The sequence below is a fragment of the Bacillus sp. YKCMOAS1 genome, from assembly GCF_030268125.1.
Classification (GTDB): domain Bacteria; phylum Bacillota; class Bacilli; order Bacillales; family Bacillaceae; genus Bacillus; species Bacillus safensis.
The window spans coordinates 861,719-919,389 of sequence record NZ_BSEI01000001.1; the positions used below are offsets into that span (position 1 = coordinate 861,719).

The following is a 57,671-nucleotide window of genomic DNA, read 5'->3' on the forward strand; positions in this document are numbered from 1 at the left end:
AGTTCCCTACTTCAAATTCTTCTGTATAGTAATTTTTGATTTCCCAATACACACGATTCGTAATATTAATATTCTTTTTATGACGTTCCACTGCAAAATTCAAATGATCCATTAAGGTAAAATAAACACCTGAATTTAAAGTTGAACTTAAACGTTTTTCTGCATATTGGACAATTTGCTGAGTTAAATCGATAAACTCCTGAGGCATTGAATCTAACAATTGAAGAAATTCTTTTGCTCTCATGTTATCGACTGACATAAAGACTTGGTCCGCTTTTTTCTCTTCTATCATTTGACCTGGTTTCTGGCCATAGCCAATTCCTCGGCCGAACAAAACCATCTCCTGTTGGTTCTGATCTTCAGCCAGGACCACGCTCGAGTTTAAAACTTTTTTGATTTTAAACATCGTCATCACCTGTTTTCATGATTGTGGTGTTCAATCAAGCGATTCACCATTTGTCTCAATGACTTTTTGGTACCAATAAAATGAATCTTTTCGAGATCGTTTTAATGTCCCGTTCCCGTCATCATCTTGATCTACGTGAATGAAGCCGTACCGTTTTGACATTTGTGATGTACCTGCACTAATAATATCAATCGAGCCCCAGCTCGTATATCCAAAGAGATCGACACCTTCTTCAATGGCTTCTCTCATTTGACGGAAATGCTCTTTGAAATAGTTAATACGATAGTCGTCATGGATTGAGCCATCACTTTCAACTACATCCTTTGCACCCATGCCGTTCTCGACAATGATAAGAGGTTTTTGATAGCGATCATACAATTCGATCAAAGAAATTTTCAGACCAACCGGATCAATTTGCCAACCCCATTCAGTTGATGGAAGATAAGGGTTTTTGACTCCACGAATGGTATTCCCTTCTGTCTCTTCTAATCCTTCTTGGGCTGATTCCGTTAAAGACATATAGTAGCTAAATGAGATAAAATCTACTGTGTTTTCTTTTAAAATGGTAAGATCATCTGCTTCCATTTGAATATGAATATCTTTTCTCTCAAGCATACGCTTGATCAGTGGCGGATACTCGCCAAACACCTGAACATCTGCATAGAAATAGTTTTCTAAGTTTTGTTTCAAAGCTTGTTCTACATCATTCGGATGGCACGTATGCGGATACGTTGTCAATTTTGTCAGCATACATCCTACCTGGCTGCCTGGAATGATACGATGGCAATCTGCTGTTACGAGAGCAGATGCGACAAATTGATGATGAAGTGCTTGGTACACCGTCTCTTCTACTTTTCCTTCTGAGCAGCGATCAGGAATAATTCCCGCTGTAATGAAAGAGTGTCGGTGAATACTATCAATTTCATTAAAGGTAAGCCAATATTTCACATCATCTTTATAACGTTCGAAACAAACATTGGCGAATTTCACAAAGAGGTCGATTACTTTTCTTTCAACCCAGCCGTTATATTTCACACTAAGGGCTAAAGGCATTTCATAATGAGAGAGAGTCACGATCGGTTCTATGTTGTGTTTTTTCATTTCTGCAAAGACACGATCATAAAATTGCAGCCCTTTTTCATTCGGTTCAGCTTCTTCTCCAGTAGGGAAGATACGACTCCATGCAATAGAAATTCGAAGTGTTTGAAATCCCATTTCAGCAAAGAGAGCCAAATCCTCTTTATAGTGATGATAGAAATCGACACCTCTGCGTTTTGGGTATTTTTTATCGTCTGGATCTTTCATCGCACGATCTATATTTTCAGTGGTAACTGCAAGATGACCTTCATAATCTTCTACACTCAAGTTGGAACGGTACATTGCAATATCTGCAACAGACGGTCCCTTTCCATCTATATTCCAGGCGCCTTCTGCCTGGTTAGCAGCAATGGCTCCGCCCCATAAAAATCCTTTTGGAAAACCTTTGATTTTTGTCATATGATTAGCCTCCTAATTGTGTAACAACCATCAATGTATCTTGACGATTGACCTCTTGTAATGGCTGTACCTTAATATCATATTGATCTGTATTTGTGACTACAGCAAGTGTTACTGGATCATATCCTGCTTCCATGATTTTTTCTAGATCAAATTCAATCAATAAATCACCCGCTTGAACACGATCTCCAGCCTGTACTTTTGGATGGAAATACTGTCCTTCCAACTGAACGGTGTCAATGCCGATGTGGAATAATACTTCAACTCCATGGTCCGTTTTCATACCAAGTGCATGGTTTGTTTCGAACAGCAAGGTTACCTCTCCATCTACAGGTGCATAAAGTGCTCCTTTTGAAGGTACAATGGCAATTCCTTCTCCCATGACCTTTGAAGAGAAAATATCATCTTTCACTTCGGATAGAGAGATCATTTGGCCAATCACAGGGCTCTTGAATGTTTCGCCTGCTCCAATTTTTTCAGCAAACCCAGCTTGATCCTTTGTCTTTTCTTCTACTGTTCGATCTTTACCTAATACAAAAGCAGCGATAAAGGCGACAATAAACGAAATGACCGCTCCAATGATAGCAAACATCAAATTTCGCGGGAGCTCATCTGATATAAACATCGACATGCTTGCTAAACCAGGACCAACAAGCACAAAGGCTTGTATACCAACTAATCCAATGAAAATTCCACCAACAAACGAACCAATCATAACACTTCCAAGGACTCGCTTATTTTGCAGTGTCACACCATACAGCGCTGGCTCTGTGATGCCAAAAAAGGCTGATATCCCTGCCGAAATGGCTGTTGATCTAAGTACCTTGTCTTTTGTTCGAAGTGCCACAGCGAAACACGCTCCACTTTCCGCAATATTATGCGCAAGTGATGCCGGTAAGTAAAGTGCTTCTTTCCCAAGGGTTCCCATCGTTGTGACTGCATAAGGAACCATTGCTTTATGCATGCCTGATGCCACCATGAAGGGGAGGACCGCTGCTAAAATGGCGACAGCTACCCAGCCTACCGTATTAAACATCGAAAGAATAATAGATGAAAAACCTTGCCCCGCTGTAAAACCAATCGGTCCTAACAGAAGTAGCGTAACTGGTACAGTAATGACCAATGACATCATCGGAACGAAGAAAATCCGAATTGGTTTTGGTGAAAACCGTGTAAAGAATTTTTCCATTTGCGCGTAAAGCAATACAGAAAGGATTGCCGGAAACACTTGATACGCATAAGCTATATTTTTCACATCGAATGACAGTAATTGTGCACCTTCTGTAAGCATCGCCGTCATGTTCGGCAGAAGAAGCGCACCGACTGCTGATAGTGCGACCAGTGGGTTTACTTTTAGTTTATTCGCCGTCGTTACAGCAACTAGTAAAGGCAGAAAGTAAAGTGGTGCGTCACCTACCATGTTCAGTATTTGATAGGTTTGTCCCTTTGCATCCATCCAGCCTAATAAAGAGAAAAGGAGAAGAAATGATTTTAAAATTCCTCCGCCTGCGATAGCTGGTACAAGCGGCTGGAAGACACCGACAATGAAATCTAACAGAACTGTGCCTGCTTTTCTTTTTTCTTTTGGCTGATTGGATGGCACATCTTGGCTTGATGAGCTGCCGCCTATTAAACTTGTTACCTTTTGATACACTTCAATGACGTCATTCCCAATGACTACTTGGCATTGTCCTGTCATTCTAACAGCTATGACACCCGGTGTTTTTTCCAGTGCTGGTACATCTGCTTTTTTCTGATCAATTAGTGTGAAGCGAAGTCTTGTTGAACAATGTTCAAGGTGCGCAATGTTTTCTTTGCCGCCTACATGCTGTAAAACGTCTTTGGCAACTTGTGTGTAATTCATTTTTTCTCCCCCTTTTCTCATACACGAGACCTATATTTCGGCAATAAAAAAAGGACCTAAAACGACAAATAAAAGAAAAATTCATCGTTTTTAGATCCTGCCTGCATGACCAGTCACATGTCTAATTTATTCATATTGGATTTGTTTTTAGTATATATGCATTATATGAAAGCGTCAACATTTATTTTTCTAAAAATTATTAGGGTCTATATACCTAAAATACTTTTCTCTATTCACTTATAGGAAACCTTCTACTCTTTTGTTCCTTCTAGCATCAATCAACAATATTTTTCTCCACAAAAAACCAGATAAGTTGATTCACTCATCTGGTTTAAATTCATCTATTTTTTCTTTTCTTCTGCCCTCTTTTTAAATGCTTTCGCTTGTTTTTCATACTCCTTTTTCGTGACAGCTTTTAACTCTACTGAATCGCCTGTCATGATATATGGTTTAGGGAGTTTTTTATATTCCTTCCTCGTGAAAGCTTTTAACTCTACTGTACCGTCTGTCTTTTTAATTGGCAGCTTTACTGATTTTGCATCTCGATCAGTCGAACCTATAATGACACCATCTTCAATTATAGGATCATAGCTCATTTCGAAAAATCCTGCCCCATCAGTAAAGCCCCCGACCTCTATTTTCATTTCTTTATAGGGCTTACAACCTTCTTCAGAAACAGTTGTTATTAAAAAGGAGCCGTCCCATCCATTCTCAACATGCATGCTTTCCACTTGTAAAAATAGTTGTTTATCCTCTGCCGTATATAGAAAACCATATACTTTCGCCACTTTATCCCTGAAGTGTCTCATATTTTCATAAAATCTAGTTTCTGATGATTCAACTAGATTTTGATGTCGATTTTGAATCTTTTTTTGATACGTATCTAGCTTTTTTTGATTGATTGCTTTATAAATCGTGCTTTGCTTCTCGCCTTGTTTTTTCACAGAAAGGTTTTTCCCCGAAAAATGAACTTCGTATATGATCGTTTCTTTTCCTTTTTTCATTTGAAATTCATACCCATTTTCTTTTGAATGGCCGGTTATGACATATTGTTTTTTATATAATTGAGGGTCCCACCAAATTTCTTCTATATATCTTTCATTCAAGTGACCTGTTACTTTGCCTTTATTCTCAGATATCTCGAACCAGTTCAGTCTATCCTTAGTTTTATACGCAAATGCATAGGAATGATTCAATGAATTTTTTTGTGCGATTGCTTGATATGCTGTCCAGCCGCCTCCACCCAAGATGAGTACGGCTAGGATAGACACGACCCAGATTTTCAATTTGCTCATACGTACCTCCTCTAATATTTAATTTGAGAAATCAACATCAACAATATTTTACCATATATTCAACTAAATTCTTATTCACTTAAAAATAGATTCTAGAAAATTTAGATAAGTATTTAGTAATAATATCTTACATCTATGAAAATAATATCCTTTTATCATGGAGAATTCAGATATGTTATTAACCCTTATTCACCTGGTCCAATACGATCTATTTTTTCGTTTCTTCAGCCTGCTTTTTGAATGCTTCCGTTTGCTCTTGATATTCCTCTTTCGTGACAGCTTTAAATTCTATTGTACCGCCTGCCATTTTAAAGGGAAATCTAATTGATGTTGCGTCTCGGTCAGTTTCCCCTAAAATAAAACCCTTTTCAATTGCAGGATAAGTACTCAAATCAAACATTATCCCATCTGAAACACCGCCGGCTGTATGTTTCGTTTCTTTATAAGGTGCTCCACCATCTCCTGGGACCGTTCTCATTAGAAAAGAACCTGCCCATTCAGACTGCATATACATTCGTTTTACTTTTAGAAATAGCTGGTACGAACCATCTTCCGCCGTATACAGATAACCATAAGCGCCTGTTACTTTCTTAATGAAGTTTCTTACATAATCATGAAATCTATTTTCAGTGTCCTCCATCAGTTCTTCATATCGGTCATGAATGTCCTTTTGAACAGCTCGTAGTTTTGTTTGATCAACTGCTTTGTATGTGATGCTTTGTTTTTCACCTTGTTTTTTCACAGAAAGATCTTTTTCAGCAGGGTGAACTTCATATGTGACCGTCTCTTTCCCTTGCTTTGCTTGGAATTTGTAACCGTTTTCAATTTTTTTACCGGTTAATTTATATTTGTTGATAAATAGATTAGGATCAAAATGCCTTTTTGGTTTTTCCTCCAAAATGGTTTCATTCAGATGACCTGTTACTTTCCCTTTTTTCTCCGTTACTTTGAACCAGTTCACATGATTCTTTGTCTTATATGCAAAGGCGTAAGATTGATTCAATACACTCTTTTTTGCATTTGCTTGATAAGCTATCCAGCTGACAGCACCCATGATTAATACTGCTAGAATTGCCACGATCCAGATTTTCAATCTATTCATACATACCTCCACTGACAGAATTTAATTTTTTCTATCAATATATGAGTGAGTCACCTCCTTTATCGAACTTATTTTTCAACAACCCCTTGTATCTGCCACTCCACATCATTTATTATATATCTAAATGATATATCTTTTAGATAGGTATGCTGATATGAAAAAATACAATGATACGACGTATGCGATTTTAGGTATTTTAACGACAGATTGTAAGTCAGGGTACGAAGTGAAGCAATTAATTGATAGGAGCTTGCATCATTTTTGGAAAATCAGTTATGGACAAATTTATCCAGCTTTAAAGTTAATAGTCGAGGAAGGCCTTGCGGAGGTTTCACCTGCTGCTAGCTCTGGTCGTTCAGACAAGCGGGAATATCATTTGACTGAAAAAGGACTGGACACGTTAAGAGAATGGCTGGCGCAGCCGCTCGATCAGTTACCAACAGAACGTAATGAGGTGTTATTAAAGTTATTCTTCGGTCAATATCTTTCGTTTGAGAAGAAACTAGCGCTTTTACAGGATTATGAGAGGCAGCTCCGTATTCGTTATGAGACATATGTTGCGATTGAACAAAACATTCAAGAGCTTTATCCAGATGAAGCGGATGCGAAGTATTGGCTGTTTACTTTAGATTATGGGAAAAGAGTGGCTCAAGCTGGAATTGATTGGTGCGTGGAGACATTCCATTCGATGAAGAAGGAAGGGTAAATGAATGAAAAAAGACATACGTGCTGGCAGATTTACAACGGACAATTCTGATTCTATTGTTGTGTTCATCATCGGAATGAGGATCAACAAACGCTGGGCCATTCATCAATGGATGCCTGTGTTCATGGCGATGCCTGGCATGATCAAGGAGCTGTATACCCATCAAGAGGAGCTAGGGTTTCTTGGGACAAAAATTACTTTGGATTACGCACGACAGTGATGATTCAATATTGGAAATCAACAGATGACCTCCTTGCCTATGCCAAGATGGAGAAGCATTTGGCTGCTTGGAAAAGATTTAACCAAATGGCACGAAATAATGATGCGGTGGGCATTTATCATGAAACATACCAAATTCAAGCCGGCTCGTATGAATCCGTCTACGTGAACATGCCTTCCTACGGACTGAGCCAAGCGAGAGCGCCAATTCCAATTGGTAAAGGAAAACAAACAGCGAAGGAACGGCTGAAAACAACAAATTCCTAGAGAGCGATTCTCTAGGAATTTTTTTTTGCAACGGATACAAAATGTTTTAATATGCGGGCTGTTAATCCCCATATGGTGTAGTTTTCGTAATCATAAAACCATTCCTCGATTGAACGGCTCCCCCAGCTGTATTTTTCACCATTCATGATTTTTTCATAAGGGAAGTCCTCTCCTGGTGTTGGCTGAACGGATACATGATGTAGGTACGGCTCATATTGGCTGAGCCATGATAGAGGCACAGTAAAGGTCTCTTCTACTTCTTCTTGATTATAGGAGTGTTTCACTTTTTGCTCATCAATGATACCGACATATGGGTATACGACAAAGGATGGAGAAGCGATATAAGGACTGAGCTGTCCAAGGATTTCGACCGATTCTGGCGGGATACCCAGCTCTTCATGCGTTTCTCGCAGTGCAGCTTCCTGTGCTGTTTCGCTGCCGTCGAGCTTGCCTCCAGGAAAGCTAATATCCCCCGGCTGTTTTCTCATGGTCAGCGATCGTACCTCAAATAATATATGCCATTCTCCATTTACTTGTACTAAAGGGATAAGGACTGCTGCTTTGAACGCTGTCTCTTCTCCAATGAACAACGGTTGTGATTGATGTAAGTCATTTTTTAATTGATCAATGAACAAGGCCATCACCTGTTTTCTGTTTCTCTTTCCTTTAGCGTATCATGGTTCACCTTTTGAATAAAGATGATCTTTCTGACAATTATTTTTATCATTTTGACAACTTTACTTGTCAAAATGAATATAATACTTTACAATCAATGTAAGATTTCAATCAAAACTTGAGGTGACAGAATGAAAAATCGGTTAAAAGAGCTTCGTGCGCGTGATGGTTTAAACCAAACTGAGCTGGCAAAGCGTGCAAAGGTCTCTCGTCAAACCATCAGCTTAATGGAACGAGATGAATTAATGCCGTCTCTCTTGCTCGCTGTTAAGCTTTCACGAATTTTTCAGGAACCCATTGAACGTATTTTTCTATTCGAGGAGGATGAACTATCTTGAAAACTGTATACAAAATGCTCTTAGGTGCTCTCCTTGGCTTTCTCGGTGCTTACTGTCTACTGGCAGCCGAATTTGAGATGACACTTCTTGATATTGCATTTGAAGCGACTCTTGTCATCAGTGGATTGACAATTTTATTGATTATTTATTGTTTTTCAGGGATTTCACGTATGAAAAAAAGAGTGTCTCTTTCGGTCTCTGGAGATGAGGAAGATGAACTGGAGGCTAAGCAATATCGGACCTTTACTGATTCGACATTAGCCAATACGGTGAGTACGATTTTGTCCATTATTGCCATCGGTATAACCATCGTCACCGAGCAGCCCCTCTGGTTGATTCTGGTCAATGCTGCTTTATTTATCGTCACCATTATCAGTTCTTATGCAGCGATATCCGTTCTTAAACTTGTCTATCCTAATCGCAATCTGCCAAGTCCGTCCGACAAAGATTATAGTAAAAAGCTGCTCGCCATATCAGACGAAGGGGAAAAGCATGTCATGCTTGGCGGACTGTTTCACACGTATCAAATGATGAATATCCTATTGACCAGTGCCATGTTTATTTTGATTGTGTATTCCCTCGGAGCCAATCACTCTCAACTCTTCTCGATCGTGGTCATTGGGGTTGTTTTGATCATTTTGAATGCAAATTATGTGTTGAGGATTAGAAATCGTTAAATGATAAAAAGCACAGCTCTGTCAAAAGGCTGTGCTTTTCCGTCCGTTACGATGCACGGCGTTTCTTTCTAGCATAAATCAAAAATAAGAAACCAAACCATACCGGTGTCAATAGCAGCGCAGGACGTGTTGCATCTGCGAAGAGCATGATCACGAGAATGGCAGCAAAGAGCGCAAGAACGCAAATATTCACAAAAGGTGTGAACGGTGCTTTAAAGGTAGATGCTGCATGCAATTCAGGCCGTGTTTTTTTATATTTCAAATGGCAAATTAAAATAATACTCCATACCCAAATGAAACAAATGGCACTGATCGTGGTAACAATCCCAAAGGCTTGTTCGGGAATCAGCTTGCTTAAAAGTGCACCGACCGATACTACAATCGTTGAAACGAATAGTGCATTACTCGGGACAGCGTGCTTGTTCAAACGTCCAAAGGAAGCTGGCCCCTGCTTTTGATGACTGAGATTATACAGAATACGGCTTGTTGAGAACATGCCGCTATTACAAGCTGATGCCGCAGACGTCAATACAACAAAATTGATAAGCCCCGCTGCTACTGGTATCCCAATGAGCCCAAAGGTTTTCACAAAAGGACTTTCTGATGCACTGAGCTCAGTCCATGGGTTGATACATAGTAAAACAAAGATCGCACCCACATAGAAAAATAGAATTCTTAATGGAATCTTATTAATCGCAGAGGGAATGTTTTTTTGCGGATTGGCTGTTTCTGCTGCAGATACACCAACCAGTTCAACTCCCACATACGCAAAAATCACCATCTGGAATGACAACAAGAAGCCTGTGACATCATTTGGGAATAACCCGCCATGAGACCATAAATTCGTTACTGTCACCGGTCCGGCATCGGTTTGAAAACCAATGATTAAAAGAACAATTCCAACACCGATCAGTAATAGAATCGTAATCACTTTAATGAGCGCAAACCAAAATTCCATTTCTCCGAAAAGCTTCACCGTTAATAGATTCAATCCTAGTAAAATCAACAAACAAATGATCGCAGGAATCCATTGCGGAATGTCAAACCAATACTGCACATACACCCCGACCGCAATGACATCCGCCATCGCTGTCATAATCCAGCAAAACCAATATGTCCACCCTGTCACAAAAGATGCCCACGGGCCGAGATAGTCCTCTGCAATATCGGTTAATGACTGATAGCCCGCCTTCGATAAAAGCAACTCTCCAAGTGCCCTCATGACAAAAAAGATGGCCATTCCGACAATTAAATAAGCAAAAATGATTGAAGGACCTGCCAATTGAATAGCTTTTCCAGATCCTAAAAACAACCCTGTTCCAATGGTTCCGCCAATGGCAATCAATTGCACATGACGGTTTGATAAATCTCGTTTTAATTCTTGTTGTGCCAATGCTAACACCCTCCTACGACACGATCTTATACTGAAATAATGAACTCTTTAAAAAGTCCATAAAAAAAGAGATTGGATGCGCTCCAATCTCACGGTCATAAAAGAATAGCAAAATAGAGAAAAGTAATACACGGCATCATCCATGCATCACAAATACAATATTTCGTACTCTTCTGTCCTTTTGCCTGAGATTGTGAACCCTTCGGCGCCGCACATACATGCGGTCTCTCCAGAAGCTGCTCCTGCTATAGTGTGACCCACAGCAATCATAGCCTTCGTTATTTAATTAAAATGTTGCTATTTCTGAATAATTTTATATTTTACGCCTCAATCAGAATGCTGTCAATGGTAATCTTTTATGATTTACGGTGGCACTCATATGTCTTCACTTCATCAATCCCCCCTGATTCATGTATAATAAATCAAAAGATGTTCGGCTCGTCTGATGGAGAAATCCCTCTTGATCATGAACAAAGTTAGGCAATCCATTGAAGTTGGTGAAGACAAATGAAAAAAATGAACAAACAGCGTGTCACATTACAGGAAGTCGCCCAGCATGCCGGTGTCTCGACTTCAACGGCATCACTCGTTGTTCGAAATAATCCTAGAATTTCTGAAGCCACTCGAAACAAAGTGCTTCAATCCATGGAAGACTTAGGGTACGTATATGACCGCGTAGCTGCCAACATGCGGTCAAAAAGCTCAAATATCGTTGGTGTGATTGTCACAGATATTTCTAACACCTTTATTTCGGAATTTTTAATCGGCGTGCAAACCACGCTTGAATCACTAGGCTATACTGTTTTACTTGGTACAACCTTTGACAGTGTCGATAAACAGGAGCGGCTCATTTCCACTATGGTAGAGCACCGAGTGGGCGGAATCATTTTAAACCTAGCTTCGAAAAGCTCGGCTCGGACAGCCAAACAGTTAAATCAAATTCGCACCCCAAAAGTACTTGCAAATCGTGAATTATCAGATGTGCAATGTGACTATGTCGGCGTTGATTATGAACAAGGCACTTGGATGGCCATTCATCATCTTCTTCAGAAGGGGCATCGACGTATCGCCTTCTTAGGCGGCATCAAGACTTCATCGACCTGGATTGAGCGAATGAAGGGTTTCAAAAGAGCTCACGACGATGAAAACCTGACGATTGATGATTCCCTTATTATTGATATCGTACCTACTCGTGAAGGCGGGAAAGAAGCACTTGCTCAAGTCATGGATCAACCCGAGCCTCCTACTGCTATTTTTTGTTTTAGTGACTTAGTTGCATTTGGAGTCATGCAAGAACTATCAGCACGCAGTATCAAGCCTGGTGAAGATATTGATGTGGTTGGATTCGATAATGTTCCTGAAGCGGAGATGTACCATCCGCCGCTCACCACTGTTTCCTCCTTCCCCCGATCCATCGGGGTAAAAGCAGCGAACCTTTTATATCATAAAATGAACGAACAGGATGAAGAGCTGCAGCGATTGATTTTAAAGCCTCAACTTCATATTAGAGAAACCTCTACCTGATCATGGAAAGGAGAATTGTGGACAGCAATTCTCTTTTTTTTATTGATCAAGTCAACTATTTCTTTGTTTCAATTTTATTTTTTTAAATCACAAAGTCATAAACTTGACACATTTAAAATGCAGGAGTATATTTATCTCGTTGCTTCTTTTAGTATATCGTTATACCTATTTCATCCTATCGTTATTTCTATCAAAAAACAGTTAAAAGTGATTTTTTATGATTCTGATCAAATCATGAAGTTTCACTTCCTAATCAAGGCTGTTATTATTTTTTGCATTTTAGTAGAACGATGTACTTGATTGAAGAACAGATGAATATTCATTATTTTTTCATCAATCACATAAGGGGTGTTGTGATGGGCTTCATATTCTTCATTTTTAAGGAAACAATAACAAAGGGTATTCAAAGAATTTGACCTTAGGGGTTTCAAATATAGGAGTGGGAACATGAAAAATCCTTATATTAAATCGTCACTTGGCATGTATTTAAATTACTTCATGCTTGGCATGATCAATATTATTGTAGCTTCCAACATGGACAGCTTATCTGAACGCTACCATGTAGATATTCCGAAAATCAGCTTGCTTGTATCGGCGATCGGAATTGGTAAACTCATTGCTCTCTTTTTCTCAGGTCGGTTAGCCGATAGCTGGGGACGTAAGCCTGTCATTATTACAGGAAATTTTCTTTACTTATTATTCTTAATCGGTATTCCAACGACAACGAGTTATACACTGGCATTTATCTTTGCGATTTCAGCAGGTATTGCCAATTCACTGCTTGATTCAGGAACCTACCCTGCTTTGACAGAGTCATTTCCGAAAAAAGCAAGTTCGGCTTCTGTTTTAGTAAAAGCGTCTGTATCCATTGGGGCGACTATTCTTCCATTTATCTTGGCGTTCCTAGTGGCACATGACATCTTCTGGGGCTGGGCGTTCTTTGGACTAGGGCTTCTTTATTTACTTGTAGGGATTTACTTAATCTTTATGCCATTCCCGAACCATAAGCAAGTTTCTTCACAAGACGCTCTTCCAGTACAGGACCAGCTGAAAGAAGAACCAAAAATGCTTGGCGAAGGTTTAGCTGTTGTACTTATGGGATTCACGTCGACTGCATTGTTTGTGGTATGGCAGACATGGCTTCCACAGCTCGGATTAAAATTAATCGGACTTGGCACAGAACAAGCGACACAGCTTCTATCTTATTTTAGTATTGGTGCACTTGTATCTGTTCTATTGCTTTCAGTTGTCTTAGATAAATTCATTTCACCGATTATGGTGGCGATCATTTATCCAATTGGTGCGTTCCTTGCAATGCTTTCACTTTTCCAAATCGAAACGTACAGCATTGTCATTGTCAGCACGTTTTTCTTAGGATTATTTACAGCAGGGATCTTCCAGCTGGCGATGAGTATTATGATGAAATTATTCCCGACAAACAAAGCAACGGCTTCATCCTATGTGAACATTGCGGCAAGCTCAGCGTTTATTCTCGTGCCGCTCATTACAAGTGGGTTGGTCAGCACGTACGATATTAAAATGACGTTATTCTTCGATATGATCATTGCGGTTATTAGCGTATTACTAGCGGTCTTTGTTCTTGGACGCATGAAAAAATTATTTAGATAACTAAAGGAGATGTCAATCATGACAAACATACATGAACGAAATATTGATGGAAAAACAAAATTAGTCGGTCTTCTTGCTACACCAATCGGACACAGCCTTTCACCACGTATGCATAACCTTGGCTATACACTAACAGGTATCAACTATGCTTACCTCGCATTTGAAGTAGGGAATGATGAACTAGAAGCAGCCGTAAACGGTATGAAAGCAATGGGTGCAGCTGGATTTAACGTCTCTATGCCGAACAAAATGAAAGTACTAGATTACTTAGACGAACTAGATGATTCTGCAAGATATACACGTGCAAGTAACACTGTAGTAAACAAAGATGGTAAACTCATCGGCTACAACACAGATGGTCTTGGATATGTGAGAAACTTGATTGAGCATGGCGTTGAATTAGCCGGCAAAAAAGTCACACTCGTTGGCTCTGGCGGCGCGGCAACTCCGATTGCGATTCAGCTTGCACAGTCCGGCATTCGTGAAATTAGTATATTTGCTCGTAATGACCAATACTTTGTTCAAGCAGAAGAAAATGTAAATTACATCAACAACGAAATGAAATCTTTCGGTGTCAAAGCAAACATTTTCCCACTTGAAGACAAAGACGCGTTCCGCCGTGAAGTAGCAGAAAGTGCGATCCTGGCAAACGGGACAAGCCTTGGCATGAAACCACTAGATCAGCTCAGCATTATCGATGATACACTTGATGTACTTCGTGAAGATTTGATCGTGACAGATGTCGTATACAACCCGCAAAAAACAAAGCTTCTTGCACAAGCACAGGAAGCTGGCGCCAAAACGATTAACGGTCTTGGAATGATGTTATGGCAAGGAGCACTTGCTTACAAACTCTTTACTGGTGAAGATATGCCAGTTGATCAAGTAAAACAAATTCTTTTTGAAAATGACCGTTTCTAAAACAAAAGAAAGACGACTTCCTAAGCGGAGGTCGTCTTTTTTTAATCATGTACCATAACTTGACGGTAGCGATACAGGATATACAGTGCGCCGATAATGGCTGCAACAGCCACCACTGCATCGAACATAAAGATTTGTAAAATGGACGCGTGACTCTGAATTAACCCTGTTACGACCGGGATGACGATAGCCGACACGCCGCCTGCTGTGGAGATAATCCCTGTCATCGTCCCTTTGTTTTTCCAGAAGAATTCAGCCATCACAGTTAACGTCAGCTGAAAAACTCCTGCTGTTGAAAACCCTAATACAAAAGCATTGACGGTTCCTATGACTGGCGATTTCACGACCAAGAGTACACAAATAGAAACAAGTGTAATGATTGGATAGATCAGCAGTACAGTGACCGGACGGACAAAACGGCGCAAAAGAAATGCGAGCATCACAACAGACAGCAGCCCGCCTATGCTATAGTAACTGAGCAGTTTCACAGCACTGCCCGAAGCCATCCCCAAGATAGCCTCACCGTACGTAGGAAGCCAAATTTGCGGCAGCGCATACAGCCCATTTGACGTAAAGCTGATCAAAATGAGTGCGATCCCTTCCCTCCAAAATGTAGGCTCTGTCGAGAAGCGCGGAAGTCCGTCAGTCTCCGTTACCTGGACTTGCTCCACCTTGCGATGATTCGGAAATGGCAAGGTCCACAGCATCAAGACATTCACAAGATAGATCAGAGCAGGAACAAAAAATGAAATTCCATAAAACAAATCATGCTCTGCTAAAAGGAAAATCGCCAGTGGCAAAATGGTTGCCCCAATGGAGATAAAGGCCTTCACCATCACATTCGCAGATCCCGAATTTTGCGGAAAAGTCTCCATTAACGCAGGATACGTTCCTGCATCCATTGCCGAATTCGCGACCCCTGCCAAAATCGCAAACGCAAACGCGATTTGATAATTCGGAGACAATGGGATTCCGATGAGGAACACCGCCATCAGCATACCAGAAACCAAAATGACCGGCTTTCGCCCAAAACGATCTGACAGTACGCCTGATAAACCATACGTGAGCACCCTGCCAATGCCAAGCGCCGAAATCATATAACTAATTCCCGCACTATTGGTATCTAATTGTTTGATTAAAAATGGCATATTTGAAGCCAAAATAATATTGACCATACCTAATAAAAAGTAATTAATATACAGACTAGAAGCCGTTCTCACATACGGATTCCTCATCCTGACACACCCCTCAACACCATCGCAATGAAGTGACAAATAATGGTTACGCTTACAAGATCTCATATGTGAGGAAGAACAGCTTTGCAGCCTTCACGTTCATACATCTCATCATGTCATGCAGCTCACAGCTTACACGCCCTTCATGTATCAAGCATTTCTTCAATTTTTCACTGCTCTTATTTTATACGAATGAGAAAGGTAAAGATAGTAAATTGCTTAAATTTGAGGGGAATTCATCAGTTAAGCGTATGACACCATCGATAGAAAAAAGGAGTGGTTCATTCCACTCCTTAAGTGATGTCTCAATTCTGTTCATCGTTCATTTTCAACCCATTTTGACGAATGACTTCTTGATACCAGTAAAAGCTTTTTTTAGGTGTTCGATTTAACGTTCCGTTTCCATCGTTATCTTGATCAACATGGATAAACCCATATCGCTTTTCCATTTCAGATGACGAGTAACTAATTAAATCAAGAATTCCCCAGCTGGTGTAACCTATTAATTCGACTCCATCCTCAATGGCTTCCAGCATCTGCTGGAAATGCTGCTCATGATAGCTAATCCGATAATCATCATTTATCTTTCCATCTTCCACCTTATCGTATGCACCTAATCCATTCTCAACTATAAATAGTGGTAGTTGATAGCGATCGTATAAATCATTTAAAGAGATACGAATTCCAATCGGGTCGATCTGCCAGCCCCATTCACTCACTTCTAAATATGGGTTTTTCACTCCACCTATTGTATTGCCGCTGACAGTTTCCATGCCTTCACTATTTTCAGTAGCAACCAAGGAATTGTAGTAACTGAATGAAATAAAATCAACCGTATGCACCTTTAATAATTCGTCATCTCCCAGCTGTTTCTCAATGTGAATGTTCTTTTCTTTAAACAGTCGATTGATAAAACGCGGATACTCACCACGCACCTGTACATCTGTAAAAAACATATTGAACTGATTGTTCTTTGATGCCTTCAGAACATCCTTTGGATTACAAGAATACGGATATGTTGTTAATTTCGTCAGCATACACCCTATTTTTGCCCCTGGGATCATTTCATGACAATATTTAACGGCCAAAGCACTTGCAACAAATTGATGATGCAATGCTTGATAAACTGCCTGTTCTACATTGTCAAAGCGCTCTGAAACGATTCCACCACTTGTAAATGGATGTCGGACAATACTATCAATTTCATTGAAAGTCAGCCAATACTTGACTTTATCTTTATATCGATCAAATACAACTCGACTAAATTTCACAAAGAAATCAACGACAATGCGATGAGACCATCCTCCATATTGATTCACTAAGTATAGCGGCATTTCATAATGAGATAACGTGACGAGTGGTTCAATATCATGTTTCTTCATCTCATCGAATAGGCGGTCGTAAAATAATAATCCCGCTTCATTTGGCTCTTCTTCATCACCGTTTGGAAAAATACGTGTCCATGCAATCGAAACACGTAACGTCTTCAATCCCATTTCTTTGAACAGCGCCATATCTTCAGGATAACGATGATAAAAGTCTACACCTCTTCGTTTCGGATAACCTTCAGCGGTATTTGCACGCATCGCTTGCTGAATTTGTTCTTCATCCACTTTGTTGTGCTTTTTATAGTCAGACTTACTGAGACCTTTTTTAAAGATCGCCACATCAGCAGTCGATAGCCCTTTTCCGTCTACATTCCATGCACCTTCTGCTTGGTTTGCCGCAATGGCGCCACCCCATAAAAAACCTTCTGGAAATTTCTTGATTTGATTAGACATGTTTCTTCCTCCTCAAGACTATGCGTTATTTCTTTGAACCACTCGATTGACATGAATAATTAAATACATTTTTTCGTCACTGGAAATCGTGTAATCCACATTGGTTTTAATATATTTCTCGATTTTCTCCACACATTTTACTTCTTCAGGATACTTCCTCATGATTTGATCAATTAGATCGTGATCATCTGTTTCAAGCATTTTGTTCTCAAGTAAACGTTGAACAAAGAACTGTAAATGTGTTAAAAACCTGGAGTAATTAATCGTATCTGTCGGAATGTCGATTTTATAATGCATTTTGATAATATTTAAAATGTCTTTGACCATATTGGTCATCATCACGATTTGATTTAAATTATCTTTAGTCTGCTGCGCATTTACTAGATGAAATGCAATATTCGCCGCTTCTTCTTCAGGCAGCTGAATGCCTAACTGTTTTTCAATCAGCTCTAGTGCATGCAGACCAATACTGAATTCCTCGGGGTAAAATTTCTTCACTTCCCACAGCAGGCGATTTTGTATCGTTAAATTTTCCTTAAAGCGCTTCGTAGCCATGAAAAGGTGATCGGTTAAAGAAATATAAAGATGCTCATTTAAGTGTGTAGATAAACGGCGCTTCGCATAGGATATAATCTCATCCGTCATGATTAAAAATTCCTCTGGGGTCTCCCTCATAAGCTCAGCTAAATCATTAGACGTGCTTTGATCTTCTAGCACATAGATCTTTTGAATATCAGACTCTTGAATAAGACTGCCTGGCTTATTTTTAAATCCAATGGCTTTACCCATTACGATGATTTCCTTACCGTCATCTCTTTTAGCGAGAACCACACTGGTATTCAGCACTTTTATAATTTCCATACCATATCACCTTCCTGGATACATTCAAAATCGATTTATAAAACTGTTAAAAGTGGCTGCTGATGACCAGAAACAGGATTCGTTTTTCCCTCTTGGGGTAAAATTTCTAAATAATCAGCTGTATTTGTAATAATGACTGGTGTTGTTGTATCATAGCCAGCCTTTTGTATATTCTGTTGATCAAATTCAATCAGAAGTTGACCTTGTTTCACTGTATCACCTTTTTGAACATGTGAAGTAAAATATTGTCCATTTAAGTTCACGGTATCAATACCAATATGAATCAGAACTTCCACACCAAGGTTGGATTTTAAACCAATGGCATGATTTGTATGGAAAATCATTTCTACTTGTCCATCAAAAGGAGCAAATACTTTCCCTTCACTAGGTTGAATTGCTGCCCCTTTCCCCATCACTTCTTCAGAGAATACCTTATCATTCACTTTTGCTAAAGGAATGATGTCTCCTTTCATCGGTGCATAAATGACTTCACGATTTCTTGTGCTTTCTGATGTGGAGACAGGCTCATTTTTCTTCTCAATGTTTTCAGTTTCTGTATCTTTAAAGCCGATGATGTAAACAGCAATAAACGCGATGACCGCTGCCATGACTGCACCAATAATAGCAAACGTAAAGTTTGAAGTCCCTTTTTCAATAAAGATTGGCATTGTTGCAATACCAGGTGAAACCATGACAAACGCCTTTAGCTTAATCAATCCAACAAAAATACCTGAAACCCCTGCTCCAATCATACATGCGAGTAATGTTTTCTTAAGTTTTAAATGAACGCCGTATAATGCAGGTTCTGTTATACCAAATAAAGCAGAAATTCCTCCGGACATCGCAATTTGTTTTAACTTAGGATCTTTGGTTTTAAATGAAACAGCCAAAGCACCTCCACCTTGCGCAAAGTTCGCCGCTAACATAGCGACCCCAATGAGAGCATCGTATCCAGGCGAAGCAAGAGAGGCGATAACAACTGGATAGAACACCTTCTGCATCCCAAACATGACGATAAAAGGTAAGAAAACGGCTAAAATCGCAACAGCTGCCCATCCCGCAGTTTGCTGGATCCATAAGACCCCTGCAGCTAAGCCTGCACCAAGATACATACCGAGCGGCCCTAAAAACAGTAAACCAATCGGAGCAACAATAATCATCGTAATTAAAGGAACCATAAAGATTTTGACCGGTCCCGGTGATAATTTATCTGCCAGCTTTTCTACATAAGACATCAGCCAGACAATGAGTATGATCGGAATAACCGATGCACCATATGAAACAGCTTTTAGCGGGATGCCCGCAAAGACAACTGGATCACCACTGCTAAACAGGGCTGTTAAGTTAGGATGTAACAAAACCCCAGCCAAAGCCATTGATACCATAGGGTTTGTGCCGAATTTCTGTGAGCTTGTATAGGCTAACAAAATAGGCAAGAAGAAGAACGCTGCATCTGAGATGATTTTCAATACCAAATAGGTTTGGCTGTCTTCTTTCATCAAATTTAGCATCGGCAATAAAATTAATAGAGCCTTCAACATTCCTGCACCAGCGATCGCAGGGATGATCGGTGCAAAAATTCCAGTGATTAAATTGGCAAAACGATTGAAATATCCTTTCAAGCTATGATCTTTGTTCTGTACAATCTGTCCGCTTGCTTCCGGATTTTGATCAATCAGTTTTGCAAACTCTTTATAAACATAACCAACATCATTTCCAATAATAATTTGATACTGACCAGCTGTATCTGCTACTTGAATGACGCCATCAAGACGACTAATTTCTTCAGAGTTTGCGCGTGAAGAATCTTTTAAAGTCAGCCTTAATCTCGTCATACAGTGGATGGCATTTTGAACATTTTCGCTTCCGCCAATATGTTTTAGAATGTCTTGAGCTAAGTCTTTATGATTCATTAAAGTCACCGCTTTCAATTTTGATTATAGGCGCTCAGGCAACAAAAAAAGACCTGGATTGGGTGGGAATATACAAATACATATATCCCATCCAATCTAGGTCTTGCCTGCCGAACAGTAACACGCCTTATTGAATGTACGCATTATTCTATTTTTAAATTTTCATCGTTTCATGAAACCGCTTTTAACATGTTAATATCTTTATAGTAATTAATTATCTTCACAAAAGCAATGTTTTTTCTCGAAAAACAATAATAAATTGATTAAATATAGATCAAAGAGCACTGTTATATCATCTAATCGTACCTATTGAAAATGAATGGTATTGTCATGCTCTTTCTAATAAAGACCGTCTAAACTTAAAGTCCCCAAGTACTTAACTCATAAAAATATTCCGTCCGTTCAATGCATAATCCAAAATGAAAATCCTCTGTGACTAACATAAAATCTCCATATCCAATTGAAAATTTCGTTTGCTCAAGAAGCTGGTTTAAATGGCTAAACACTTCGTTCACGTTTACTAAAAGAGCTTCAATTTCATGCTCTCGAAAAAACATGATTCTAGCTTCTTTGGGATAACGTTCTGCATTCTTGACCAATTCCTTTAACATTTGTGTAGATTTTTTTATATGTTCTCGATAGTTATCCCCATGTATTTGAATCTTATTTTCTCTTGCATAAAGGAAAGCAAACACCTTCTGACAAAACAATTGATTTTCTTCGATATCTAAAAAGGGGTGTTCTGGAAGTGTCATGTAGCTCAATTCGTTCATTAAGTGCTTTCTTCTGCTTTTTCTTTTTAAGGTTTCGATTTTTGTTTTTCTGTTGTTATTCATAAAAATCAACTTAACAATCCTTGTTTTTTTATACTATCATCACAAGAATTTTCTAATAAAACAATCCATTTGTTCAAATTAGGACTTTTTTCTCAAACGGGTACAACCCTTACCACGCTTTCATCGTCACCCTCTTCTTGTCAATTAACCGGAAATCAATCACTTGTAATCTAAACAGTTACAGCATATAATTTCTCTGATTTCTTAATTCACATTAAGAAGAGTTCATAAAAGGGGGCTTTATGATGGAAATTAAGGCGGCTGTCATTGAAAAACAAGGTGAAGATTTTGTATTTGAACAACTAAAGCTAGAAAACCCAAAAAGTAATGAAGTATTAATTAAAGTGGTAGCAACTGGAGTTTGTCATACAGATGCTGTCGCTCGCGATATGGGATTATCACCCTTCCCTGTAGTTTTAGGCCACGAAGGAGCTGGAATTGTAGAAGCTGTCGGAGATGGTGTCAAGTCCGTTAAAGAAGGAGATCATGTTGTCTTATCATTTGCTTCTTGTGGAGAATGTGAAAACTGTTTAGCTGCACATCCTACTAGCTGCATGCGGTTCAATGAACTAAATTTTGATGGCAAGATGGAAGATCATACAAACAGAATACACAAACACAATCATGCAGTTTCTACTTTCTTTGGACAATCTTCATTTGCCACATATGCAGTTGTTAACGAACGAAATGTCGTTCAAGTAGAGAAAGATGTTGATTTGGCTCTTCTTGGACCATTAGGTTGTGGAATCCAAACAGGAAGTGGAACCGTTTTAAATAAATTAAAACCTGAATTTGGTTCGACAATTGCTGTATATGGCTGTGGAGCAGTCGGATTAAGTGCCATTATGGCTGCGAAAATTGCAGGCTGTAAACAAATCATTGCGATAGATGTACATGAAAACCGATTAGCACTTGCCAAGGAATTAGGTGCTACAGATGTCTTTAATGGAGCAAAAGTAGATGCTGTGCAAGAAATTAAAAAAATAACAAACGGTGGAACTAATTATGCTGTTGAAACAACGGGTGTACCACCTGTTGTTCGTCAATCATTACATGCTCTAAAGCCGCTAGGTGTGTCCGCAGTTGTTGGAGTCACACCAAAAATGGAGTTTGATGTCCATAACGATATCATGGCTGAAGGTAAGACATTAATGGGTGTGATTGAAGGCGATGCAGTTCCTAAGTTATTCATTCCGAAACTTATTGATTTCTATAAAAAAGGGTTGTTCCCATTTGATAAGCTAGTGAAATTTTATGAATTCGAAGATATCAACCAAGCCTTTGCTGATTCGAAATCTGGTGCCGTTTTAAAACCGATTGTGAAAATTAGCTGAACATGACAATAAAGAACCTTCCACTCTGGAAGGTTCTTTTGTTCATCCTATCCTATTAAAATTCGAGGAATAAGATACTTAATAGGTATTTTCTTTATACAAAATGGATATTTCCCCTCTTAATATATCATCATTATAATTAAATAATGGCTGAAATTGATAGACACAAGGGGGAATAATTGTGGATTTATTCACAAAAAAAATAAATCAATATATTGATGGACAATGGAGAAAAGGTTCATCAAATAAAATTCAGAAAGTTTATAACCCGTATACTTCAGAGGTCATTGCTGAAGTAAATATAGCTTCAGAAGAGGATATTCACGCAGCCTATCAAGCTGCAAAAGAAGCTCAAGAACATTGGGGGAAAGTATCAGCTTCAAAAAAGGTGAGCGTGCTTGAAAAAGCATATCAGTTCTTTGAAAAACATAAGGATGACATACTAGATACGCTCTGTAAAGAAGCAGGGAGTTCCTTCGTGAAAGCCAATATTGAACTCGAAGCTACCATGAATGTTTTGAAACAATCAATGGATTATCCACACCAACTAGAAGAGAGATCAGAGCTTCCTGCTTTAATAGAAAACAAAACAAATTATGTCTATCGAGCACCTATAGGGGTAGCTGGTATTATCAGTTCATTTAATTTTCCTCTTCACTTATCTATGCGCTCTATTGCTGTTGCAATTGCTACAGGAAATTCAGTTGTACACAAACCAGACATGCAAACAGCATTATCAGGTGGTGTCGTCATTGCAAAAGCGTTTGAAGATGCTGGTTTGCCAAAAGGGGTTTTCAACTTAATCCTGACCAATACAAAAGAAATTGGAGACTCATTTATCGAACATCCCATTCCAAAAATCATCTCTTTTACAGGTTCAACTGGCGTTGGGCGTCATATTGGTTCAATTGCGGGGAAAAACCTAAAACGAACAGCCTTAGAGCTTGGTGGAAACAATCCGTTTATTGTATTGGAAGATGCAGACATTGACCAAGCGATAAACGCTGCAATTTTCGGTAAATTTTTACATCAAGGGCAAATTTGTATGATTATTAACCGCATTCTCGTTCATCGTAATCTTTATGATACCTTTATTGAAAAGTACACTGCAAGAGCAGCTTCATTAAAATGTGGGAACCCAGTAGACCCTTCTGTAGTGATTGGGCCTCTAATTAATGAGAAACAAGCTGATCATGTCATGTCGATCATTGAAGAAGGAAAAAATGAAGGTGCTAAATTAGTGTTAGAAGGAAAAAGAGAAGGAAATCTGATCACACCGTTTGTATTTGCAGATGTCAATAACGACATGAAGATTGCACGCAGTGAGATATTTGGTCCAGTTGTTTCTATCATTCCTTTTGACAATGAGGAAGAAGCAATCCATATCGCAAACGACAGTGAATATGGTTTAAGCGCTGGTATCTTTACAGAGAATATTGAAAAAGGGATTACATTAGCAAGACGCATTGAAAGCGGAATGGCTCATGTGAACGATCAAAGCGTAAATGATGATAGCCTGGCGCCATTTGGCGGGGAAAAGGCTTCTGGAATTGGTCGCTTTGGGGGCCAATGGGCTCTAGAAGAATTCACCAGAGTCCAGTGGGTTTCTGTACAAAATCAACCAAGAAAATATCCTTTCTAAGAGAAAAAAGGGATGGGCTTAACTAAGCCATCCCTTTTACTTATTCTTTCATTTCTTTCACTGTATTTTCCCAGCGTTCAATGACTTCTTTCTCATTGAATAAGTCGATGTTGATGCCAGAGATTATTTGAGCATATTTTGCTACATCTTCCCTAGCTAAAACAACTTGAGCAGAGAATCTTTCTCTTACATAATGGCTGTCAGGCGTCTTATCTAGCCTTTTCAGAGACAGTCTAATATAGTGAACCTTTCCTTGACATACCATTACCAAAGTCGCTTTCTGTGTACGAATGATATTGGATGTAGTCGTTGTATTTGGCCATAAACCAATTCTTAACTCTTGGCGGTTTAATGCCACAATTTCCCCCACACTAATCATCGCATTATGTGGCCAGCCATCCTCTCCTACAGTCATTAACATCATAGCTTCATGCTGTTTATCTGACAGCTCTTTTCCATTCAAGAATTCAAATACCTCAGGAGACAATTCCGTTTTACACATGCTAACACCACCTTACCTTCACCTATTAGACGATACTGAGCCAAGATTCATTTGACAATCTATCGTTACTTTTTTACTAAATAAGAAGATCTCTAAGCGGTATATAGAGATCTTCTTATTTTTACATTAATCTATTAACTTTGGGATTGGAGGAATTTGATCTAACTCTTTAAATTTAGTTGCATCCAACTTGAAACGTTTGTCATATTTTTCGGGGTCTGTGATATTAGGACCTTCTGTATTTCTCCAAGATAGGGTACAAGTATCGCAAATATATACTTCCCAAGCATCCTTAACCGGAGACTTTGTTAATAAGCTTACTTTTTCAGATTCACATCTCGGACACTTCATTATTTATTTCCTCCCTTTTTTATTAAATCACGGAGAATGGCAGACCATTCTTCTGCTTTTTCTGGCGTAGCCAAAAGTTCAGTATCTCGGGCAATATCAGGTGCAATCGGAGTTGTCGCATCAATGACTAGCTTTGTGTGCATACCAGCAGGGTCAGAAGATGGATCTAATGGCATTCCAGGCGCATATGGAATTTTGAAAACATCTTTGTCTGGACGTACCCGAGTTGTTAATGCCCACATCACTTGTTCTAAATTAAACGGATCAACGAATTCATCTACGATAATCGCTATTTTCGTATAAGGCATTCCGTGAGGAGTGGATAATAGCCTCATCGCAACCGCCTTACCGTATCCACCTAACCGAGATTTTGTCGATACAATAGTTCCTATACCGTGTGTATACATTGCGTTTACTGCCTCAACTTCTGGGAAGTCACGCTTTAACTGTTTATACAATGGTAAACTTGTATTTAAAGCCATTAAATAATCAATTTCCGTCCATGGCATACCTAAGTATAAGTTTTCAAAAATTGGATTTATACGGTGAGTGATTTTAGTGATTTTTACAATCGGCTGCAAACGTGCTCCTGAATAACTTCCAGGAAATTCGCCAAATGGGCCTTCTATCTCTCTTTCACGAGGCATAATGTATCCCTCTAGAACAACCTCACTTCTCGCTGGAATATCTAATTGACCTTGCTCACTTTTCGTTAATTCAATTGCTTCTCCTTTTAAGGCTCCGGCAAAATCATATTCGGATTGAGCATATTCTATCGGTGTACTCGCCATAAAGCTCAAGACAGGATCGTTACCTAAGCAAATGGCAATTGGTAAAGGTTCATTTTTTTCTTCTGCATGTTTTAGATGGACCGCTATATCGTGAAATGGAAGTGGCTGAATTCCTACTTTATCTTTACCCTTTACTTGAATACGGTAAGTTCCGGCATTTTGTTCCTCATAGCTTTCAGGCTTATTTGGATCCTTACTAACCACAAGAGCTTTAGAAAGATAAAAACCCGCATCGAATTCATTAATACGAAACAGTGGCAGCACATCAAATAAATTGATATCTTCCTCAATTACAACTTCTTTAACTGGTGCATCTTTTTTATCTACCCAAACAGGTTTAATCGGATATCTATCCCAAATTCTTTCTAATTCGAAAAACTGTTCTTTAACTGGTGTGTTCTTGTCCATGTTAAGCATCAAGGCATGGTTTTGCCATGAACCGTGTACATTTAGGACAACAGGTGTGTTATATCCTTTCACTTTTTCTACAAGAACAGCTGGTGCATTCTCCATATCCGGGGCAGAACGGCCAATCGCGCTTAAATCTGGTTCAGGCATGACTTCATCCTTAATACGAACTAGTTGATTTTCTGATTCTAGTAAATCTAGAAACTCTCTTAAATCTCTATAGGACATGGGAAATCCTCCTATTCAGCAATTTTTATGTGATGTGTTTTCCCTTACATCACCATTGTACGCCCCATTTTATGATATTAAAAATATCTATTAAATATTTAAAATATACCTTTATAGTATGATGATTAACTAAAATGAAGTTTAAAATGGGAATCTAATAAAAAAGGTTCGTCCTTTTAGGACGAACCTGATTGAAAAAGTAAATCTTCTTGCCTCTCGAAAACATCTTATGATTAGATTACTTCGCTTTTTTAATACCGTCCCATCTCTTAGCTTCTGATAATTGAATACCAAACTGATCTAAGGCTCTGTAAACAATGTGGTTAACAATATCATCAATCTGTTGAGGATGATTATAAAAAGCAGGCATTGGAGGGAAAATGATAGATCCCATTCTTGATAAAGCCAACATATTTTCAAGATGAATATCATTAAGAGGTGTTTCACGGGTCATCAATAACAATTTTTTTCTCTCTTTTAAAATGACATCAGCAGCACGTGTAACAAGATTGTCTGCCAGCCCCATTCGAATTGATGCAAGAGTTTTCATACTACAAGGAGCAACAATCATTCCATCTACTCTAAAGGATCCGCTTGAAATTTTCGCACCTAAATCCTTATATGAATATGTGAAATCAGCTAATTCTTCAACATCCTTCACCGTGTAAGATGTCTCAACATTTATGGTTGCCGCTGCCCATGAAGACATGACCAAATGAGTTTCAATATCTGTGTGTTTGAGAATTTCTAAAAGACGAATTCCAAAGATGGCTCCTGTCGCACCAGACATTCCAACAATAATCTTCATATATGCTTCACCTTCTTTAATATTTAATGATTCATATCTCTAGATAAAGTATACTACCCAATTTATTATATTGATAATATTCATATTATTTATATATAATACTTAGAAAGTATAAAAAAGACAGGAGAAGAAATATGGATATTCGACAACTACGATATTTTATAGCGATTGCAGAACAAGGTACTATCTCTAAAGCTGCAGAATACTTGCACATGGCTCAGCCACCACTTAGCAGGCAATTAAAAATGATGGAGGATGAATTAGGTGTTGTTTTATTTGAAAGGAATAAAAAGAAGAAAGTCACTCTGACCGCTCAGGGAGAACTCTTTTTAAAAAAGGCTAGAAAAATAGTTTATAGCATGGAGGATGCTATTCATGAAATTAAAGAATTTAGTGAGGAAATAAGCGGAACACTTTCAATTGGTTCTACTATCTATTGTGCACCGATTTTACTATCTGCTCTCACTGAATTTCGAAAAAAGCATTCACATGTTAAATTTAATATTTGGGAAGGAAACTCTGCTCACTTAATGACATTATTGAATAATCGGCAAATTGATGTTGCGATTACAGGAGGACCTTTTCCTAAAAAAGATATTAAAGTGAAAAGTTTGTATACAGATCCTTGTGTATTAGTTGTCCCTAAAGAATATAAGATAGATGAAAAAGAAATCAGCATACAAACACTTTCTGACATTCCACTTTTATTACTCCGTCCAACAGAAGGAGTGGGATTATTTGATCAAATTGTTGATACATTTCAACAGTTGGAATTAACGCCTAATATATTATGTGAATGTCACGACTCTGCTATGTTATTAAGTTTAGTAAGAAAAGGATTTGGGGCTACAATATTACCTTTATCTATGGTAAATCATCGACTTACGAAGGAATTTAAAAAGATCTCCATTCAAGATGATCCATGGATTTCTGATCCTTCATTGGTTTGGAGATCAAACAGCTACTTATCAGCTGCGACGAAAGAGTTTTTGAAGTTTTTTGAGGAACAGAGTAACTACACCGACTATTAATTATCGGAGAGTCTGGATGACTTCATAGAGTATATTAGAACTCAATTCAACCTTGGCAGGGTTTTCTATTGGGGTGTTAATAGCTATTTGCATTCATGGAGTTAGCACACAAAAAAAACCGAACAAGCGATACCATGCTCATTCGGCTCTCTATTATCTATATTTACACTTCTTCACCGTTCGTTGCGATGACGTTTTGATACCAAGTAAACGAATCTTTTTTGAGGCGCTTCATTGAGCCGTTTCCTTCATTGTCGCGGTCAACGTAGATCATGCCGTAGCGTTTTTTCATTTCGCCTGTTGTGAATGACACGATATCAATGATGCCCCAAGGTGTGTAGCCAATAAGGTCGACACCATCGTATTCAATGGCTTTTTTCAGTGCTTCGATATGAGAAGCCAGATATTGAATTCTTTCTGGATCGTGAATAGAACCGTCTTCTTCCACTTGATCTATTGCACCAAATCCATTTTCTACAATGAATAACGGGATTTGATAGCGATCGTAAAAACGATTCAATGTATATCTTAAGCCTGTCGGGTCAATGGACCAGCCCCAGTCACTTGATTTGATATAAGGGTTATCTACACCATGCGGCAGGGCTCCGTTGACAATGTCTCCGTTGTGATCAGACACCGTATCACTTTTAACCGTTGTCGACATGTAGTAACTAAAGCCTAGATAATCCACTTTTCCTTTTCTTAAGCTTTCTTCATCGCCTTCTTCAAATGGAATGTGATAGCCTTCGCGTTCGAATTCTTTTAATGCATAGCTCGGATAGTAGCCTCGCACCTGTACATCTGGGAAGAAATAGCGCTGTCTCATATATTCCTCTGCCAGCATGACATCCTCAGGGTTTGAGGAATATGGATAGATTGGCACGTGTGACACCATCGCTCCAATTTGGAAAGCAGGATTAATTTCTTTTCCTTTGGCTACTGCCCATGCACTTGCAAGTAATTCATGATGTCCTGCTTGATACATGACTTCTTTGGCATTTTCGCCTTCTTTGACTGACACCCCTGAATTTGTCCAAAGGAATAGTGGGTTGTTGACATCCATTTTGTTATTGATTTCATTAAATGTCATCCAGTATGTGACCTTGTCTTTGTATCGATTGAAGCATACTTCTGCGAATTTCGCGAAATACTCAGCGACTTTTCGGCTGCGGAACCCGCCGTACTCTCTTGCTAAATGGAGCGGCATTTCAAAGTGAGACAGCGTAATCACAGGCTCGATGCCATGCTTGAGCAGTTCATCAAATACATCATCATAGAATTGTAAACCTGCTTCATTCGGTTCTTCTTCATCTCCCTTAGGGAAAATCCGGCTCCAGCCAATCGATGTACGTAAACATTTTAAACCCATTTCGGCAAACATTGTGATATCTTCCTTATAACGATGGTAGAAATCGATCGCTTCATGGTTCGGATAAAATTTATCTTCTTCTATCGTTTCAGTTATTTGTCTCGGTACTCCGTGAGCACCTGCTGTCATCACATCTACAACACTTGGGCCTTTTCCTGCTTCATTCCATCCACCTTCAAATTGATGTGCAGCTAATGCTCCGCCCCATAGAAAATCTTTTGGTAATGTCATTATTCATTCCTCCTATTTCACAATTGTGATCATGACGTCTGTTGGCTGACATGTCGATTGTTCTTCTACAATCACATCTTCGTACGCTTGTGTATTGGTGATGATGACTGGTGTGATTGTTTTTAATCCTTTGCTTTCAATGGCTTCTTGATCAAATGTCATCAACAAGTCACCCTTCTTCACCTTGCTGCCTTCTTTGATATGCAGAGTAAATGCTGAGCCATCTAGGGAAACCGTATCAATTCCAACATGAACTAGTAACTCCACCCCGAATTCTGAACGCAGTCCAATCGCATGCTTTGTTGGCGCAAGCATGACGACACTGCCGTCAAACGGTGCATACAGCTTGTTGTCTGTCGGTTCAATCGCAAACCCTTTGCCCATCGCCCCCGAGCTAAATACGGCATCCGGCACTTCAGATAACGAGATCACTTTCCCTGCAAGCGGTGCAGGAATGGTTTCTTCATTGTTCATCGAAGCATTCATTTTTTCTCCAACTTGCTCTTTATCAGACGTTGCACCTGCTGTCTGTTCCACTGTATCTTCCCCATAACCAAACATTTGAATAAGCACAACTGGTAAGATCAGCGCAATTGCGACACCAATCAATATGCCGATGATCGATGTTGGATAATCTGAACTAATTCCGTTTACAATCGTCAGTGGACCAGGCAACCCTGCATACGCAAAGTAATAAGGCGTAAAGAAGCTTGCAGCAATGGCACCGACCGCTCCAGATATACATCCGAAAATAAATGGTTTTTTGAAACGCAGGGTAACCCCATAAATTGCAGGCTCAGTAATTCCAAAGAGACCCGTGATTCCCGCTGAAACCCCGACTTTTCGTGTTTCGCGGTTTCTTGCTTTTAAAATAACCCCTAACACTGCGCCGACCTGAGCGATAACAGCGATGGTTTGATATGCCTGGAAGGAGTCACGTCCATATTGTTCAAAGTTGGCGAGCACCATTGGCGTGATGCCCCAGTGAACACCGAAAATGACAAGCACTTGCCAGAATCCCCCGATAATGGCACCTGCTAAAGCTGGGACATTTTCTGCTAAGACATTGTATCCGTTTGCAATCCCATTTGCACCTGCTGTCGAAAGAGGACCAATTAATAGAATCGTTAACGGAACCATGACAACCATACAGATAAATGGCACAAATAACGGTTTGACCACTTCGTGAATGCGTTTGTTTAAAAATCTCTCTACATATGAAAGGATCCATACCAAGAATAGCGGCGGCAAAACAGATGACGTATAAACTGTTTCAGATAACGCTATGCCTAAAAAAGTAACGCCTTCCCCTGATGCCACGCGTCCAGCAATCTCCGTCCAAGCTGGACTGACAAGCGCTGCTGTACACGCTACGGCGATATACATATTCGTTTTAAAATGCTTGGCTGCTGTGATGGCGATAAAGATAGGCAAGAACGTAAACGGCGCCCATGAAATAAAGCTAAAGACTTCATACGTTCCCGTTTTCGAAAAGCTTGGAAATAATAAATTAATGAGGATAAGTGCACCTTGTAAAATACCTGCTGCTGCCAAAATATACACAAATGGCGCAAACACAGCAGACATGGTCGCGATGACACGGTTCAGCACCGTTCCCTTGTTTTCATTTGGCTGATCATCATCAGACGGCTGCAGCTGAACAAGGCTGGAAAAATTCTCGTATACCTCACCAACATGCTGACCGATAACGACCTGAAATTGACCGCCATTTTCCACCACGGTAATGACGCCAGGCATCGCATTGACTGCTTCCTTTGCCTTTGGATTCGAACGTTTCAAGACCAAACGCAGCCGCGTGGCGCATCTTGCGGCACTCACCACATTTTCTTCTCCGCCAACTGCCTCTAAGATGTCTTCTGCAAGCTTTTGATAGTCCCTCACTTTTGACATATAAAACCCCCCTTTATCACTACTAGTATATGTACATTATAATTATACCGGTACAATTTATCAATACATATATAATTTTAAATAGCATATCAAAGGAAATTTGGTATGTGCTATAATACAAAGACAATAAATCGTGAAAACAAAGAGGAATGGCCATGTTAAAGTATCAACAAATTGCGAGCGATATTGAAAAATATATTGTCACCCATGAGCTGCAGCAAGGGGATAAGCTCCCTGTACTCGAAACACTCATGAGCCAATTTGCTGTGAGCAAAAGTACCATTATCAAATCGTTAGAATTACTCGAAAAAAAAGGAATTATCTATCAAGTGAGGGGCAGCGGCATCTTTGTTCGAAGACACCGCCGTAAGGGCTACATCAGCCTTTTATCCAACCAAGGGTTTAAAAAAGATTTAGAGGAATTTCAACTGACATCAGAGGTTTTAATGCTAGACACCATCAAGCCGTCCGAAGAAGCTGCACTTAATTTGAATATTGAACAAGACGAGGATGTTTTTTATCTAAAACGCATTCGTTACATCAATGGACAAACCTTATGTTTAGAAGAATCCTATTACCGAAAAACGATCATTCCCTATCTCAACACAGAAATTGCCGCCGATTCTGTTTTTAAATTCGTCAGTGAAGGGCTTGGACTCAAAGTCGGCTTCTCCGATATGTACTTACAAGTAGGCAAATTGAATGAAACCGAAGCGACGCACCTCGGCCTCAAACAAGACGATCCCGCTCTCCGCGTCGAGACGGTCTTTCACCTCACAAACGGCCAGCCCTTCGACTTTTCGAAAATCACATATAACTACACACAATCCCAATTTTTTATTCAAGCGAATAATTATTATGGGTGATGGACGGAAAAAGCCTCCTGAGAGTATCAGGAGGTTTTTTTACTATTAGCTTTTAACTTTTAAACATTCTATCCTTCTTTCTTGAGAAGAAAGACCATCAATCGCCACATCACCATAATAAATATCTATGTAATTTCCTTTCCCAATTAGAGCAACTGGAAAAGCATGCTGGTCTTGCAGGCACTTTTTAAAAACATCTGGATGAATCTCGACTTCAATTTCATGTCCAATGAATGCATATTCAAACGTAAACGTATGATAAAGATCCACAAGACAGCGTATGATCTCCTGCTGAAGATGAATGACATCATGAGAAACAACCTCTGTCCACTTTAAACAGATAACGAACCCTACATAACCTGCTTCTTTTTGTATGTTAATGGTCATATCATTTAGCTTCGACCCCAACAATTCAAATTCTATATAATAACCTGAAAAGGCATCATCTTTGATGGTATTCTCTTTAACAACGTGTTCAATCCATCTTTCTCCGTCAGGGTCCTGACTAAACTTTACTTTTGTAATAGACATGTCTTTTTGAGCTAGATAATCAATCAATTGACGAAAAGTATTTGGTATATGAATGGTCTCATAAAAAACAAGTCCGATATTGATGTATCCACCCAGAGCTATGTCGCATCCCTCACTTCATTTTTTCTTTCATTATACTTTATTCAAACTATTATTCTGCGAAAACTTCCTCTCTTACATGAACATCTCCGATTTAAAACATCAAAAAGATTCATTTTACGAATACATCAAACAAACTTATGATTAACGTAACAAAAATGTATAGGAGGGTTCGTCAGATGAGAGACATTAGAGTGTATCATGTTGATGCTTTTACAACTGAGAAATTTGGAGGAAATGCCGCTGGGGTGGTGTTGGATGGTGAGTTTTTAACAGAAGATGACATGCAGAGCATCGCCAAGGAGTTGAATTTACCGGAATCCGTCTTCTTGCTGCCTGCCCATGATAAGGAAGCCGATTATCGGGTCAAATACTTCACGCCAACGGAAGAGGTCAATTTTTGCGGGCATGCGACTGTTGGATTGACTTGGCTTCTGGCGACGGAGCTAGGGCTGGCTAAAGAGAGATCAGGGGTTGTGTTAGAAACAAAAATCGGCAAGGTTCCTGTCGTATGGCACGAAGAAAATGGCAAGGTCGTTGATGTGGAAATGACGCAGGTGACACCGAAGACACGAGATTTTGTCATCGATTTAGAAGAGCTTAGTGACATGCTTGGTGTGAGCAGTGACCGCATTGATTCATCCTTTCCTATCAAATTAGCAAACACCGGTAACTGGCATCTTCTTGTTCCGATGAAGCACCAACAGGACATTGATCAAGCGACACCAAACTTAGCGGCTTTAGCTAGAATGAATAAAGAGCATGGCATATCGACAACCCACCTTTATACGTTCCACACCTCAAAAGAATGCGATCTTTATACGAGAGATTTTGCACCTGGGATTGGTATATCGGAAGATCCTGTGACGGGGGCAGCAAATGGGGCATTGGCTGGATATCTTTATTTGGAGGGCGTCATTTCTCAGCAAGAAATCACTCACCTGAACATTGCCCAAGGCGATGCCATCGGCAGGCCTGGCTTGCTTCGTATCACAGTCATTCCAAATGAATCAAAGCCGGTGATCAAAGTGGCAGGCGCAGCTGTCATCACGATCCGAGGCGTGTTGACTTTATAAAACACCAGCTTGAATGGGAGACCTTCTGTTCAAGCTGATTCTATTTAAAATGACTTTTGACCGTTTCAATCCATCTTTTCGCCGATGGGGAAGCTGTCTTGAACGATTTGAACGCCAGGTTGACCTCACGAAAGACGCTCGTCTCTAGTGGAATGACTTTCGTATGAGGTATGTGCGGCGGCAAAACTAATTTTGGAATGATTGTGACCCCAATCCCTTCTTGAACCATAGAAATGAGCGTATTGTTGTCTTCAATTTCAAACAAAACATGAGGCTTCACGCCGCCTCTTTCTTTTAACAGCTTCTTGACGAGTATGTCGCAACCCGCTTTCGGCATGATAAAGGCTTCATCATGTAATGAATCAACTTCGATCACATTCTTCGTATGAAAGCGATGATTCTCTTGTATGAGCACCACCAATTCATCCTGAAAAAGTGGAACAGTCTCGAATTCCCTCGATGACTGCGTTAAAAAACCAACATCAACCGTGCCTGAAGCGATCCATTCCTCGATCTCCTCATAACCGCCTTCATATAACTCCAGCTTGATATGCGGATAGCTTAGCGTAAAACGATGAATAAGGCGTGGAAGGACATTTGAAGAAAAACTAGGGAATGTCCCAATCTTGATACTCCCCACTTCCATCCCTTGAATTAGCGCCGCCTCCTGCTCAAGCAATGCCGCATGATGCATGATTTGCCGGATATGCGGTATCACCCGCTCACCTGCGTCTGTCAACGACAGCCCGTTTCGATTCCGTCGAAGCAGCACAATCCCGAGTTCCGACTCAAGCTTCGCAATATTATGACTCACCCCAGACTGCGTCAGCCCAAGCTTCTCCCCAGCTTTTGTAAAACTGCCGCATTCGACAACTGTTAGAAATACTTTGTATTGGAATGTGATCAGTGTGCTCACCTCACTTATTAATTCGTCGTTGCCGACGACGAAGACCTAGACGCTGCTTCATCAGCCTTCACACAATCAATCGCAACAACGAGCGCAATCATCACAGGCTCCATCTCTTCTTTCAAAATATCAACCTTATAGCTGTCACCCCAAGTAAACCATTCCTTCTTCACCTGGCCGATCACTTCGCCGCTTTGCAGCACTTGGAAATTCATATCCCACCAGTTACCTTGCACTTCGATCCCAGCAGCATCAATTGAATATTTTGCTTTAAAAAACGTAAACTCTTTTTTAATCGTCAATACCTCTTGACCATCAACCTCTACTAAAAACTTCGGTAAAAAGGTAAACATTTTCTTCGTAATCACAGCGATTTCATCTCGTTCTGTATTCAAAATGGTAAACGTCTTCGGCATCTTCATAAAGCTGCCTTCGACTACATACACATCATTCTCCTGCTGATCCTTTACCGTAAACCTGCCACTCAGGCTAAATACTTTCTGCTTCATGTAAAGCTTTTTCATATGTACCTCCGATTCAGTTCAAAAATTTATCCGTTCTTACATTACCTCTGATTATACCAAAAAATAGAATGTACAAAAAACCACCTGATAGCAGGTAGTTTTCGATTACTGATCCATTTTCAGAGATTCTTTTTCATATGTTTGAAAAGCATTTTCCATTCCCATAATGACCTCTTTAATTTTGACATAACCACTTGTGTAAGGAATAGAATCTCTAATCTCTTCCCACATAAAATGATAGAACTTCAGGTCATCCGTTTCACACATCACAAAATCTGTGTAATCCTTACCTGGAAGAGCTTCAGCATCAAAAAAGCGCACCGTCACATGTTCCTCATATTTCTGCATCAACTCTTGCAGAGAAGCCGCATGGATTCTGCGCTCCTCTCGTGGTAAAGCAAGCCAAGATGGGTAGAACTCTAATAAAACAACCATCATATATTTCATCATCATACCCCCGATTCTTCTATGATGTGATGATTGTACGTCAGATCTAGAAAATGTGCATTAACATAGGTTAATGTTCAGCAGGATGGAGCAGCCGGCTCAGCGAAACCGGAGAAATACCAATATATGAGGCAATATGATATTGAGCGATACGTTGATGTAACCCGGGATATTTTAATAAAAACGCCTGATATCGCTCAATTGCCGGCAAATATAGCAGTTCCCTCTCACGCTCTTCCTTTCTCGTATACAGCCTTTCTACACTAACCCGAACAAACCGCTCCCACATATGACTTTTATCCATCAACATTTGAAGCAGATCATACGGAATTTCAATCACGATCGAATCCTCCATCGCTTCAATCGAATAAGGAGAAGGCTGCCCGTTAATCATACTTGCATAAGAAGTAGCAAAATCATCTTCCAACGTAAAAGCCACGTTGTACTCCCTTCCATCCGGTAACAAATAGAAGAGACGGAAGAGCCCCGTTATGCAGAAATAAGCATGCTTCACTGGATCGCCAGCCTTGATCATGCATGTACCCGCTTTTAATTGTTTAATCGTTGTTCCATCTTTGAAGGCTTGCCAATGATTTTGTTCGATTGGATATTTGGATATTTTGGTTTTGAAAGTGTCGTATGGGTCAGTTATTTTGTCCATCTGTTTTTTACCTCCTAATAAGGAAAACTCAAGCCTACTTGGGGATTTTTTTTATTATTAATGCTAAAAATAAGTCTGTCACAATACGTGATGCAAAAAAAGTCTCGTTTGAGGGAAATCACTCAAATGAGACTTTTTTTAGTGTTTATTTAATACCCATTTACAAAGTAAGCAATGGTTTCTAATTCATCTTCTTTCAGTTCTCTGTTCACGTAATGTTGATATTCTTTCGTGATTTTCTGCTTATCTCCACCACATAGATCAGTGAATTTCGCCATCATCCGAAGCTTGTCTCTTTCCTGACGAAACTCCTCTTTTGTCCACGGTCTTTGGTGTGAAGGAATATACGTATCGGCATCAAAAGCTTCTAACTCATCTAAAAGACGCAATATTTCTTTCACGGTATAATGAACTTTTTCGGCATACATCTTCGGATAAATGCAATCACCAAGAAAAAGGATTTTCTCTTCTTTCACATACACGATGACTGAATCCGCGGCATGATCGCCTCCAACATGTTGCACGACACAAGTAACCCCGCCAAGATCAATTTCCATCCGCTGGTCAAACGTCACATCCGGTAAAACAACCTGAATATCTCGATGATCCTGATATTCTTCTTTTATAGCCTTCGCGCAGAACTCAATCTCCGTTCCTTCCCTCACCCGCTCATCAATCGCCTCATCTGACCACGAAAACGGAAGAAGCTTCTCCATTTCCTTTCTGGTTTTTGCAGAAGCAATTGAAACCGAATCAGACAGCGCTGGCAGCCCAAAAATATGATCCCAATGCCAATGCGTGAGGACAACCAGATCGGGCTTGGCGTTCTCGTGTTTTAAGGTTTCTTTGATAAAGTATTTGGCATGATCTTCTGAATTACCAGCATCGATCATTAATGTTTTGTTATTGCCTGCGACCATGCCTAGGATGGGGCGGTCGGTGAGTGATACTGGTGTGATGTAGGAGAAGGTTTGGCCTATTTTTTTGATTGTATGCATGGTGTGCCTGCTTTCATTTGAATTTCTAATGTTATAAGTGCGCTATCCCAATTACTAATAACTTAATTTTTTGTCTACTTTCCTTTTTTTCAGATTAAAAAGAATGTTACTACGGGTCTTATGACTCGCAAACATCCTCTTTATTTATATCCTATACTCTTAATTACTCGAAGAAGTTATTTAATGGCCAATTCAAGTTCTATTTGATAATCTTTTTTACTCTTTATCAATGTATAGTAAGCCGCCCTAGCAATATGCCACCCCATAACAGGAGGTACAGCATTGCCAATCATCTTATATGCACTAGAGGCTGACACAACAAAGTTAAAATCATCTGGAAATGATTGAAGCCGTGCACACTCTCTAACAGAAAGACGTCTCCAACCATTCATATCCTCTTCATCATATGGTGTCTGAGTTCTATAATGTGCCTCTATATTTCCATGATGTTCTGCACGTATAGTACAAGATGGTTTATTCATGTATATACGATTATTACCTTGCATTTTTTTTCCCGGATAAAATTTTGCTTTTGAGTAATCTTTATTAGTGTCCTTCTATTATTTTATTTCTCAGTTTATCTATTTTCATTGAACCAGTATTTAACTCACCTTTTGACATCTTATCAACCTCGCTCTTTAATTTAATGAAAACTATTTTTATGATGCACACTTACTTGAAAGAAATCATTTACTTATGATAAGGCTCACCGTAACGATTTAAAGGCAGCGAAAAGTTTTGGATATATTTCATCTTATTAAAAGTACACAAAGAAGAAGGATAGAGAAATTTTTGAAAAAATCACCCCGAGCTGTTAAACGGGCAAAGGTGATTTTTCTTTTCTTTAAATATTTACCTAAAATATGCCGGACGCTCTTCATCAACCGAAAAACCAGGCCTAGGCGTTACCAGCACCTATAGTCTTGTAAATTATTGTGTTTTAAGTAGCTATATAAATCAAGATTAAGATTATTTAATACTTGAAACAAAACAATGCACCTGATCCGTGATCATTGTGTTCAATAGTTGAATGCCGGTGGTCGATATAGTTCTTATAGTATTGAGTTTATTCTTTAATATTATTTGTACTTTTTTATTCAATATTTAACCCTTACACTAAAGAGATTGTTGAATGACAACTCCTAATAACCCTGTGTATCTATCCGTTTTTTTCCTCATCTGTAAGTAGATTTGTCGCTTGGTAGTGGTTTATTGCCTGGTATAATCACAACTACAATATTATCCGGATATTTATTTTTCAAATCATACAACGGTTCTAAGTGGTCTAAATAAACTAATTCTCTTACATCATTTACTGGTTTATCTTTCTCATTTAAATCTAATAAAATAAAAATTCCGAGTTGTTGATATGAATAGATATATGAGTGCACTTGTTCTAAGTATTTCTCCCGTATACTTTCTCCAGATATTTTTTGTTTAGTCTTTTTTAGTTCAATTGGAAATGTATAATTATTTATTTTATATACTATATCTATTCTACCACCATCTGCAAAATTATTTACTTCTTCTGTTGCACCATAAGCAATAGGTGAATAATGGAAATGTTTGAGCAAACTATCTTGAAGATCTCTTTCGGAAGCCCTATCACCCTTTCCACCATGTTTCTCGGTATATAAATAGCCAAACACTTCATCCCTTTTATATCTAACAGTTAATATAAGATATCTTATAACCTCTTCTATTATCTGCATAAAAATCTGCAGTTTTTCGTTATTATAATTTGGCAGCTCTGTTCTAATAGATTTATATAATCTGTAAAACATCTCTTCTCCTACATCAAACCCTGTAATGTAACCATAATTATTTGCATGTTTTAACTCTGTGTACTGTGCTATTATTTTTAAAATATCATCCAGGCTTTCAATATCATGCGTCGTCTTAAATTTATCTACTATTTCTACAATTTTAGATTCTTTAGTATAACCTTGAATAAGGCTATCGATTTTTGCACATGTCTTAACAATATCCTCTTCATCTTTTTTTTTAACTTTTTTTCTTATTAGCTCTAACAGGTAATTCAAAAAAACATTTATATTATCATCAGAACTATAATTTGTTAATATATTGATAATTCTTTTTTCGTAATACTGAAAACTGTTTAAATACATATTTTGAACGATATTTATATTTATTTGTTGCTTTAGCTTAGAAAGTAACTTTTTTTGAAATTCGTTTCCTGAAAGCGAACATTCTATAATTTCATAATGATAGGTAGATAATTTGTTAAATTCATTATAAAAATCTACCCAAACATCATGACTATTCGTTGAATCAAAAACATTCTTTAAATTATATAAGACCTTATTTATTTTATATTCCAAAGCTAGTAAATTATCGTTCATATGAAATGCTTGTCTTGTATATGACGATTTAAATAACGAATTATATGATTCCTCTATCTGCTTCTCATTTGTTATAACAAAAGCCTCTATAAATTTACCAACATGATAAAAGTATTCTGCATCTGTCCTGTTCTCAATTTGATTTCTTGCATAATTAAAAAATAGTATACTTTTATTTAGAGAATCTACAAATTTCACCTTATTATCAAAAGTATTGCATTCTAAGAATTTTAATAGCCCTAATCTAAAATATGCTTCAGAGGATACTTCTGGGTCCTCGTGTCCCTTTAGGCTCTCTAACTTTCCTACAATGTCATTTTGCTCTTCAAAGAACATAGTTATGTACCTTAACATAGTAATAATTACAAATGAATCCTCTTCATTATCTATGTCTAACAACATGTCAAGTGCAGATACTCTTCTAATTTTTTTTATAGTTGTTAAAAAAATCAGTGTCTCAATAGATATTATTTTTATATAGCCCTCTTGCTCATTTTCTAGTATTTTTCTAAAAAACTTCTTTAACTCTCTTTCAGAGATGTTTTCTAAATTTCTTTCCTGAAAAAACCAATCTTCAATAAACGTTATTTTGTTGGGCATCTCCCAACTTATAAAGTCCTCATATGATATTCCCATAAATATCACCCTATATATATATTTAAAATACGCTTACCCCAGGTTCTCTTGAATCTACTTTCTCCGAAACACTAGCATTTTTTAAAGGTTCTAACGCTGTGCCAATAATTATTTGTAATTGGTTCCCAAAATTTTCTTCTAGCTGTTTAAATAATGAGGATAATCCTTCTAAGTCTTTGCTTATCACTTCTTCTTTCCCTGGAGAATCAATTATAAGCAGTCTAGGATGCCGCCCTACAGAATATTTAATATCTAACTGTATTAAACTTATGAAGAAAGCTATTTTTGCTCTTAATTGTTCACCTTCATTTAGTTCATTAAATTTAGTTAGCTCCCCGTTTTGTAAATACTGAATATCTAAGTTTTCATTTATAATTACATCAGTAACACTAGCTAATCCAAATGTATTAAGTTGGCCTAAAATAAGTGTCTTAAAACTTTTTAGAATGCTTTCACTCATTCTATGTCTTATAGAATTCAAATAACCTATAGCAGAATTAAGAACATCTATAGTGTTATTAATATTATCTGGAGTAAAGTCATCATCTTGTGTGTTTAAATCTTTTATCTTAATTTCTAATGCTAGTTTTTCCTCAATGAGATTTGCTAATAATTCGATATCTTCTTCTGCAAAATCTACTTTATTAAATTCATTTTCCATATTTTCTAGTTCACGCATTTTCACATCTTTCTCTTTTTCTTTATCTAGACTTTCTTTAACTAGCAATTCAAATCCTTCGTTTAATTTTCCAAGTTGTTCATTTAGTTCCTTTAATTTATGCTCCATCATTTCCTTTTGATCTTCATCAATATCAGACATCTCACTCTCACAAAGCATACACCTATGTTCATTTTTTTCTATTGATTTCTTTTCAGGTTCAATATCATGATCACACCGCGGGCAAATCTTGACTTCTAAGTTACTAAAAAACATTCCGAATTCTATTTCTTCTTCTAATCTACTAATTTGCTTAGTTAATTGATTTTTTTGTTTTGCAATCTCTTCTTTATGAATATTAAGACTGTTTATTTCATCATCAAAATATTTAATTCGATCAACCAATTCTTTATATTGTTTTATGCTATAACTTTTTTGAAAAGACTTAATTTGATACTGTTTTAAAGCATCAATTTCATTGTTTATTTTGGCTAATTTAGATTTTAATTCTGTATCATTAATAGGAGTTTTTTTTGCATTTAAAACAAATTCTTGTTTTTGGAGTTTATTTTGAAATTGATCCCTGGAAATTTTCAAGGAATTAATAGCAGAAGTTAATTGAAGCCCCAACAACATTTCGAAGATTTTTTTTCCCTGTCCACCAAAATCCTCACTAATAAATAAAACGTTATAGTCTTTTGACTCTAAATAAATAGACTTATAATAAGTTTTCCAAGAGGTTTTATTTTCTATTAAATCAATAGTATGTTTATTACCACTAGTCCATTTCAAACTATAATAAGAAAACTCATCAAAAAAGAATTTTTCCATATTTTCTTTAAAATTTATCTCAGTATTTGCTTCAAAATGTATTAGATGAGATTCTAGTGGTAACTGTTGATCAAAATGTGTAATCAAATTATCTAAATTAGTTCTATAAAGGCCACTTATAGTCCGTTTGCCTGTTAAGTTGATATATGTTGTATAAGTAACACTTCCAATGCTGAATTCTAGAAATATTATATGTAGCCATCTCAACACATCATTTTTTATAGAACTTTTATCCCCTGTAATAGCAAATTTGATTATTTTAAATATTGAAGATTTACCTTTACTGTTATCTGCAAAAATTACATTTACCCCTTTATCGAATTCTTTTTCATAATCAATAATCTCATCATTGTTTTTTTTCCCATGGATTTTTAATTTATTTATCACCAAGCTTTTACCAAGTGAGTTGGGACTATCTTTCTCATACTCGTCTAATGATACTATGTTTTTAATTTCTTCGTATGTGAATTTATCACTATATTTATTATGTAAGTAATCTACAAAATCCCCAAAGTAAAACATTAAAGTTCCTCCCCATATATCTTTTTATATTTTTCTCTCACATCATGATGAATCCCTTGAATATATTGATTAATCGGTGTTGTTCTATATTGGTCATATTCATATTGTCTAGTTTTTAATTCTGTTCCTGAAAGATCTCCAAAAAACTCTTTGATTAACAACATTCTTTGTTGATACCAAACTACATTCTCTACATTTTGTAAGATATCTTTCTCAATTTTGTCTATACCATACTGACTGAGATAATATATCTTATCAAATACCCTACCTGATACATTTCTTTTACTTTCAAATTTAATGAATCCAAAAGAGACTAAAAAGGAAATAATATGATCTATTTCTTCATAGGCACCAAAAAAGTACCTTAACATATCCTCTCGCCTTAATTCTGGCTCATTTGAACTAAAAATTAATTTTACATGTTGTTTAATTTGGTCTTTATTAATGTTTTCTTCTACTACTAAATTTAACAATTCATTTGCTAAGTAATCTGGGTATCTAACCAAAAAATCAATTTTCTGAATTTTCACTTCGCTTTTAAATACTTTTAAATATTCAGGATATAAATCAGAAGATTCATCAATTTCTTTAGAAAAATAGTAAAAAATCAATAAGATTCTAAGTTTATCTCTATAAGTGTTTTTGTTCATAGGATCCACCTCTATATAATATTACTATTAGTCTACCATACAATAATTTCCCAATGTAAAAAAAAGGTTTAGTGAAAATTAAATAATAAGGTTTTTCAGATTTTATTATTTATTCTTTTAGTTCTTTCTCTTAGCCATTTTTGCACTTTTCTCCTTTATTCTCTTTGTATAGTCTTCTATGGTTGCATTCCTTACAATATATTTTCAGTTAACTAAGGGGGTAAGTTCACAACTAACCCTTACTATATCCGTAATGCCTGTAAAAAAGAGTCTACATAAAATCTGTAGACTCTCGATGCGATAATAAACCTATGCATTCTATGGCCAATCTTTATACTGCTCTTTCGCTTCTTCCATAATAGCTTTTGTAATGAATACTAGTTGCTGTCCTTTAATTCCCTCGTTCATTAAAACTTTTTTAACTGCCATGTTTACCTTGGCATAGATATTCTTCCGGTGCTCTCTAGTCCAGTCCTGACTTAAGTTCTTCTTCAATTCTTTACAGTTACTTGTAGCGTCTATCAAAAAAATCGATGTAAGCAATAAAAAGTTAAAAGATATTCAATTTTCTTTTATTGCTCATATCCCTGAAAGTAGTAGGAGTGTAGGTGACTCCTCCCTACATAATATGATCACTAACAACTCACCCCTCATACTTAGGGGATTATATTTTTAAAAAAACCGCTACCTATTTGTGGTAAGGCTCCCCCCGCACAATCCGAAACGCCCGATAAATCTGCTCCACCAACACCAACCTCATCAACTGATGCGGGAACGTCATCCTCGAAAACGATAACTTCTCATTCGCGCGCTGCATGACAGCATCACTTAAGCCAAGGGATCCGCCTATGACGAAACATACTTTGCTTTTTCCGTATGTTGCCAGCTTATCTATTGTATCGGCTAATTCTTCGGAACTTTTCATTTTTCCTTCGATGGCGAGGGCGATGACGTGGGCGTCTGGGTTGATTTTGCTTAGGATGCGTTCGCCTTCTTTGTCTTTGATGATTTTCATGTCTTGATCGCTGAGATTCTCTGGCGCTTTTTCGTCCGCGAGCTCAATGATTTCGATTTTTGCATAGGCTTGTAATCGTTTTGTGTATTCGGCTATGCCTTGCTTTAAATATTTCTCTTTTAATTTTCCTACTGTGATAATTGATATATTCACAGGTCATCCCCACCTTAAGAACAAGTTATTCATATAAGTTATCAACAATTGTGGATAAAATTTGTGTATTTTGTGTCCGATCATTCGTTCCCCACTATATATATTGCAGGTTCATCGCACAATTCACAGGTTGTGGATAAGCTGTGTGTATGTTCGATTTTTCTGAATTCTGGTGGCGTTTCATGGTCATCTATGTACATGTCTAGTACGGTTTCTATATGTTCTGCGCAAGCATAAAGTGATTTGTTCATAAGTTTCTAATTCCTCCAATATGTTGTCTCGTTATTCACAAGTGTTTCGCTCATTGTTCAATATAACCGATTTATTCACATGTTAATAGTCTTTTACCATTTTCCACACCTTTTATCCACAAACCAAATAAAAAAGCCTCCACTCCTGTGAAGGCTTCTTTCTATAAAAACGGATTATAAAATCTCGTTCCTCTAACAAATGTAATCACTAGCGACACGATCAGCACCACACCAACAAATATGAACGCCACATAATCTGCTTTTTGAAAGTCTTTTGCCGTAAACCATGTTCTCTTTTTATGCTTCCCAAACCCGCGCAGCTCCATCGCATTGCTGATCGTTTCAATCCGCTCTAGGCTAGAAAATATCAGCGGTATCACAATCGACAGCGCATTTTTGATTCGTTTCCCCAGTTTTTCATTCTTCGATAAATCAATGCCTCTTGCTTGCTGAGAAATCGCGATCGTGCGAAAATCCCGCTGAATATCTGGAATATAGCGCAAGGCAATCGCTACCGCATAGGAAATCCGGTAGCTGACCCCAATTCTGCTGAGCGATGAGGCGAATTCACTTGGATTTGTTGTCACAATAAATAAAAGCGCTGCTGGCATCACGGTCACGTATTTTAGCGTAATGTTCAACTGATAGAAAAGCTGTTCAAGTGTGACGTTGTACCAGCCGGCAATATGAAACAGCTCATGCTTTGCTCCGTAGATGGCGACACCTTGCTGAGGCGCAAAGATGTAAATGGCGATGTTATTAATCACTAGGAAAATCGCCAGGACGATCACCACGAAGGAAATATCACGAAATCGTACGTTTGATAGCTGAAAGAATACGATACTGGCGGCTAACATAAACACTAAAACGCCTGTATCATACGTGAGCATCGCTGCGGATGACCAGAGGATAAAGCAAATGAGTTTGGTTGCACCTGTCAGCCGGTGAATCGGCGACGGGCGGTCGATATAGGACAGCATGTCTACAGCCATGTCATTCGTTCCTTTCTGTCAACCTCGATGAAGCGATCCACGAGTTCATTTGGATTCGGCCAATCAGCTTTCAGCGCCAGTTCATACAGCGATGTTTCCTTTAAGCTCGCCTTTTGGACAAGCAGCTGATCTGTCAGCACTTTGGCTGGTGTATCATCTGCGATTTTTTCTCCATCTGAAATGACAATGGTTCTTGTTGTGTATTCTAGCATTAAGTGCATATCATGGGTGATCATGAAAATCGTGACACCCTGCTGATTTAATTGCTCTAAAAACGTCATCATCTCTGTGTAATGTTTAAAGTCCTGTCCTGCGGTTGGTTCATCTAGGATGAGGATTTCTGGCTCTAATACAAGAATTGACGCAATGGTGACGCGTTTTTTCTGTCCAAAGCTGAGCGCTGAGACCGGCCAGTTCCGAAATGGATACAGCCCACACACTTTCAGGACTCGCTCCACCCGTTCCTTGATCTCGTCTTCCTTTACCCCTCTTAAAACGAGACCGAGTGCGACTTCATCAAAGATCATTTGTTTTGAAATCATTTGATTGGGGTTTTGCATGACGACGCCGATTCGTTCGGAGCGCTGTTTGATCGTATCTCCTGTGATGTCATCACCATTTAACAGAATTGAGCCTTTCGTTGGCTTTTCAAACGCACAGAGCACCTTAGATAATGTCGTCTTGCCTGCGCCATTGGCTCCTGCGATGCTGATCATTTCTCCTTTTTTGACGGTAAAAGAGATGTTGCTCAGCGTGTTTGGTCTTGTTGGATAATCAAAACTCAGCTCGCGCACTTCTAGTAAATCCTGTGCTGCAATCTGCTCTACTGACGGCTCAGACGCTTCCATCCACTGCTCGATTTTCTCTTTTGCCTCATCGTCTAAGGTGAGACGCTGTAAATCAGCGATTTGATCTCCTGGCGCGACCGGAATGCCTGCATATTTCATCGCCTTTACATATAAAGGCTCACGTAAATACGCCGCTTCTAGAACATTTGAGGCGAGCAATTCATCTGGTGTCATATCCGCTACAATCGTTCCTTCATTGACAACGATTATGCGGTCCACATGACGGAAGAGGACGTCTTCTAATCGGTGCTCAACCATCACAATGGTTTTTTTCGTTTGTTTTTGCAGCCGATCAATGAGGTCGATGACTTCTTTACCTGTTGCGGGGTCAAGGCTTGCAAGTGGTTCATCAAACAGTAAAATGTCGACATCGTTGACCAGTACGCCCGCAATGGCGACACGTTGTTTTTGTCCGCCTGACAGCTCATGCACGGATGATGCCAGCTTGCCGTCTACCTCTGTTAATCTAGCTGCTTCCTCGACACGTGTTTTCATTTCTTCTCGTGTGACTTGATCATTTTCAAGCGTGAATGCGATATCTTCTCCAACGGTCAACCCTATGAATTGTCCATCAGGGTCCTGAAGCACCGTTCCGACAAGCTGTGAGAGGGAGAAAATGTTCTCTTTCTCTGCATTTTTCCCGCCGATGTGAAGACTTCCTTCCATAGAACCTTTATAAGACGCAGGAACTAGCCCATTGATACAATGGGCTAGTGTGCTTTTTCCCGATCCAGACGGGCCTGCGATGAGAACTTTTTCTCCTTCATAGATGGTCAGGTTGATATCCTTTAATGTTGGTTCTGCCTGACTGCGATACTTGAATCCGAAATGTTCGAATTGAATCATCGGTTTCTTCATTTATGTGTTCCACCTTGCTTCATGATGTTTCTTTCGATAGACTGCCGCTTTTGCTTCTCGTTTTTGCATAGGCTGCAATGATGATGGTTCCTAGTACACCAACTGTGATGATGTTCGATAGACCAGCAACAAAACCTTGGAAGAATGCTTTGTTTACTGGTTCTGCATAAATAGCTACATCAAGCGTTGGTGCAATAACAAACCAGCCAAGTGCCTGCACACTTATTTGCACTACATTAAAGAATGCGATCTTTTTCCACCCAAAGTCTCCCTCTTCTACTTTTAAACGGTTAGAAATAAAGCCGATCAATAAACCAACCACACCCGAAACAATAATCCAGCTCCACCAAGGGCCAAATGTGGTCGCATCTTTAATGAGATGGCCAATAAAACCAATCAGTGCGCCTGCAACAGGACCAAATAGCACGGCCATTAATGCAAGGAATGCGTATGAGGTTTCAATTTGTGTATTCGGAATTCCAGTTGGAATGGAGACAAATCGTCCTAAAATCACAAAGACGGCTGCGCCAATTCCAATAGCAACGACAGTTTTCGTTGAAAGTTGTTTTCCTGCCATGATGTATCCTCCTCTTATTCGTATATAATGCGCGGAGCTTTGCGAATCGAAAGGCGCCAGCCTGTGCCTGTACCGATGTTATAAGCCTTTGCAAATGACCCTTGATTGATCGCCACGCCTAAATGGTCGAGTGAATTGACATATACGAGTGGTTCGCCTACCTTTAAGTCGGCAAAAGATCGTCCATAGGTCATGATATTTTTATACACATTTTTCGGCCCGTTGGCAATGGTAACTTCTATTGCATCCCCATAATTAATTGAAAGCTGTTCAAATAGCGTGTGATGAATGTTTGTCCATAGGTTTCCGAATCTCACATCTAAAATATCAATCGTCCCTGTGATCACATCTTCTTCCGCATATGCCTGTACGACTGGAAGATGGATAATATCATCAATATTCGCCTTTGGCCCAACCTCTTCAAAAGAAATCACACCTGATGCAATTCTCGCCCCTGTATAAGCGTATATGTCTCTCCCGTGGAAAGTATGTGATTTTCCCGACTTTGGCAGCCGGTTAATGGTTTCATCTAAATAACGGGCTTCCACAATGCCAATATCCTGCGCGACGTGCGTGAGTGTCCCGTTATCTGGGGTAATGATATAGTGTGAGCTTGTCGTTTTGACAACAAGACTTTTTCTCTCTGACCCAACACCCGGGTCAACGACGGAAACGAATACCGTCTCTTCCGGCCAGTATGTGACGGTTTGAAGCAGACGATACGAAGCTTCCCAAATGTCATACTGCGGAATATTGTGTGTTAAATCAAAAATGCGGATCCTGCTGCTGACCGTATTTGCCACTCCGTACATTGCACTGACAGCTCCATCATCAATGCCGAAATCTGATTGTAAAACCAATGCATGTTCACTCATGTCAATCTCCCTTTCATTTGAAAAAATGGATGTGGTGTTTCACGTGGAACATTTGAACAATTGTATGAAAAAAAGTGGACAATAAAAAATACCCCATCCTTATCTTTGAATCATAAGGACGAGGTATTTGTCTCGTGGTACCACCTTTATTTACTGTTTGCTCGCGCTAAACAGCCTCTACAAGTACAAAGCTCCAATCTGGCTCATATACTGTGGTTTTGATAACGAGTACCAACTCTCGTCGTCACCTACTAATATCATAGATATGTTCAGCACGAGGCTCAGAGACCATTTTTCGAATCATTATTTTTGCTTCTTTTCAGCTGCCGAAGCTCTCTGTGGAAAAATTGATGATTGTACTTTCTCTCGTCATTGCCTGTATAATTATCTTGAATTAAAGCTATCATACATGATGTTTTTTCATAAATCAAGATATTTTTCTGAACATTTTTAAAAATGAGTCAACTGGTGCTGGAAGAGTCTTCTTTTTATGAAATTTAAACAAATGTTAAAGAGCAAGATATGGTCTCTTTCTTTTCTAGGGGTATAATAAAGGTGAAGGGAGGTACAGCATGTGTGGACCATTTGTATGAATGAGTTTAAGCAGCTCTTCAAAAGCACAAAATCTATTTTAACAATTGTTATTATTTTCATTTTATCTACTTTTGTTTCAAGTCTTCCGTTTATCGCTGCTCATCAGGAACAATGGGAGCTGGCAAAGGATCCTTATTCTATTGGGAATGAACTGGTGATTTCTTTATTTGGTTTCTTCCTTATTTTTTTGTTGTCTCATGATATTTTGAGCCGCGAGATTCATTTGAAAACCATTCGTTTTCTCGTCAGTAAAACAACCCGTTTGAACATCATCATCGGGAAATATCTTGGACTGATGCTGTTTTGGCTTAGCTGTATTATGACGACATATGTCCTGAATATGGTGATTTCACACCGTTTTCTGTTCTCTGATGCGTTAAAAATCTTAACCTTTATCAGTGTCGGTATCTCATGTGCTTTATTTTTATCCATGCTCTTTCCAACACCGCAAAAATCAATGTTTGTCGGCATGTTGTTTTCCTTTCTTTTCCCAATCGTCAGTATGATTTCTGTTCTTTCTTCAGAACGAATGATTCATTGGTTCCAATATATGACGCCTTATTATTATGCGCGCTGGAGTGAACCGCTGACCTACGTCCTAATGAACACGGCATTGACCGTTATCTTACTCATTGGAACTGCACTGCTGTTTCAAAGGAGGGATGTGTAGATGCTTCATACAAAAGGGCTCACAAAAAAATATCGTACAAAAGTCGCAATAGATGATATTAATCTTGATGTCAATCAAGGCGATATCTTCGGACTCATTGGACCAAAGGGATCTGGTAAGACGACGTTTTTCAATATTATTACCGGAATCTCCCGCCCTACCTCTGGTACGTTTACAGTGATGAATAAGCCTTCGCTAAAAAAAGTGAGGCAGCATATCGGTGTTCTGCCTGAATATACGGATCTATATGAAGGTCTTACGGCTCTTGAGCATATTGCCTATTTATCAAAAATCACCGGAACACGCCAGAAAACGAGTGATTATGAAGAACTGCTAGAATTTGTCGGCTTACATCATGATCATCAGGAGAAGGTCGGTACCTTCACACCTGGTATGAAAAAGCGGCTTGGAATGGCGCAGGCCATTGCCCATCAGCCGGAATTTATTTTACTCGACGAGCCCTTTGCCGATATTGATGCAGATTCGATCTTGCACATCCAGCGGGTCATTGAAGCATTAAAGGATGAAGGAAAAACCGTCTTTTTAACAGCTGACCGCCCAAGGTTCACCAATAGTATTTGTACCAAAACTGCATTCATTTCTGAAGGAAAATTAGTGTCCCCACATACTCATCCTCAAGAGAAAACCATCACATCCTCAAACATACGTGCAACCTTCAAGCATGCATGGATTGATGATGAGGTGAAACCTGTTCTCACGCAGTACCTACAAACTGTCGGAACAGATCTTGTGATCAGTGATGACGAGACCTCATTGTTAATTCGTTCAGAAGCTCAAGTTCCAGCGATCATTCGCGCTTTCGTGAAGTGTAAAGTCGATTTATACAGAGTCACGGCTCAGGATGCCATGATGTCCTCATAAAAAAGTACCGTACGCTTTCTGCACGGTACTTCTTCTTTTTTATAAAGGTTTGCTCATGTAAATGCCGGTTTCTGCAAATCCCGTTTTTTCGTACAGCGAACGGGCGATTTGATTGTGAGCAAAGACATGAAGCGAAAGTTTTTGCACACCTAATGACTTTGCCTGCTCTTCTAATGCAGCAATGGCCTGCTTTGCAAAGCCTTTTCCTCGATAAGCTTCAAACAAAATAAAGTTATAAATAAATCCTTCATGCTGTGGGTGATTCGGGTCATAGCAAAGCCAAACCCAGCCAATCGCTTCATCTCCGTTTAAGAAATTCCACAGCTCATGATGCTCTGTCTGAAGTCCTTCTGGAAGAAGCCTGTCAAATTGTTCTTCTGCGTTCGCAAGTGATTCTTCCTTTTCCCATGTCCCTGCGAGTACCTTTTCTTCCGCGTACCGCTGAATGGCCTTCTCCATCAATACATCGTAATCGGTTTGTGACATCCGTTGTAGTGTAACCAATCGTACCGCCCCCTTTCCTTTATCATATGATGAGCATGCAAAAAAAACCAGTCCCTTGCTGGAACTGGTTAGCCGCCATATCGGTCGGTTTGAGAAAGTTTGATCTCTGCTGATTTTTTCTTCCCGCTTCGGTAAAATTGCATTCTTACCTTATCGCCGACCTTCTTTTGATATAAGTATTTACGAAGATCTACGATATTCTGTACACTTTTTCCATCAAAGGAGGTCACGACATCCAGCTCTTTTAGTCCTGCTTTTCCTGCTGGAGATAAAGGCTCAACACTCATGACAACAACCCCAGATGTGACCTTGGATGGCAGCTTCAATGTTTCCTGCCAGTGGTAACTCGCAATATCCGCTAATGATTTCATTCCGACGCCAAGATACGGACGCTTCACCTCTCCGTAGCGCTCTAAATCCTCTATGACAGGGATAACCAAATTCGCTGGAATGGACAGCCCGATTCCTTCTACCTCTGATTCAGCAATCTTCATTGAGTTGATGCCGATCACCTTTCCGTCCATATTGATCAAGGCACCACCGCTGTTTCCAGGATTGATGGCGGCGTCTGTTTGCAGTACTTCTGCATTCCAATCCGTTTGTCCGTCTCCATTTGAGTCGACAGGGATCGCTCGCTCCGTGCCCGAAATGACCCCTTGTGTGACAGAGCCTGCGAATTCAAGCCCTAATGGATTTCCAATGGCGATGACTGGCTCACCCGGCTTCACATGATCTGAGTTACCGAAGGCTGCCGTTTTCTTGATTTTATCACTTTTGACAGTGAGAACTGCTAAATCCATGAGCTGATCACTGCCGACAAGATTGGCACCAATTCTTGTCCCATCATGAAGGCTCACTTCAAGCTGGTTGGCACCTTTGATGACGTGATGGTTTGTCACAATATAAAACGTGTCACCCTTTTTTTTATAAATCACACCTGACCCGCTACCTGCTTCTCCGCCTTCCTCCCAAAAGCTCGACTTTTGGATATTAATGACGCCGACCACCGTATCTGACATATTAGACACCACTTTCGTGACAGCATCATTGACGTTCACATTCACAGTTTTTAAAGGGCCCTGAGATGTTTGTCCATCACCGTTCTGCTGCCATCCAAAAGGACTGCCGCTCTGTCCAGATACATAGGGGAAAAAGAATCCCATTAAAAAAGCTCCTACCAATACACCGATCAAACCAGAAAGAAAATATCCTTTTCTGCTTCGTCTCGGCTTCCACTCTACATCGCGATAATCCACTATGTTTCCTTCCTTTCAGTGAATAGATGATGTATATAGTGTTGGTAAGAAGCTCTTATCTTAATCATACGATTGTAAAAATCATACGGCGCAAAGCGGGGTTGCTTTTTTCGGGTCCGTATCAAATAAATCAAAGCCGTCCCCAACAACAAAGCCCTTCATTTCAAGCGTCTGCTGGACCGCCATACGGGCTAAATCCTTCATGTTGTTGTCTTGACTCAAGTGAGCCAAATAAATGCGTGAGGTGGCATCTCCAATTACATCTGTCATCGCCAGAGCAGCATCTTCATTTGATACATGTCCGACATCGCTCAGAATTCTGCGCTTAATGCTCCATGGGTATCGGCCCATTTGCAGCATCCCGACATCATGATTGCTCTCAAACACAAACGTATTGGCTGACTTAATAATGCCTTTCATGCGGTCACTCACATAGCCTGTATCCGTCATGAGCGCAAGTTTGCGCCCTCCATAATGGAATACGTAAAACATGGGCTCTGCCGCATCGTGTGAGACGCCAAATGACTCGACATCAAGACCGCCAAAGGATTGAACGGTCTCCATATCAAAATGGAATTTCTGCTCTGTATCAATTTTTCCGATATGAGACTCCATTGCCTTCCATGTTTTCGCATTTGCATAGACAGGAAGCTTGTACTTTCTTGCCATGACACCAAGCCCTTTAATATGATCGGAGTGCTCGTGTGTCACAAAAATGCCGTCCAAGTCTTCAGGCTTGCGGTCGATTTGGCCAAGTAGCTCGACCATCTGTTTGCCGCTTAAACCAGCATCGACCAAAAAGGCATGCTCGTCTGTTTCTAAATAAAAAGCGTTCCCCGTACTTCCGCTCGCTAGTACACTGAACTGCAAGCTCATGTTCTCTCACTCCATTGAAGATTTGTCATCTTTCTCTATATGATCAAGTGTTGAGCCATCGATGGCATTGATCAAATATTCTTCCTCTGTCTTTTTCTTTGAACCTGCTGATACGCCTTCAAGCTCCACACGCCATACAGGAACCATGACTTGCGTGCTTGCCCCCGGGTATTGCGTATAGTAACCAAGCTCTACCTTTTTCACGGTCGTGTTTTGGCTTAGCATATTTTGCGTATATAAGTCCTTCACGGTTTCAAGTGCTGGGACAAGGGTTTCTTTTCTCACTTCATTAATCGACGTCACCATTGACTGCTGATAAGAGACAACTTCGTTTTGATCGTTAAGATCTAAGGTGATTTTCCCGATGGTTTCGGTGTCATCAAGGCCTTCTTGGAAGATGTATTTCCCTTTATACGTTTGGAAAAAGACGATTTCCCCTGTCTCTTCATCTATATTCCACAGCTTATAATTCTTCCCATCCAGCAAACGCTGGTTTACAAGGTTCGTCGCCGCTGTTTTGATATCCTTTTTCGGCAAGGCAACTGGCTTATTGAAGGTCATTTCAAGCAGCGTGACAGGATCATCTTTGTCTGTTTTCGGGAATGTGCTTTTCGCCTTTTGATCAGCTAATCCGTCGACATCCTTTTTTGTATATTGCTTCTTTTCAGCTGTAATGCGGTATCCAATCTTCGCTTCATCTGATAGATTGCCATATTTGATCCCGTCTGCCTTCATTTCTTCCAGCGTATCCGTTTTTTCGATAATCGCAAAATGATCGGTTGACCGTTTTTCAAAGTATTGAAAACCTAGAAAGATATCGAGAACGAGAAAGGCTAGGATAAAGATCGTTTTGGTCTTATTCCACTCCATGATTCTCGCTCCCCTCTGTCAAAAGATCATTCGATAGAATCACGGTTTTGCCGTTATACTTCATACACCATACAGGCTCCAGCCAGACAAACATCCCTTGATCTTGATCTGATGCATTTGAAGCAGCTTGATATGCCGGGAAAATCTGTTCAATTTTCTCCAAGTCATCATATTTCGTCTGCTTGATGATCAAGTCCTTCAGCTCTGTCCCGTTCATCAGCTTGACCTGTTCACTTTGACTCGCTTTATTGCCAAGAATATAATTTGGACGCTTGTAATTCAAAATGTCATCATTCGCCCATTGGACTTCAAGGGAGGTCATCCCAAATGGATGCTTTGTACTGTTCACAATCGGCAGACCGTCCATAAACATATTGAAGGACAGCTGCTGGTTGCTGTTGATGCCAAAGTATTGGTAGTCATCAGTAAAGCTTCCCGTATCATTGAAATATTTCACGCTTCGCTTGATCAAATCCCCCGTTTGGAAAACAGTGCTGGAATTGATATTGCGATGCTGATATTGAATGCGATGGTCTTTTTGATTGGCTTCAAGGCGGCTTGTGCCATCTGTGTACACCGTCCGGTTTAAATTAGATTCCTCACCGACAAGGCTCGGGTCCGTAAACAAAGCGTCTTTGAACTTGTTTGTCTTAATCGTTTCGATAAAGAACATTTTCGCTTCAAGCTGCTTTTGCTTTCTCGGAAGAAGGAAATCTCGTTTAGAATTCGTAGAGAATGTATAAAGATCATAGCGCGGCATCTCGTTTTGAGCGGCAGCGATACTGTCCATTAGATTACGGTAGTTGGCGGACTCAATTGTCAGCTCAAGCACCGTTTCCTTGCTGTATGAGACCAAGTACACTTTCTTATTGGCCTTATCCTGCTGAGCGAACGGCACGATCATCCGATCAAACGAGTTGTATTCAATGGACTTGTTCGGCCATTTAAAAAGCGCTTGGAAAATATCAATCGGAATCGGATCATTAAACACAAGATCCAATGTCTTTCCTTGCCCTTCGCGTCCATAGAAGAAATTCTTAAATTTCTGCTCGGAATATTGATCTGACACATCATTAATCTCTTTGACATCCCAAAGGCTCACATCATTCCAAAAGTTTTGAAAGAGTTCCTTTTGATCCACTTTAAAATGCTCTCCATTTGAATGGATAAACATCTCGCGCGGCTTCACGACATCAATGAGACTTCTAGGCTCGTCGCTTGAAATCTTCTTCGTTTCCACGACCTGTGTGCCTGTATCTGCCTGATCCTGCATGACGGGCTGGAACATCCAGATATTCCACGTAAATACAAGACTGATCGCAATTAGGATTGTCAATATTATGGTTTTAAAGGTCTCACGCTTCATCCCAATCATCCTCTTGTTCTTCATTGTACGGAAGGGTAAAGGTCACCGTTGTCCCTTTTCCTTCAATGCTGTCAGCCCAAATATCTCCGCCATGAGCCTGAACCATTTCTTTTGCAATCGCAAGACCTAGGCCGGTTCCGCCAAGCTTTCTTGTTCTTGCTTTATCCACTCGATAAAAACGTTCAAAGATTTTATCCATATCCTTCTTCGGAATACCGATTCCTTCATCTTTCACGCTGAATAACACAAGGCCTTTCTCCTCATCCAAATCGACGGTAAACGTGATGTGTCCACCCTCTGGTGAGTATTTCATGGCATTAGAAATGATATTATCGAGCACCTGTGTAATTTTATCTTGATCGATTTCCACATATACTTCACGCTGCGGCAGGTTGCGGATAAAATCGACATGCTGCTCCTTCGTCATTTCAAAACGATCAATGACGAGCGAGATAAACCTGATAAAGTTCGTCCACTCACGGTTGAATTGATAATCTTTGCTGTCGAACTTAGACAGCTGCAGCAGGTCATTGACAAGCCGGATCATGCGCTCAGTTTCATTTTGCGTGACACTGAGGAATCTTGGCGCAAGCTCCTTATCACCAATCGCACCTTCAGCCAGCGCCTCAAGGTAGCTTCGCATCGTCGTCAGCGGTGTGCGCAGCTCATGCGATACGTTCGCGACGAATTCACGACGTTCCGCATCAATTTTCTCCTGCTCTGTGACATCATAAATGACCGCAATTAAGCCATCAATTTTCCCATGCTCTTTCTGAATAACGGAGAAATTAACACGCAATACAGATAGCTGGTCTTCGCGTTCAATTTCGATCAGCATGGAATCTTGATTTTCGACTAAATCTTCAAATGTATGAGTTTCCTCTAAGCCAAGTAAAGACGTAATCGGCATCTCTAGTGCTGTTTCACGTGAAACATTTAACAGCTCTAATGCAGGGCTGTTTAATAGAATAATTGCACCGTTTTGATTCGTTGCGATGACGCCGTCCGTCATATAGGCAATAACAGAAGAAAGCTTTTTCCGCTCACCCTCCGTCATCAGCTGAGCTTCCTCCAGCTCTCTCGTCAGATGGTTAAAGGTTGTCGCAAGCTGGCCAATCTCGTCATGCCCATACTTCCGGACCTTCCTGGAGAAGTTCCCTTTGGCAAGCTCAATCGCTTGCTTTCTCATATCTGAAATAGGATGAGTGATCGTTCTGAAGATGAAGATACCAAGTAGAGCAGTCGTCCCGAGTGCAATCAGTGTACCAGTTGCCAAAATGGTGTTAATGGTTCGCATTTGGTTAAACACACTTTCCATTGAAGACACAACATAAATTACACCAACGGTCTCTTGGTTCTCATTTTTTACGGCTGTCGCAGAAATACGCACCCTTTTATTTGATTCAGGGTCATAGAATTTCTTCTCATAGTCTTTGCCAACCGCGAAAATACGGCTAATGATTTGATCAGTGATTTTCTTGCCGGCAATCTCTTGGCTGCCGTTATTGACAGAGGCAATGACCTCTCTGCTTTCGTCAATATAGCTGACTTCAGAGATTTCATTAGACTC

At 39.3% G+C, this 57,671-nt stretch carries 54 protein-coding genes, 1 pseudogene, 1 riboswitch and 1 other annotated feature (2 of these 57 running past the window's edge); of the genes and pseudogenes, 14 read left to right on the forward strand and 41 right to left on the reverse strand.

From position 1 onward, the window contains the following. From QSJ46_RS04395 to QSJ46_RS04415, 5 genes are all read right to left on the reverse strand, one after another. Positions 1–406: the start of a PRD domain-containing protein gene (locus QSJ46_RS04395; RefSeq protein ID WP_047203741.1), read on the reverse strand. It extends 443 nt beyond the left edge of the window; 406 of the gene's 849 nt are visible here — the first part of the coding sequence; it begins with the start codon at positions 404–406; its stop codon lies off the left edge, out of view. A 30-nt stretch (positions 407–436) separates the two neighbouring features. Continuing rightward, positions 437–1,903, reverse strand: coding sequence for a glycoside hydrolase family 1 protein (locus QSJ46_RS04400; protein WP_285604337.1), 1,467 nt, complete (start codon positions 1,901–1,903; stop codon positions 437–439). A gap of 4 nt (positions 1,904–1,907) precedes the next feature. Next, positions 1,908–3,767 (reverse strand): beta-glucoside-specific PTS transporter subunit IIABC, encoded by a 1,860-nt coding sequence (locus QSJ46_RS04405; protein ID WP_212039529.1) that lies wholly within the window; start codon positions 3,765–3,767, stop codon positions 1,908–1,910. A gap of 341 nt (positions 3,768–4,108) precedes the next feature. Then, the gene (locus tag QSJ46_RS04410) at positions 4,109–5,062 is read right to left on the reverse strand and encodes a hypothetical protein (RefSeq protein WP_285604338.1); all 954 of its coding nucleotides are present in this window, start codon (positions 5,060–5,062) and stop codon (positions 4,109–4,111) included. Positions 5,063–5,270: 208 nt separating this feature from the next. Next, complete coding sequence (locus QSJ46_RS04415) at positions 5,271–6,164, reverse strand: hypothetical protein (protein WP_285604339.1); 894 nt, start codon at positions 6,162–6,164, stop codon at positions 5,271–5,273. A 154-nt stretch (positions 6,165–6,318) separates the two neighbouring features. Here QSJ46_RS04415 and QSJ46_RS04420 point away from each other — a divergent pair, with 154 nt between their 5' ends. Both QSJ46_RS04420 and QSJ46_RS04425 read left to right on the forward strand, forming a co-directional pair. Beyond that, positions 6,319–6,870: a PadR family transcriptional regulator gene (locus QSJ46_RS04420; RefSeq protein ID WP_047203745.1), complete on the forward strand. Its 552-nt coding sequence runs from the start codon at positions 6,319–6,321 to the stop codon at positions 6,868–6,870. 4 nt (positions 6,871–6,874) lie between these two features. Then, positions 6,875–7,356: pseudogene (locus QSJ46_RS04425) on the forward strand (DUF4188 domain-containing protein). Between the two features lie 11 nt (positions 7,357–7,367). Here QSJ46_RS04425 and QSJ46_RS04430 read toward each other — a convergent pair. Beyond that, the gene (locus QSJ46_RS04430; RefSeq protein WP_047203752.1) at positions 7,368–7,991 is read right to left on the reverse strand and encodes an NUDIX hydrolase; all 624 of its coding nucleotides are present in this window, start codon (positions 7,989–7,991) and stop codon (positions 7,368–7,370) included. Positions 7,992–8,162: 171 nt separating this feature from the next. Between QSJ46_RS04430 and QSJ46_RS04435 the strand changes: the two genes are divergently transcribed. Then, a complete protein-coding gene (locus QSJ46_RS04435) occupies positions 8,163–8,369 on the forward strand; it encodes a helix-turn-helix transcriptional regulator (protein ID WP_003215336.1) in 207 nt (68 codons plus the stop codon). Beyond that, positions 8,366–9,046 carry a DUF3169 family protein gene (locus tag QSJ46_RS04440; RefSeq protein ID WP_047203747.1) on the forward strand — a complete coding sequence of 227 codons (681 nt, stop codon included), beginning with the start codon at positions 8,366–8,368 and terminating at the stop codon, positions 9,044–9,046. The genes QSJ46_RS04435 and QSJ46_RS04440 overlap by 4 nt, the downstream gene beginning before the upstream one ends. Positions 9,047–9,092: 46 nt before the next feature. Here QSJ46_RS04440 and QSJ46_RS04445 read toward each other — a convergent pair whose 3' ends face one another. After that, entirely contained in the window at positions 9,093–10,439 is a 1,347-nt protein-coding gene (locus QSJ46_RS04445; protein WP_285604340.1) for an amino acid permease, read from the reverse strand. 163 nt (positions 10,440–10,602) lie between these two features. Further along, a riboswitch (glycine riboswitch) is annotated at positions 10,603–10,682 on the reverse strand. A gap of 264 nt (positions 10,683–10,946) precedes the next feature. On the opposite strand from QSJ46_RS04445, the gene QSJ46_RS04450 reads away from it, so the two are divergent. The 3 genes from QSJ46_RS04450 (at position 10,947) to QSJ46_RS04460 (ending at position 14,513) form a co-directional block, all read left to right on the forward strand. Continuing rightward, complete coding sequence (locus tag QSJ46_RS04450; RefSeq protein WP_047203749.1) at positions 10,947–11,963, forward strand: LacI family DNA-binding transcriptional regulator; 1,017 nt, start codon at positions 10,947–10,949, stop codon at positions 11,961–11,963. 447 nt (positions 11,964–12,410) lie between these two features. Continuing rightward, a complete protein-coding gene (locus QSJ46_RS04455) occupies positions 12,411–13,592 on the forward strand; it encodes an MFS transporter (protein ID WP_252057058.1) in 1,182 nt (393 codons plus the stop codon). 18 nt (positions 13,593–13,610) lie between these two features. Beyond that, a complete protein-coding gene (locus tag QSJ46_RS04460; protein WP_024423990.1) occupies positions 13,611–14,513 on the forward strand; it encodes a shikimate dehydrogenase in 903 nt (300 codons plus the stop codon). Between the two features lie 41 nt (positions 14,514–14,554). On the opposite strand, the gene QSJ46_RS04465 is transcribed toward QSJ46_RS04460, so the two are convergent. The 5 genes from QSJ46_RS04465 to QSJ46_RS04485 form a co-directional block, all read right to left on the reverse strand. Continuing rightward, positions 14,555–15,748, reverse strand: coding sequence for an MFS transporter (locus tag QSJ46_RS04465; protein WP_285604341.1), 1,194 nt, complete (start codon positions 15,746–15,748; stop codon positions 14,555–14,557). 305 nt (positions 15,749–16,053) lie between these two features. Further along, positions 16,054–17,529: a glycoside hydrolase family 1 protein gene (locus QSJ46_RS04470; protein ID WP_285604342.1), complete on the reverse strand. Its 1,476-nt coding sequence runs from the start codon at positions 17,527–17,529 to the stop codon at positions 16,054–16,056. A gap of 18 nt (positions 17,530–17,547) precedes the next feature. Beyond that, entirely contained in the window at positions 17,548–18,390 is an 843-nt protein-coding gene (gene licT, locus QSJ46_RS04475) for a BglG family transcription antiterminator LicT (protein ID WP_048237973.1), read from the reverse strand. Between the two features lie 35 nt (positions 18,391–18,425). Continuing rightward, positions 18,426–20,303, reverse strand: a complete 1,878-nt coding sequence (locus QSJ46_RS04480) for a beta-glucoside-specific PTS transporter subunit IIABC (RefSeq protein ID WP_285604343.1) — start codon at positions 20,301–20,303, stop codon at positions 18,426–18,428. A 359-nt stretch (positions 20,304–20,662) separates the two neighbouring features. Next, entirely contained in the window at positions 20,663–21,139 is a 477-nt protein-coding gene (locus QSJ46_RS04485) for a YxiF family protein (RefSeq protein WP_224931098.1), read from the reverse strand. A 245-nt stretch (positions 21,140–21,384) separates the two neighbouring features. On the opposite strand from QSJ46_RS04485, the gene QSJ46_RS04490 reads away from it, so the two are divergent. Beyond that, positions 21,385–22,473: an NAD(P)-dependent alcohol dehydrogenase gene (locus tag QSJ46_RS04490; RefSeq protein ID WP_060698880.1), complete on the forward strand. Its 1,089-nt coding sequence runs from the start codon at positions 21,385–21,387 to the stop codon at positions 22,471–22,473. Between the two features lie 181 nt (positions 22,474–22,654). Further along, complete coding sequence (locus tag QSJ46_RS04495) at positions 22,655–24,115, forward strand: aldehyde dehydrogenase family protein (RefSeq protein ID WP_224931092.1); 1,461 nt, start codon at positions 22,655–22,657, stop codon at positions 24,113–24,115. 40 nt (positions 24,116–24,155) lie between these two features. On the opposite strand, the gene QSJ46_RS04500 is transcribed toward QSJ46_RS04495, so the two are convergent. The 4 genes from QSJ46_RS04500 to QSJ46_RS04515 form a co-directional block, all read right to left on the reverse strand. Next, entirely contained in the window at positions 24,156–24,617 is a 462-nt protein-coding gene (locus QSJ46_RS04500) for a pyridoxamine 5'-phosphate oxidase family protein (protein ID WP_285604344.1), read from the reverse strand. Positions 24,618–24,743: 126 nt separating this feature from the next. Continuing rightward, entirely contained in the window at positions 24,744–24,968 is a 225-nt protein-coding gene (locus tag QSJ46_RS04505; protein ID WP_047202077.1) for a non-oxidative hydroxyarylic acid decarboxylases subunit D, read from the reverse strand. After that, positions 24,968–26,395 (reverse strand): non-oxidative hydroxyarylic acid decarboxylases subunit C, encoded by a 1,428-nt coding sequence (locus QSJ46_RS04510; protein ID WP_285604345.1) that lies wholly within the window; start codon positions 26,393–26,395, stop codon positions 24,968–24,970. Before QSJ46_RS04510 ends, QSJ46_RS04505 begins: the two co-directional genes overlap by 1 nt. A 238-nt stretch (positions 26,396–26,633) precedes the next feature. Continuing rightward, positions 26,634–27,203: a non-oxidative hydroxyarylic acid decarboxylases subunit B gene (locus tag QSJ46_RS04515; RefSeq protein ID WP_047202079.1), complete on the reverse strand. Its 570-nt coding sequence runs from the start codon at positions 27,201–27,203 to the stop codon at positions 26,634–26,636. Between the two features lie 134 nt (positions 27,204–27,337). Between QSJ46_RS04515 and QSJ46_RS04520 the strand changes: the two genes are divergently transcribed. Further along, the gene (locus QSJ46_RS04520; protein ID WP_047202080.1) at positions 27,338–28,234 is read left to right on the forward strand and encodes a LysR family transcriptional regulator; all 897 of its coding nucleotides are present in this window, start codon (positions 27,338–27,340) and stop codon (positions 28,232–28,234) included. A gap of 163 nt (positions 28,235–28,397) precedes the next feature. Here QSJ46_RS04520 and bglA read toward each other — a convergent pair whose 3' ends face one another. Both bglA and QSJ46_RS04530 read right to left on the reverse strand, forming a co-directional pair. Further along, a complete protein-coding gene (gene bglA, locus QSJ46_RS04525; protein WP_107162801.1) occupies positions 28,398–29,837 on the reverse strand; it encodes a 6-phospho-beta-glucosidase BglA in 1,440 nt (479 codons plus the stop codon). A gap of 9 nt (positions 29,838–29,846) precedes the next feature. Continuing rightward, on the reverse strand, positions 29,847–31,745 hold the full coding sequence (locus QSJ46_RS04530) for a beta-glucoside-specific PTS transporter subunit IIABC (RefSeq protein ID WP_107162800.1): 1,899 nt from the start codon (positions 31,743–31,745) through the stop codon (positions 29,847–29,849). Positions 31,746–31,900: 155 nt separating this feature from the next. Here QSJ46_RS04530 and QSJ46_RS04535 point away from each other — a divergent pair, with 155 nt between their 5' ends. Continuing rightward, the gene (locus QSJ46_RS04535; protein ID WP_285604346.1) at positions 31,901–32,611 is read left to right on the forward strand and encodes a GntR family transcriptional regulator; all 711 of its coding nucleotides are present in this window, start codon (positions 31,901–31,903) and stop codon (positions 32,609–32,611) included. 45 nt (positions 32,612–32,656) lie between these two features. Here QSJ46_RS04535 and QSJ46_RS04540 read toward each other — a convergent pair whose 3' ends face one another. Further along, positions 32,657–33,244 (reverse strand): Imm64 family immunity protein, encoded by a 588-nt coding sequence (locus tag QSJ46_RS04540; RefSeq protein ID WP_352230639.1) that lies wholly within the window; start codon positions 33,242–33,244, stop codon positions 32,657–32,659. Between the two features lie 176 nt (positions 33,245–33,420). On the opposite strand from QSJ46_RS04540, the gene QSJ46_RS04545 reads away from it, so the two are divergent. Continuing rightward, positions 33,421–34,317: a PhzF family phenazine biosynthesis protein gene (locus QSJ46_RS04545; protein ID WP_285604347.1), complete on the forward strand. Its 897-nt coding sequence runs from the start codon at positions 33,421–33,423 to the stop codon at positions 34,315–34,317. A 40-nt stretch (positions 34,318–34,357) separates the two neighbouring features. Here QSJ46_RS04545 and QSJ46_RS04550 read toward each other — a convergent pair whose 3' ends face one another. The 16 genes from QSJ46_RS04550 to QSJ46_RS04625 form a co-directional block, all read right to left on the reverse strand. Further along, a complete protein-coding gene (locus QSJ46_RS04550) occupies positions 34,358–35,233 on the reverse strand; it encodes a LysR family transcriptional regulator (protein ID WP_285604348.1) in 876 nt (291 codons plus the stop codon). 8 nt (positions 35,234–35,241) lie between these two features. Next, entirely contained in the window at positions 35,242–35,748 is a 507-nt protein-coding gene (locus QSJ46_RS04555) for an LURP-one-related/scramblase family protein (protein WP_285604349.1), read from the reverse strand. Between the two features lie 105 nt (positions 35,749–35,853). After that, the gene (locus QSJ46_RS04560; RefSeq protein ID WP_047203091.1) at positions 35,854–36,195 is read right to left on the reverse strand and encodes a darcynin family protein; all 342 of its coding nucleotides are present in this window, start codon (positions 36,193–36,195) and stop codon (positions 35,854–35,856) included. A 70-nt stretch (positions 36,196–36,265) separates the two neighbouring features. After that, positions 36,266–36,856: a Crp/Fnr family transcriptional regulator gene (locus QSJ46_RS04565; RefSeq protein ID WP_285604350.1), complete on the reverse strand. Its 591-nt coding sequence runs from the start codon at positions 36,854–36,856 to the stop codon at positions 36,266–36,268. A gap of 149 nt (positions 36,857–37,005) precedes the next feature. Continuing rightward, positions 37,006–37,854, reverse strand: coding sequence for an MBL fold metallo-hydrolase (locus tag QSJ46_RS04570; RefSeq protein ID WP_285604351.1), 849 nt, complete (start codon positions 37,852–37,854; stop codon positions 37,006–37,008). A gap of 176 nt (positions 37,855–38,030) precedes the next feature. Then, positions 38,031–38,360, reverse strand: a complete 330-nt coding sequence (locus tag QSJ46_RS04575; protein WP_052773113.1) for a DNA cytosine methyltransferase — start codon at positions 38,358–38,360, stop codon at positions 38,031–38,033. Between the two features lie 669 nt (positions 38,361–39,029). Further along, on the reverse strand, positions 39,030–40,853 hold the full coding sequence (locus tag QSJ46_RS04580; RefSeq protein ID WP_047203081.1) for a hypothetical protein: 1,824 nt from the start codon (positions 40,851–40,853) through the stop codon (positions 39,030–39,032). A 22-nt stretch (positions 40,854–40,875) separates the two neighbouring features. Then, the gene (locus QSJ46_RS04585) at positions 40,876–42,864 is read right to left on the reverse strand and encodes an AAA family ATPase (RefSeq protein ID WP_285604352.1); all 1,989 of its coding nucleotides are present in this window, start codon (positions 42,862–42,864) and stop codon (positions 40,876–40,878) included. Continuing rightward, complete coding sequence (locus tag QSJ46_RS04590) at positions 42,864–43,514, reverse strand: hypothetical protein (RefSeq protein ID WP_285604353.1); 651 nt, start codon at positions 43,512–43,514, stop codon at positions 42,864–42,866. Before QSJ46_RS04590 ends, QSJ46_RS04585 begins: the two co-directional genes overlap by 1 nt. Positions 43,515–43,832: 318 nt before the next feature. After that, positions 43,833–44,057 (reverse strand): type I restriction enzyme endonuclease domain-containing protein, encoded by a 225-nt coding sequence (locus tag QSJ46_RS04595; protein ID WP_352230637.1) that lies wholly within the window; start codon positions 44,055–44,057, stop codon positions 43,833–43,835. Positions 44,058–44,202: 145 nt separating this feature from the next. After that, positions 44,203–44,682 carry a 23S rRNA (pseudouridine(1915)-N(3))-methyltransferase RlmH gene (gene rlmH, locus QSJ46_RS04600; RefSeq protein WP_003214880.1) on the reverse strand — a complete coding sequence of 160 codons (480 nt, stop codon included), beginning with the start codon at positions 44,680–44,682 and terminating at the stop codon, positions 44,203–44,205. Between the two features lie 80 nt (positions 44,683–44,762). Then, positions 44,763–44,933 (reverse strand): CxxH/CxxC protein, encoded by a 171-nt coding sequence (locus QSJ46_RS04605; RefSeq protein WP_008360116.1) that lies wholly within the window; start codon positions 44,931–44,933, stop codon positions 44,763–44,765. A 161-nt stretch (positions 44,934–45,094) separates the two neighbouring features. Further along, positions 45,095–45,925 carry an energy-coupling factor transporter transmembrane component T family protein gene (locus tag QSJ46_RS04610; RefSeq protein ID WP_285604355.1) on the reverse strand — a complete coding sequence of 277 codons (831 nt, stop codon included), beginning with the start codon at positions 45,923–45,925 and terminating at the stop codon, positions 45,095–45,097. Then, positions 45,916–47,631 carry an ABC transporter ATP-binding protein gene (locus QSJ46_RS04615; RefSeq protein ID WP_047203085.1) on the reverse strand — a complete coding sequence of 572 codons (1,716 nt, stop codon included), beginning with the start codon at positions 47,629–47,631 and terminating at the stop codon, positions 45,916–45,918. The genes QSJ46_RS04610 and QSJ46_RS04615 overlap by 10 nt, the downstream gene beginning before the upstream one ends. Positions 47,632–47,650: 19 nt before the next feature. Continuing rightward, on the reverse strand, positions 47,651–48,208 hold the full coding sequence (locus tag QSJ46_RS04620; protein ID WP_285604356.1) for an ECF-type riboflavin transporter substrate-binding protein: 558 nt from the start codon (positions 48,206–48,208) through the stop codon (positions 47,651–47,653). A gap of 14 nt (positions 48,209–48,222) precedes the next feature. Further along, positions 48,223–49,083, reverse strand: coding sequence for an SAM hydrolase/SAM-dependent halogenase family protein (locus tag QSJ46_RS04625; protein ID WP_041089455.1), 861 nt, complete (start codon positions 49,081–49,083; stop codon positions 48,223–48,225). Positions 49,084–49,194: 111 nt separating this feature from the next. After that, positions 49,195–49,465: a binding site (T-box leader), on the reverse strand. A 192-nt stretch (positions 49,466–49,657) separates the two neighbouring features. Here QSJ46_RS04625 and QSJ46_RS04630 point away from each other — a divergent pair. Beyond that, positions 49,658–50,347 (forward strand): ABC transporter permease subunit, encoded by a 690-nt coding sequence (locus QSJ46_RS04630; protein ID WP_039182821.1) that lies wholly within the window; start codon positions 49,658–49,660, stop codon positions 50,345–50,347. Continuing rightward, on the forward strand, positions 50,348–51,229 hold the full coding sequence (locus QSJ46_RS04635) for an ABC transporter ATP-binding protein (protein ID WP_212039500.1): 882 nt from the start codon (positions 50,348–50,350) through the stop codon (positions 51,227–51,229). A 39-nt stretch (positions 51,230–51,268) separates the two neighbouring features. Here the strand turns inward: QSJ46_RS04635 and QSJ46_RS04640 are convergent, their stop codons facing one another. The 6 genes from QSJ46_RS04640 to walK form a co-directional block, all read right to left on the reverse strand. Then, positions 51,269–51,733, reverse strand: a complete 465-nt coding sequence (locus QSJ46_RS04640) for a GNAT family N-acetyltransferase (RefSeq protein WP_034283585.1) — start codon at positions 51,731–51,733, stop codon at positions 51,269–51,271. Between the two features lie 68 nt (positions 51,734–51,801). Then, a complete protein-coding gene (locus QSJ46_RS04645) occupies positions 51,802–52,992 on the reverse strand; it encodes a S1C family serine protease (protein WP_390273471.1) in 1,191 nt (396 codons plus the stop codon). A gap of 78 nt (positions 52,993–53,070) precedes the next feature. Continuing rightward, the gene (locus tag QSJ46_RS04650; protein ID WP_024424026.1) at positions 53,071–53,865 is read right to left on the reverse strand and encodes an MBL fold metallo-hydrolase; all 795 of its coding nucleotides are present in this window, start codon (positions 53,863–53,865) and stop codon (positions 53,071–53,073) included. Between the two features lie 6 nt (positions 53,866–53,871). Continuing rightward, the gene (locus tag QSJ46_RS04655; RefSeq protein ID WP_047203088.1) at positions 53,872–54,735 is read right to left on the reverse strand and encodes a two-component system regulatory protein YycI; all 864 of its coding nucleotides are present in this window, start codon (positions 54,733–54,735) and stop codon (positions 53,872–53,874) included. Beyond that, positions 54,722–56,101, reverse strand: a complete 1,380-nt coding sequence (gene yycH, locus QSJ46_RS04660) for a two-component system activity regulator YycH (protein ID WP_212039493.1) — start codon at positions 56,099–56,101, stop codon at positions 54,722–54,724. The genes QSJ46_RS04655 and yycH overlap by 14 nt, the downstream gene beginning before the upstream one ends. Then, positions 56,091–57,671, reverse strand: partial view of a cell wall metabolism sensor histidine kinase WalK gene (gene walK / locus QSJ46_RS04665; RefSeq protein WP_024424029.1) — the 3' portion only. The gene runs 258 nt beyond the window's last position; the window shows 1,581 of its 1,839 coding nt (coding positions 259–1,839); the start codon falls outside the window, past its right edge — the gene reads right to left on this strand; the stop codon is at positions 56,091–56,093. The genes yycH and walK overlap by 11 nt, the downstream gene beginning before the upstream one ends.

Excerpts from the sequence above, each read along its gene's own strand:
- QSJ46_RS04610 (WP_285604355.1), bottom strand. The coding sequence starts at position 45,925 with ATGGCTGTAGACATGCTGTCCTATATCGACCGCCCGTCGCCGATTCAC.
- QSJ46_RS04465 (WP_285604341.1), bottom strand. The coding sequence starts at position 15,748 with ATGAGGAATCCGTATGTGAGAACGGCTTCTAGTCTGTATATTAATTAC.
- QSJ46_RS04480 (WP_285604343.1), bottom strand. The coding sequence starts at position 20,303 with ATGAATCATAAAGACTTAGCTCAAGACATTCTAAAACATATTGGCGGA.
- QSJ46_RS04485 (WP_224931098.1), bottom strand. The coding sequence starts at position 21,139 with ATGAATAACAACAGAAAAACAAAAATCGAAACCTTAAAAAGAAAAAGC.
- QSJ46_RS04470 (WP_285604342.1), bottom strand. The coding sequence starts at position 17,529 with ATGTCTAATCAAATCAAGAAATTTCCAGAAGGTTTTTTATGGGGTGGC.
- QSJ46_RS04410 (WP_285604338.1), bottom strand. The coding sequence starts at position 5,062 with ATGAGCAAATTGAAAATCTGGGTCGTGTCTATCCTAGCCGTACTCATC.
- QSJ46_RS04565 (WP_285604350.1), bottom strand. The coding sequence starts at position 36,856 with ATGGACAAAATAACTGACCCATACGACACTTTCAAAACCAAAATATCC.
- QSJ46_RS04515 (WP_047202079.1), bottom strand. The coding sequence starts at position 27,203 with ATGAAGATTATTGTTGGAATGTCTGGTGCGACAGGAGCCATCTTTGGA.
- QSJ46_RS04415 (WP_285604339.1), bottom strand. The coding sequence starts at position 6,164 with ATGAATAGATTGAAAATCTGGATCGTGGCAATTCTAGCAGTATTAATC.
- QSJ46_RS04560 (WP_047203091.1), bottom strand. The coding sequence starts at position 36,195 with ATGAAATATATGATGGTTGTTTTATTAGAGTTCTACCCATCTTGGCTT.
- QSJ46_RS04585 (WP_285604352.1), bottom strand. The coding sequence starts at position 42,864 with ATGTTTTACTTTGGGGATTTTGTAGATTACTTACATAATAAATATAGT.
- QSJ46_RS04435 (WP_003215336.1), top strand. The coding sequence starts at position 8,163 with ATGAAAAATCGGTTAAAAGAGCTTCGTGCGCGTGATGGTTTAAACCAA.
- yycH (WP_212039493.1), bottom strand. The coding sequence starts at position 56,101 with ATGAAGCGTGAGACCTTTAAAACCATAATATTGACAATCCTAATTGCG.
- QSJ46_RS04625 (WP_041089455.1), bottom strand. The coding sequence starts at position 49,083 with ATGAGTGAACATGCATTGGTTTTACAATCAGATTTCGGCATTGATGAT.
- QSJ46_RS04650 (WP_024424026.1), bottom strand. The coding sequence starts at position 53,865 with ATGAGCTTGCAGTTCAGTGTACTAGCGAGCGGAAGTACGGGGAACGCT.
- QSJ46_RS04655 (WP_047203088.1), bottom strand. The coding sequence starts at position 54,735 with ATGGAGTGGAATAAGACCAAAACGATCTTTATCCTAGCCTTTCTCGTT.
- QSJ46_RS04620 (WP_285604356.1), bottom strand. The coding sequence starts at position 48,208 with ATGGCAGGAAAACAACTTTCAACGAAAACTGTCGTTGCTATTGGAATT.
- QSJ46_RS04605 (WP_008360116.1), bottom strand. The coding sequence starts at position 44,933 with ATGAACAAATCACTTTATGCTTGCGCAGAACATATAGAAACCGTACTA.
- QSJ46_RS04520 (WP_047202080.1), top strand. The coding sequence starts at position 27,338 with ATGGATATTCGACAACTACGATATTTTATAGCGATTGCAGAACAAGGT.
- QSJ46_RS04545 (WP_285604347.1), top strand. The coding sequence starts at position 33,421 with ATGAGAGACATTAGAGTGTATCATGTTGATGCTTTTACAACTGAGAAA.
- QSJ46_RS04405 (WP_212039529.1), bottom strand. The coding sequence starts at position 3,767 with ATGAATTACACACAAGTTGCCAAAGACGTTTTACAGCATGTAGGCGGC.
- QSJ46_RS04505 (WP_047202077.1), bottom strand. The coding sequence starts at position 24,968 with ATGAAGTGTCCGAGATGTGAATCTGAAAAAGTAAGCTTATTAACAAAG.
- QSJ46_RS04580 (WP_047203081.1), bottom strand. The coding sequence starts at position 40,853 with ATGGGAATATCATATGAGGACTTTATAAGTTGGGAGATGCCCAACAAA.
- QSJ46_RS04535 (WP_285604346.1), top strand. The coding sequence starts at position 31,901 with ATGTTAAAGTATCAACAAATTGCGAGCGATATTGAAAAATATATTGTC.
- QSJ46_RS04555 (WP_285604349.1), bottom strand. The coding sequence starts at position 35,748 with ATGAAAAAGCTTTACATGAAGCAGAAAGTATTTAGCCTGAGTGGCAGG.
- QSJ46_RS04500 (WP_285604344.1), bottom strand. The coding sequence starts at position 24,617 with ATGTGTAAAACGGAATTGTCTCCTGAGGTATTTGAATTCTTGAATGGA.
- QSJ46_RS04615 (WP_047203085.1), bottom strand. The coding sequence starts at position 47,631 with ATGAAGAAACCGATGATTCAATTCGAACATTTCGGATTCAAGTATCGC.
- licT (WP_048237973.1), bottom strand. The coding sequence starts at position 18,390 with ATGGAAATTATAAAAGTGCTGAATACCAGTGTGGTTCTCGCTAAAAGA.
- QSJ46_RS04450 (WP_047203749.1), top strand. The coding sequence starts at position 10,947 with ATGAAAAAAATGAACAAACAGCGTGTCACATTACAGGAAGTCGCCCAG.
- QSJ46_RS04510 (WP_285604345.1), bottom strand. The coding sequence starts at position 26,395 with ATGTCCTATAGAGATTTAAGAGAGTTTCTAGATTTACTAGAATCAGAA.
- QSJ46_RS04400 (WP_285604337.1), bottom strand. The coding sequence starts at position 1,903 with ATGACAAAAATCAAAGGTTTTCCAAAAGGATTTTTATGGGGCGGAGCC.
- QSJ46_RS04590 (WP_285604353.1), bottom strand. The coding sequence starts at position 43,514 with ATGAACAAAAACACTTATAGAGATAAACTTAGAATCTTATTGATTTTT.
- QSJ46_RS04635 (WP_212039500.1), top strand. The coding sequence starts at position 50,348 with ATGCTTCATACAAAAGGGCTCACAAAAAAATATCGTACAAAAGTCGCA.
- QSJ46_RS04420 (WP_047203745.1), top strand. The coding sequence starts at position 6,319 with ATGAAAAAATACAATGATACGACGTATGCGATTTTAGGTATTTTAACG.
- QSJ46_RS04490 (WP_060698880.1), top strand. The coding sequence starts at position 21,385 with ATGGAAATTAAGGCGGCTGTCATTGAAAAACAAGGTGAAGATTTTGTA.
- QSJ46_RS04460 (WP_024423990.1), top strand. The coding sequence starts at position 13,611 with ATGACAAACATACATGAACGAAATATTGATGGAAAAACAAAATTAGTC.
- QSJ46_RS04575 (WP_052773113.1), bottom strand. The coding sequence starts at position 38,360 with ATGCAAGGTAATAATCGTATATACATGAATAAACCATCTTGTACTATA.
- QSJ46_RS04455 (WP_252057058.1), top strand. The coding sequence starts at position 12,411 with ATGAAAAATCCTTATATTAAATCGTCACTTGGCATGTATTTAAATTAC.
- QSJ46_RS04530 (WP_107162800.1), bottom strand. The coding sequence starts at position 31,745 with ATGTCAAAAGTGAGGGACTATCAAAAGCTTGCAGAAGACATCTTAGAG.
- QSJ46_RS04570 (WP_285604351.1), bottom strand. The coding sequence starts at position 37,854 with ATGCATACAATCAAAAAAATAGGCCAAACCTTCTCCTACATCACACCA.